This is a genomic window from Mesorhizobium sp. M1C.F.Ca.ET.210.01.1.1 (assembly GCF_004791585.1).
Classification (GTDB): Bacteria; Pseudomonadota; Alphaproteobacteria; order Rhizobiales; family Rhizobiaceae; genus Mesorhizobium.
This window is the reverse complement of the sequence record NZ_SRUU01000011.1, coordinates 111,072-168,607: the sequence shown is the minus strand read 5'-3', so window position 1 is coordinate 168,607 and position 57,536 is coordinate 111,072. Positions and strand designations below refer to the sequence as shown.

The 57,536-nt window shown below is 63.3% G+C and carries 54 protein-coding genes (3 of these 54 running past the window's edge); 34 read left to right on the top strand and 20 right to left on the bottom strand.

All coding sequences use genetic code 11. The features are described 5' to 3' along the window. The 3 genes from EN853_RS15125 to EN853_RS15115 form a co-directional block, all read left to right on the top strand. Nucleotides 1–238 carry the final stretch of an AMP-binding protein gene (locus EN853_RS15125; protein WP_127860557.1) on the top strand. The gene continues 1,382 nt to the left of window position 1, outside the view, so only the last 238 of its 1,620 coding nucleotides appear in the window; its start codon lies off the left edge, out of view; its stop codon occupies nt 236–238. A gap of 31 nt (nt 239–269) precedes the next feature. After that, a complete protein-coding gene (locus EN853_RS15120) occupies nt 270–923 on the top strand; it encodes a LysR substrate-binding domain-containing protein (protein ID WP_127860556.1) in 654 nt (217 codons plus the stop codon). 143 nt (nt 924–1,066) lie between these two features. Next, the gene (locus tag EN853_RS15115; RefSeq protein ID WP_127860555.1) at nt 1,067–1,972 is read left to right on the top strand and encodes a LysR family transcriptional regulator; all 906 of its coding nucleotides are present in this window, start codon (nt 1,067–1,069) and stop codon (nt 1,970–1,972) included. Here EN853_RS15115 and EN853_RS15110 read toward each other — a convergent pair. From EN853_RS15110 to EN853_RS15090, 5 genes are all read right to left on the bottom strand, one after another. Then, nucleotides 1,956–2,660, bottom strand: coding sequence for a peroxiredoxin-like family protein (locus tag EN853_RS15110; RefSeq protein ID WP_127860554.1), 705 nt, complete (start codon nt 2,658–2,660; stop codon nt 1,956–1,958). The two genes, EN853_RS15115 and EN853_RS15110, sit on opposite strands and share 17 nt — an antisense overlap. Nucleotides 2,661–2,800: 140 nt before the next feature. Beyond that, on the bottom strand, nt 2,801–4,147 hold the full coding sequence (locus EN853_RS15105) for an NAD(P)/FAD-dependent oxidoreductase (RefSeq protein WP_127860553.1): 1,347 nt from the start codon (nt 4,145–4,147) through the stop codon (nt 2,801–2,803). Nucleotides 4,148–4,165: 18 nt separating this feature from the next. Further along, complete coding sequence (locus tag EN853_RS15100) at nt 4,166–5,560, bottom strand: NAD(P)/FAD-dependent oxidoreductase (protein WP_245516993.1); 1,395 nt, start codon at nt 5,558–5,560, stop codon at nt 4,166–4,168. Between the two features lie 45 nt (nt 5,561–5,605). Continuing rightward, the gene (locus EN853_RS15095; RefSeq protein WP_127860552.1) at nt 5,606–6,757 is read right to left on the bottom strand and encodes a patatin-like phospholipase family protein; all 1,152 of its coding nucleotides are present in this window, start codon (nt 6,755–6,757) and stop codon (nt 5,606–5,608) included. 23 nt (nt 6,758–6,780) lie between these two features. Further along, nucleotides 6,781–7,563, bottom strand: coding sequence for a 3-hydroxybutyrate dehydrogenase (locus EN853_RS15090; RefSeq protein ID WP_127860551.1), 783 nt, complete (start codon nt 7,561–7,563; stop codon nt 6,781–6,783). Nucleotides 7,564–7,828: 265 nt separating this feature from the next. Here EN853_RS15090 and EN853_RS15085 point away from each other — a divergent pair, with 265 nt between their 5' ends. Next, a complete protein-coding gene (locus EN853_RS15085) occupies nt 7,829–8,746 on the top strand; it encodes a LysR family transcriptional regulator (RefSeq protein WP_127860550.1) in 918 nt (305 codons plus the stop codon). 62 nt (nt 8,747–8,808) lie between these two features. Here the strand turns inward: EN853_RS15085 and EN853_RS15080 are convergent, their stop codons facing one another. The 6 genes from EN853_RS15080 to EN853_RS15055 all read right to left on the bottom strand — a co-directional run bounded on the left by EN853_RS15080 (nt 8,809) and on the right by EN853_RS15055 (nt 13,133). Then, complete coding sequence (locus tag EN853_RS15080; RefSeq protein WP_127860549.1) at nt 8,809–9,273, bottom strand: DUF302 domain-containing protein; 465 nt, start codon at nt 9,271–9,273, stop codon at nt 8,809–8,811. 45 nt (nt 9,274–9,318) lie between these two features. Then, complete coding sequence (locus EN853_RS15075) at nt 9,319–10,521, bottom strand: MFS transporter (protein ID WP_127860548.1); 1,203 nt, start codon at nt 10,519–10,521, stop codon at nt 9,319–9,321. Between the two features lie 93 nt (nt 10,522–10,614). Next, entirely contained in the window at nt 10,615–11,115 is a 501-nt protein-coding gene (locus EN853_RS15070; RefSeq protein WP_127860547.1) for a cupin, read from the bottom strand. A 188-nt stretch (nt 11,116–11,303) separates the two neighbouring features. Beyond that, nucleotides 11,304–12,218 carry a LysR family transcriptional regulator gene (locus EN853_RS15065; protein ID WP_127860546.1) on the bottom strand — a complete coding sequence of 305 codons (915 nt, stop codon included), beginning with the start codon at nt 12,216–12,218 and terminating at the stop codon, nt 11,304–11,306. A 172-nt stretch (nt 12,219–12,390) separates the two neighbouring features. Further along, on the bottom strand, nt 12,391–12,666 hold the full coding sequence (locus EN853_RS15060) for a hypothetical protein (protein WP_127860545.1): 276 nt from the start codon (nt 12,664–12,666) through the stop codon (nt 12,391–12,393). A gap of 191 nt (nt 12,667–12,857) precedes the next feature. Then, nucleotides 12,858–13,133, bottom strand: coding sequence for a hypothetical protein (locus tag EN853_RS15055; RefSeq protein WP_135861330.1), 276 nt, complete (start codon nt 13,131–13,133; stop codon nt 12,858–12,860). Between the two features lie 223 nt (nt 13,134–13,356). Here EN853_RS15055 and EN853_RS15050 point away from each other — a divergent pair, with 223 nt between their 5' ends. The 6 genes from EN853_RS15050 (at nt 13,357) to EN853_RS15025 (ending at nt 17,791) form a co-directional block, all read left to right on the top strand. After that, nucleotides 13,357–14,217 (top strand): hypothetical protein, encoded by an 861-nt coding sequence (locus EN853_RS15050; protein ID WP_127860544.1) that lies wholly within the window; start codon nt 13,357–13,359, stop codon nt 14,215–14,217. 231 nt (nt 14,218–14,448) lie between these two features. Next, nucleotides 14,449–14,718 carry a DUF2282 domain-containing protein gene (locus EN853_RS15045; RefSeq protein WP_127860543.1) on the top strand — a complete coding sequence of 90 codons (270 nt, stop codon included), beginning with the start codon at nt 14,449–14,451 and terminating at the stop codon, nt 14,716–14,718. Between the two features lie 44 nt (nt 14,719–14,762). After that, nucleotides 14,763–15,797 carry a DUF692 domain-containing protein gene (locus EN853_RS15040; RefSeq protein ID WP_127860542.1) on the top strand — a complete coding sequence of 345 codons (1,035 nt, stop codon included), beginning with the start codon at nt 14,763–14,765 and terminating at the stop codon, nt 15,795–15,797. After that, nucleotides 15,784–16,569: a DNA-binding domain-containing protein gene (locus EN853_RS15035; RefSeq protein ID WP_127860541.1), complete on the top strand. Its 786-nt coding sequence runs from the start codon at nt 15,784–15,786 to the stop codon at nt 16,567–16,569. The genes EN853_RS15040 and EN853_RS15035 overlap by 14 nt, the downstream gene beginning before the upstream one ends. 44 nt (nt 16,570–16,613) lie before the next feature. Beyond that, nucleotides 16,614–17,057: a DoxX family protein gene (locus tag EN853_RS15030; protein WP_245517005.1), complete on the top strand. Its 444-nt coding sequence runs from the start codon at nt 16,614–16,616 to the stop codon at nt 17,055–17,057. Next, on the top strand, nt 17,030–17,791 hold the full coding sequence (locus EN853_RS15025; RefSeq protein WP_245516991.1) for an NAD(P)H-dependent oxidoreductase: 762 nt from the start codon (nt 17,030–17,032) through the stop codon (nt 17,789–17,791). The genes EN853_RS15030 and EN853_RS15025 overlap by 28 nt, the downstream gene beginning before the upstream one ends. Nucleotides 17,792–17,987: 196 nt before the next feature. Here EN853_RS15025 and EN853_RS15020 read toward each other — a convergent pair whose 3' ends face one another. Further along, the gene (locus tag EN853_RS15020; protein WP_127860540.1) at nt 17,988–18,890 is read right to left on the bottom strand and encodes a GNAT family N-acetyltransferase; all 903 of its coding nucleotides are present in this window, start codon (nt 18,888–18,890) and stop codon (nt 17,988–17,990) included. 235 nt (nt 18,891–19,125) lie between these two features. Here EN853_RS15020 and argE point away from each other — a divergent pair, with 235 nt between their 5' ends. The 6 genes from argE (at nt 19,126) to EN853_RS14990 (ending at nt 25,705) form a co-directional block, all read left to right on the top strand. Further along, entirely contained in the window at nt 19,126–20,250 is a 1,125-nt protein-coding gene (argE, locus tag EN853_RS15015; protein ID WP_127860539.1) for an acetylornithine deacetylase, read from the top strand. A 13-nt stretch (nt 20,251–20,263) separates the two neighbouring features. Next, a complete protein-coding gene (locus EN853_RS15010) occupies nt 20,264–21,187 on the top strand; it encodes a glyoxylate/hydroxypyruvate reductase A (protein ID WP_127860538.1) in 924 nt (307 codons plus the stop codon). 24 nt (nt 21,188–21,211) lie between these two features. Further along, nucleotides 21,212–21,565, top strand: coding sequence for a cupin domain-containing protein (locus EN853_RS15005; RefSeq protein ID WP_127860537.1), 354 nt, complete (start codon nt 21,212–21,214; stop codon nt 21,563–21,565). Nucleotides 21,566–21,712: 147 nt separating this feature from the next. Further along, nucleotides 21,713–23,176: an aldehyde dehydrogenase family protein gene (locus EN853_RS15000; protein ID WP_127860536.1), complete on the top strand. Its 1,464-nt coding sequence runs from the start codon at nt 21,713–21,715 to the stop codon at nt 23,174–23,176. Nucleotides 23,177–23,186: 10 nt separating this feature from the next. Beyond that, nucleotides 23,187–24,230, top strand: a complete 1,044-nt coding sequence (locus EN853_RS14995) for a tartrate dehydrogenase (RefSeq protein WP_127860535.1) — start codon at nt 23,187–23,189, stop codon at nt 24,228–24,230. Between the two features lie 17 nt (nt 24,231–24,247). Beyond that, a complete protein-coding gene (locus EN853_RS14990; RefSeq protein WP_127860534.1) occupies nt 24,248–25,705 on the top strand; it encodes an NAD-dependent succinate-semialdehyde dehydrogenase in 1,458 nt (485 codons plus the stop codon). A 39-nt stretch (nt 25,706–25,744) separates the two neighbouring features. Here EN853_RS14990 and EN853_RS14985 read toward each other — a convergent pair whose 3' ends face one another. Both EN853_RS14985 and EN853_RS14980 read right to left on the bottom strand, forming a co-directional pair. Beyond that, a complete protein-coding gene (locus EN853_RS14985) occupies nt 25,745–27,019 on the bottom strand; it encodes an FAD-binding oxidoreductase (RefSeq protein WP_127860533.1) in 1,275 nt (424 codons plus the stop codon). Nucleotides 27,020–27,035: 16 nt separating this feature from the next. Next, entirely contained in the window at nt 27,036–27,704 is a 669-nt protein-coding gene (locus tag EN853_RS14980) for a haloacid dehalogenase type II (protein ID WP_127860532.1), read from the bottom strand. Between the two features lie 320 nt (nt 27,705–28,024). On the opposite strand from EN853_RS14980, the gene EN853_RS14975 reads away from it, so the two are divergent. From EN853_RS14975 to EN853_RS14945, 7 genes are all read left to right on the top strand, one after another. Then, nucleotides 28,025–28,864, top strand: a complete 840-nt coding sequence (locus tag EN853_RS14975; RefSeq protein WP_127860531.1) for a GNAT family N-acetyltransferase — start codon at nt 28,025–28,027, stop codon at nt 28,862–28,864. 14 nt (nt 28,865–28,878) lie between these two features. Next, nucleotides 28,879–30,252, top strand: coding sequence for an aspartate aminotransferase family protein (locus tag EN853_RS14970; RefSeq protein WP_127860530.1), 1,374 nt, complete (start codon nt 28,879–28,881; stop codon nt 30,250–30,252). Between the two features lie 239 nt (nt 30,253–30,491). Continuing rightward, nucleotides 30,492–31,214 carry an HAD-IA family hydrolase gene (locus tag EN853_RS14965; protein ID WP_127860529.1) on the top strand — a complete coding sequence of 241 codons (723 nt, stop codon included), beginning with the start codon at nt 30,492–30,494 and terminating at the stop codon, nt 31,212–31,214. A 66-nt stretch (nt 31,215–31,280) separates the two neighbouring features. Next, nucleotides 31,281–32,891 (top strand): ABC transporter substrate-binding protein, encoded by a 1,611-nt coding sequence (locus EN853_RS14960; RefSeq protein ID WP_127860528.1) that lies wholly within the window; start codon nt 31,281–31,283, stop codon nt 32,889–32,891. 86 nt (nt 32,892–32,977) lie between these two features. Beyond that, the gene (locus EN853_RS14955) at nt 32,978–33,928 is read left to right on the top strand and encodes an ABC transporter permease (RefSeq protein ID WP_127860527.1); all 951 of its coding nucleotides are present in this window, start codon (nt 32,978–32,980) and stop codon (nt 33,926–33,928) included. Then, entirely contained in the window at nt 33,925–34,776 is an 852-nt protein-coding gene (locus EN853_RS14950) for an ABC transporter permease (protein WP_127860526.1), read from the top strand. Before EN853_RS14955 ends, EN853_RS14950 begins: the two co-directional genes overlap by 4 nt. Further along, on the top strand, nt 34,773–36,428 hold the full coding sequence (locus EN853_RS14945; RefSeq protein ID WP_127860525.1) for an ABC transporter ATP-binding protein: 1,656 nt from the start codon (nt 34,773–34,775) through the stop codon (nt 36,426–36,428). The genes EN853_RS14950 and EN853_RS14945 overlap by 4 nt, the downstream gene beginning before the upstream one ends. 173 nt (nt 36,429–36,601) lie before the next feature. Here the strand turns inward: EN853_RS14945 and EN853_RS14940 are convergent, their stop codons facing one another. Then, on the bottom strand, nt 36,602–37,078 hold the full coding sequence (locus EN853_RS14940; protein ID WP_127860524.1) for an Lrp/AsnC family transcriptional regulator: 477 nt from the start codon (nt 37,076–37,078) through the stop codon (nt 36,602–36,604). Between the two features lie 223 nt (nt 37,079–37,301). On the opposite strand from EN853_RS14940, the gene EN853_RS14935 reads away from it, so the two are divergent. Continuing rightward, on the top strand, nt 37,302–38,627 hold the full coding sequence (locus EN853_RS14935; protein ID WP_127860523.1) for an FAD-binding oxidoreductase: 1,326 nt from the start codon (nt 37,302–37,304) through the stop codon (nt 38,625–38,627). 43 nt (nt 38,628–38,670) lie between these two features. On the opposite strand, the gene EN853_RS14930 is transcribed toward EN853_RS14935, so the two are convergent. The 5 genes from EN853_RS14930 to EN853_RS14910 all read right to left on the bottom strand — a co-directional run bounded on the left by EN853_RS14930 (nt 38,671) and on the right by EN853_RS14910 (nt 45,397). Continuing rightward, the gene (locus tag EN853_RS14930; protein WP_127860594.1) at nt 38,671–40,038 is read right to left on the bottom strand and encodes an FAD/NAD(P)-binding oxidoreductase; all 1,368 of its coding nucleotides are present in this window, start codon (nt 40,036–40,038) and stop codon (nt 38,671–38,673) included. Continuing rightward, the gene (locus tag EN853_RS14925) at nt 40,035–40,337 is read right to left on the bottom strand and encodes a (2Fe-2S)-binding protein (RefSeq protein WP_127860522.1); all 303 of its coding nucleotides are present in this window, start codon (nt 40,335–40,337) and stop codon (nt 40,035–40,037) included. Before EN853_RS14925 ends, EN853_RS14930 begins: the two co-directional genes overlap by 4 nt. Beyond that, nucleotides 40,334–42,319: a hydantoinase B/oxoprolinase family protein gene (locus tag EN853_RS14920; protein ID WP_127860521.1), complete on the bottom strand. Its 1,986-nt coding sequence runs from the start codon at nt 42,317–42,319 to the stop codon at nt 40,334–40,336. Before EN853_RS14920 ends, EN853_RS14925 begins: the two co-directional genes overlap by 4 nt. A gap of 4 nt (nt 42,320–42,323) precedes the next feature. Continuing rightward, complete coding sequence (locus EN853_RS14915) at nt 42,324–44,402, bottom strand: hydantoinase/oxoprolinase family protein (RefSeq protein WP_127860520.1); 2,079 nt, start codon at nt 44,400–44,402, stop codon at nt 42,324–42,326. Between the two features lie 89 nt (nt 44,403–44,491). After that, on the bottom strand, nt 44,492–45,397 hold the full coding sequence (locus tag EN853_RS14910) for a LysR family transcriptional regulator (RefSeq protein WP_127860519.1): 906 nt from the start codon (nt 45,395–45,397) through the stop codon (nt 44,492–44,494). A gap of 114 nt (nt 45,398–45,511) precedes the next feature. Between EN853_RS14910 and EN853_RS14905 the strand changes: the two genes are divergently transcribed. Next, complete coding sequence (locus tag EN853_RS14905) at nt 45,512–46,648, top strand: FAD-binding oxidoreductase (protein ID WP_127860518.1); 1,137 nt, start codon at nt 45,512–45,514, stop codon at nt 46,646–46,648. 186 nt (nt 46,649–46,834) lie between these two features. Continuing rightward, nucleotides 46,835–48,724 carry an adenylate/guanylate cyclase domain-containing protein gene (locus EN853_RS14900; RefSeq protein WP_127860517.1) on the top strand — a complete coding sequence of 630 codons (1,890 nt, stop codon included), beginning with the start codon at nt 46,835–46,837 and terminating at the stop codon, nt 48,722–48,724. A 290-nt stretch (nt 48,725–49,014) separates the two neighbouring features. Beyond that, nucleotides 49,015–52,176 carry an AAA family ATPase gene (locus tag EN853_RS14895; RefSeq protein ID WP_127860516.1) on the top strand — a complete coding sequence of 1,054 codons (3,162 nt, stop codon included), beginning with the start codon at nt 49,015–49,017 and terminating at the stop codon, nt 52,174–52,176. Nucleotides 52,177–52,206: 30 nt separating this feature from the next. Next, the gene (locus tag EN853_RS14890; RefSeq protein WP_127860515.1) at nt 52,207–53,364 is read left to right on the top strand and encodes a YcaO-like family protein; all 1,158 of its coding nucleotides are present in this window, start codon (nt 52,207–52,209) and stop codon (nt 53,362–53,364) included. A gap of 4 nt (nt 53,365–53,368) precedes the next feature. Beyond that, nucleotides 53,369–54,097 (top strand): TfuA-like protein, encoded by a 729-nt coding sequence (locus tag EN853_RS14885; protein ID WP_167524481.1) that lies wholly within the window; start codon nt 53,369–53,371, stop codon nt 54,095–54,097. Between the two features lie 66 nt (nt 54,098–54,163). Beyond that, on the top strand, nt 54,164–55,363 hold the full coding sequence (locus EN853_RS14880; protein ID WP_127860513.1) for a hypothetical protein: 1,200 nt from the start codon (nt 54,164–54,166) through the stop codon (nt 55,361–55,363). A gap of 29 nt (nt 55,364–55,392) precedes the next feature. Continuing rightward, nucleotides 55,393–56,070 carry a hypothetical protein gene (locus EN853_RS14875; RefSeq protein ID WP_127860512.1) on the top strand — a complete coding sequence of 226 codons (678 nt, stop codon included), beginning with the start codon at nt 55,393–55,395 and terminating at the stop codon, nt 56,068–56,070. Nucleotides 56,071–56,457: 387 nt separating this feature from the next. After that, entirely contained in the window at nt 56,458–56,727 is a 270-nt protein-coding gene (locus EN853_RS14870) for an acylphosphatase (RefSeq protein ID WP_127860511.1), read from the top strand. Nucleotides 56,728–56,888: 161 nt separating this feature from the next. Beyond that, nucleotides 56,889–57,536, top strand: partial view of a Rieske (2Fe-2S) protein gene (locus EN853_RS14865; protein WP_127860510.1) — the 5' portion only. It continues 3 nt past the right edge of the window; 648 of the gene's 651 nt are visible here — the first part of the coding sequence; its start codon is at nt 56,889–56,891; its stop codon lies beyond the right edge, outside the window. After that, nucleotide 57,536 carries a 1-nt sliver of an aromatic ring-hydroxylating dioxygenase subunit alpha gene (locus EN853_RS14860; RefSeq protein WP_127860509.1) on the top strand. 845 nt of this gene lie beyond the right edge of the window, so a 1-nt sliver of its 846-nt coding sequence is all that appears in the window; the start codon is cut by the window's right edge — 1 of its three bases falls inside, at nt 57,536; the stop codon falls past the right edge of the window. Before EN853_RS14865 ends, EN853_RS14860 begins: the two co-directional genes overlap by 4 nt.

The following is a 57,536-nucleotide window of genomic DNA, read 5'->3' as shown; positions in this document are numbered from 1 at the left end:
TGTCAAGGAATGCGTCGTCGTCGGCATGCCCGACCTCGACCGTGGCCAAATCGTCGAGGCCCACGTTGTCCTGGCCGCCGGGGTAGAGCCGGGCGACCTGGAGCGACGGCTGTTGCAGGACCATGTCAAGGCAACGATAGCGCCTTACAAATACCCGCGATCGATCAAGTTCACCGACGCGCTTCCCAAGACCCAGACCGGCAAGATCCAACGCTTCAGGCTGAAGGCCGAGCAGTAGCCCGGCGGCACGATTTATCTTTGATTGGTTTATGGGTTCACAGGCCACCCGCCTGCTTTCGGGGCCTGGAAGGACCAATGTTTTGATGCAGAATCAAAATGTTAGCGGAAGGTTCGCCAGCTCGTATCCCTCGCATGCTTTCACTTGGGATGGCCGCTCAACTCGACATGGGGAGGTCGGCGGGAACCGCCACGATCGATCCGGCCGCAGGCGAGCGCTGGGTCGCGGCGGGCGACAGCTTGTTCGCCGCCGATCCGCTGTCGTCGCGCGGCATTGTGCATGCGTTGCGCTCGGGCACCCTGGCTGGGAGCACTCCGACGCGACCGCTGGATCCCTTCCTGACCTGCCGCTCTTGCATGTGGATTGGGTCGACCCTGATTGGTCGAGTTGGGACGAGATCATGCGTCGTTGCGGAATTACACACGGGCCACTTCGTGGTCGAAGATTCGGTAAGGTCTTCGTGGCGTTGCAGGCTGCCCAGGCCAATCAGGGGGTTGCCGTGGGTTGGCACCGCTTGGTGCGGCACTTGGTTGACGAAGGCAAGCTCGTCAAGATTACCGACCTCGAGCTGCCCGCCTTGGGAGGGTACTACATGACGTGGAACGACCACCGGACGCTGTCGCCGGCAGCAGAGCTTTTGCGTGATTGGCTACGGGAAATTTCTACCGAAGAGCGCAACGTATGAGACCAAGTCCTGCTTTGCACGCTGGGCGGCATGACGAAAGCAGACATTCAGACTGGCCATGCTTTGCCGAGACCGCGCGAATGCGTTAGCCTGCGAACATGCATAGTCGCTGATAGACCATTTCGCTGAGGGGGCGAAAGTTCATGGAGATGCAGCAGGTCCGCTATTTTTTGGCCCTGTCGAATACGTTGAATTTCACCAGAGCGGCCGAGGAATGCAACGTCACGCAGCCGGCGCTCACGCGTGCGATCAAGACGCTCGAAGAGGAATTGGGCGGAGAACTGCTTCGGCGCGAGCGCCAGCACTCGCACCTGACGGAACTTGGGCGGCGTATGCTGCCGCTGCTGCAGCAGTGCTATGATGCGGCCACGTCCGCCAAATCGTTGGCCAAGGCCGTGCAAAGCAGCGACGTCGCGCCTCTCAACGTGACGATTTCCAACAGCATCAATATTGCGCTGCTGGTTTCGCCTTTCACGGAGCTTTTCCGGGCCTATCCCGGCGTCCACCTCAAGATCAACCGTGGCTCGCCGGCCGCCGTGGTCGATGCATTGAAAAGCGGTGACGTCGAGCTGGCTGTTGCCGGCCCGCTCGGACAGGCGTGGGATCGCCTCGACGTATGGCCGCTGTTTCAGGAAGGGATAGAACTCGCCGTAAATTCCGATCATCCGCTGGCCCGACGCAACGAAGCCGATGTCGCCTTGAACCAGCTGGCCGCCGAACCGGTTCTAAGCCGCATCGATTGGGAAACGAGCGAGGAACTGTCGCGCTCGCTGTCTGCCAAAGGCCTTACGCCTCGAACCGCGCACGAAGTCGAGACCGACCAGGACCTTCTCGCGCTGCTCGAGGCCAACGCCGGCGTTGGATTCGTCTCTCTGACGGCACCCCGGTCGCCGAACACGCGCCGGCTCAAGCTTCGCGATCTCGATGTTTCGCGGATCGTCTCCGTCTACGCGGTTGCCGGGCGGCACAGATCTCCGGTGGCCGCGACGCTGCTCAACCTGTTGAGGTCAACGGACTGGTCGCCCTTCGGCGTCAGCGAGCCCGCCTGAGCGCGGCGATCAGGTCGTCAATGTCCATGCGTCGGCGGTAATCGGGATCGACAAAGCGATCCGTGATGACGCCATCCGTCCCAACGATGAAGGTCGCAGGGATCGGCAAGAACCAACTGGAGTTGCCCTGGTAGCTTGGGAGGTCGTAGGCAACGCCCATTAACCGCTCCATCTCGGCCCCGATCCAAATCGCCAGGTTGAGAGACAGTGCGTAGCCATTGTCCATATCGGCCAGGAAGGGGAAGCTTGCGCCAACCGCGGCCTTCATCGCCCTGGCGAATTTGCCTCGCTCGGGCATGATCGCCACGATTTGCCCGCCCAAAGCCGCGATCTCCTGCTGGACTTCGACGATGCCGATCGCGTTCAAACGGCAGTAAGGGCACCAATGCCCGCGCTGGAAGGTGATCACAGCGGGCCCCCCGAGCAGGACGTCGGCCAAGCCAACCAGCCTGCCCTCGTCGTCCGGCAGCAGGAACGGCGGCATGACATCGCCCGGAGTTGGCGCCGCTGCTCCGGCGCCCTGTTTCTCCAGGCGTTCCACCAGGCGGTCTACCGCATCGGCGAAATTCGCGTCGATCCGTCGGACCGCCGCGGCAATCACCGCCAGCCGCTCGTTGAGAGGCGCATCAAGTTCGACGGCTGCCTGGACGGCCTGTTCAAATGTCATGGGCTGGTCGTCGGCGGCCATTTCTGCACTTTCATCGATCTGACGCAGCCTATCATCGAAGCCCCCCGGCCACGGCCATGTTTTTCTTGCATGGTTTTGATGCCTTGCGCGCATCAAAGCGGGCGAGGTTCGTATTCCGTTCGCCGCCAGACCTCAATTCGTTACAACATGTTCCTGATATCGGCGGAAAAAGTCGGAAAGCCGTAGACCATGTCGGCAAGCTGCGATGCCGTGATGGCGTGTTTCATGGCAAGCGCGAAGATGTGGATCAGTTCCTCGCCGGCATGGCCGACCATGTGAGCGCCGACGATCCTGTCCGTCGCATCCTCGACAATGATCTTCGACCACGCCACCGTCTCGGCATAGGTCCTCGCCGTGAGCCAGTCTTGCATGTTGTTGATATGGACCTTGACGCCGAGGCCCCGTTCCCTCGCCTTGGCTTCGGTCAGTCCGACACTTGCCACGGCCGGAATGCTGTAGAGGCACGCCGGGATATGACTGTAGTCGGGCCGATGCTTCGGGCCGTCTACGATGTTTCGGCCAACGATGCTCCCCTCATAAGTCGCTATCGGCGAAAGCTGCGGAGAGTTCCACACCGCGTCACCGCAGATATAGACATCGGGATTGGAGCGGGACCTCAGATGATCGTCGATTTCGATCCGGCCTTCGCGATGCACGATCACGCCAGCACCAAGATCGAGCCCGTCGACATTGGCCACGCGCCCGGCGCAATTGACAACCCTGTCCGCATCCACCGCGCACTCAGCACCGTCCGCCACGAAAGTGACACGCAGTCGTCCGCCAGCCTTGTCGATCCTCTTGACCCAGGCCAGGGTGCGTATGCGTATACCGATGCGCTCGCTTTCGGCTCGGATCTGTTCGACGGCGTCGACATCGAAACCCCCGAGCAAATGCGGCAGCGCTTCGAGAATCGTGACCTCAACGCCGGCGCACGCGTAGACGTGGCCAAGCTCGAAGGCGATGACGCCGCCGCCAATGAAAACGACCGAGCGAGGCAACACAGGATCGTTCAGGACATCGTCGGAAGTCGTCAGGTGCTCGGCGCCCGGGATCGGCAGCGAGCGCGGCTTTGAGCCGGTGGCGATGACGATGTTCCTGGCCTCCAGTTCTCGTCCATCGACGCGGATGGCGTTGCTGCCGACAAAAGAAGCCTCACCGTGGATGACATCGACGCCTCGCCTGGCCATCAATCCGGACAGGCGGGACGGAATGTCCCTGATTATTGCCTTCTCCCGCTCGATCAGGGCGCGCCAGTCAAGTCTCGGGGTATCGACCGTGATCGCATGACGATCGGCGCGTTCGATCTCGTCGAGCCCGTGGGCTGCTGCAACCAGTACCTTCTTCGGCGTGCAGCCGCGATTGGGGCAGGTGCCGCCGAGGTCGCGGGCCTCTATCATGGCAACGGAAAGCCCGGCGGCGCGGGTCGCGACCGTAACGCCCATTCCAGCATTGCCGCCGCCAAGGATCACCACGTCATACTTTTCCATTGACCGACTCCGCCATGCCTAGTGGAGCTTGATCCGCGGTCTGGCGCGCCTGACCACCATCTCGCCGATCGAATCCAACGCGGTCTTTGCGAGGCCGTGCACCGCCTTGAGATGCATCTTGTGCAGCGAGCGATAGGCAAGCCTCGCCAGCAGACCCTCGATCTTCAGCCCGCCGATCAGACTGCCGAATGCGCCGTAATCGGCGAGCGACACGAGCGACCCGTAGTCGCGGTAGCGGAAGGCCGGCGCAGCTTGTCCCGAAAGGCGCGCGGCGATCACCCTCACCAGATGATCCGCCTGCTGGTGTGCTGTCTGGGCTCGGGGCGGCAAGGCATCGCCCTCGCCCGGCAGCACGCAGTTCGCGCAGTCTCCGATCGCGAACACGTTCACGTCCCCGACAGAACGCAAGGTCTTGTCCACCACCAGGCGATTGATACGGTCGGTTTCGAGGCCATCGAGGGTTTTCAGGAAATCCGGCGCCTTGATCCCGGCCGCCCAGACCACGAGCTCGGCCGGCACAAACAGCTTTTCGCCAAGCCTGATGCCGTCCTCGGTCACTTCGGTGACCTTGATGCCGCAGCGTATCTGCACACCCAGCTTGATCAGTAGGCGTGCCGAAGCACGCGCCATGTGTTCGGGAAGCGCCGGCAGGATGCGCGGCCCGGCCTCGACGATGGTGATGCGGATCAACCTCTCGAAATCGATATTGTCGAGATTGTGCGACGCAATTTCACGCATCGACTTGTGCAGTTCCGCGGCCAGTTCGACGCCGGTTGCGCCGGCGCCGACGATGACGCAATGGAGCTGACCGGGCGACAGCTGCTCGTACTGCGCATTGGCGCGCAGGCATGCGTCTATCATGCGCTTGTTGAAGCGGGCGGCCTGCTCGGCCGTATCGAGCGAGATGGCATGGCGCACAGCACCCGGCGTGCCGAAATCGTTGCTGACGCTGCCGACGGCCAGCACCAGCGTGTCATAGCCCAGCACCCGCGGCGGTATGACCTGCCGGCCGTCATCATCGAAGCTGGGAGCGACAAAGACCTGGCGCTTTGCCCGATCGATGCCGACGACCTCGCCGATGCGGTATCGATAGTGGTGCCGGCTGGCATGGGCGATGTATTCGACGGCGTCGTGCGAGGCGTTCAGCGCACCGGATGCCACCTCATGCAGAAGCGGCTTCCAGATATGGGTGCGGTTGCGGTCGACGAGCGTGATGGAGAGTCGCCGCTTGCCGAACTTGCGGCCAAGGCGCGTCGCCAGTTCCAGTCCGCCTGCGCCGCCGCCGACGATGACCACGCGATGCAGTGACTTGTCCGCATGGGAAGGGGTCTCCGGGATCGTACGGAAGAGCGCGGCGTTGTTGGCAAGCACGGCTTCCGGGATCAACCGCATGCCGGGAGTGATGATCTGCATCGGTCTTCTCCGTCTGTCTGCCAGGCTTCAGCGCGCCTGAGCCCATCACTCTTGCGATTCGTGGATGACGATGCCCTGCAGCATGTCGACGTCGCATTCCCAGGGCTTGTCCGTCAGCACGCGCTGGCCATGCTCGTATCCTGCCTGCCAGCGGGTGCGGATGCCCGAGCGGGTGAAGTCGATGTCCTTGGTGTGGTCCTCGCCGTCGAGGCGCGGCGAGAGCAGCCGGACAAGATGCATGACCGAAGGGCAGCCATAGGACGCGAGCTCCTTGAACATCGGATCCTCGCGCCGGTCCTCCGGCACCAGCTTTCCCATCTCGCGCACCACATGACGAAGCCGGTGCAGTTGCTCCTGGCGGGCGACATGGCTCTTGCCGCGGCTGGCGTATTGAAGGTCCTTCTGCCGCCCCATCACCTGCCAGATCGACTTCGGTTCGGTGGCGCGGGGCTGCCACATGTTGACTGCAAAGATCAGCGCGTCGCGCCGCGGGCGCTCGTCCAGCACGACCTCGATCGGCGTGTTCGAATAGATGCCGCCATCCCAGTAGGGCTCGCCGTCGATGCAGACGGCCGGAAACGCCGGCGGCAGGGCGCCCGACGCCATGACATGCGCCACCGACAGCGCCATCTCGCGCGTGTCGAAATATTTGAGTTCGCTGGTGTTGACGTTGACCGCGCCAACCGTCAGCCGCGTGTGGCGCCCGTTGAGGTAGTCGATGTCGATCAGATTGCTCAGCGTCCTCTTCAGCGGATCGGTGGTGTAGTAGGACGCGTTCTCGACGCCGACTTCGTGATTGACCCCGAACACGGCGCTTGGGTTCGGTTCGAAGAACCCAGGGATGCCGCGCATAACGGTGCCCATGTTGGCGAAGATGTTGCTCGGAACCATCATCCGGAAAAACTCGTCGAGCGGGCTGCTCCGGCTGACCCCTTCCCAGAACTCCTGGAGCCTCGGCAGCCGATCGCCGGGCTCGTTTCCGGCAATCAGCGCGGCGTTGATGGCGCCGATCGAGGTGCCGATGACCCAATCCGGTTCAACGCCGCCTTCGACAAGCGCCTGGTAGACGCCTGCCTGATAGGCGCCGAGCGCGCCACCGCCTTGCAGGACAAGGACGGTCTGGCGTTTGGGCTCACCTTGATGGGAGACTTCGACCGCCGGCTCGGAGACGGGCGGATTTTGCGAGAACTTGTTCATGGCTTTCGCTCCTCGTGCCGGATCTAGTGAGCGGTCCAGCCGCCTTCGATCGGCATGACGGCGCCGGTGATCGAGGCCGCTTCATCGGAGGCCAGGAACAGGCAGAGCGCTGCAACCTGCTCCACGGTGACAAACTGCTTGGTCGGCTGCGCGGCAAGCAGCACATCCTTGATCACCTGCTCTTCGGTGATCCCGCGGGCCTTGGCCGTGTCCGGTATCTGCTTCTCGACCAGTGGGGTGAGCACGTAGCCGGGGCAGACCGCGTTGACGGTGATGCCCTGTTCGGCAACTTCCAGCGCGACGGTCTTCGTCAGGCCGGCGACGCCATGCTTGGCCGCGACATAGGCTGATTTGTAAGGGGAAGCGACCAGCGCGTGCGCCGAGGCGACGTTGATGATGCGCCCCCATTTGCGCGCCTTCATCGCCTGCAGGGCGCGCCGGATCGTGAAGAAGGACGACATCAGATCGATGGCCACGACTGCCTCCCATTTCTCGATCGGGAAGTCATCGATCGGCGCGACATGCTGAATGCCGGCATTGTTGACCAGGATGTCGACCGCGCCGAATTCTGCGATGGCCTTGTCCATCATCGCAGTGATGGCATCGCCCTTGCTCATGTCAGCGCCGTCATAGCGGACGGTCACGCCATGGTCGGCGGCCAGTTTCGCCCGCAGCAACTCGATCTCGCCGGCATTTCCGAAACCGTTCAGAACGATGTTGCAGCCCTTGGCCGCGAAGGCTTCGGCGATACCCTGGCCGATACCGCTGGTCGAACCGGTGATGAGCGCTGTCTTGCCACTGAGCATCGTCGTTTCCCTGTGTCTGGGCCGCCGGCGTCGGCCGGCGGCTGCGAGCGGCGGGCAGCAGCGCCCGGCTCTGGATCTGCGGACCAGTATGACGAGCCGCCTGAAACCGCGGAAATGCCGTTGAGACATGGATTCGATAGCCGACAGTCTGACCGGCGCGCCTCGCGATGCAGATCCGCGGGCCGGGTTGTTTGACGTAACAGCAGCTAGTAATATTGCTTGGCAACGCCGGGGCGTCTGGACAGCGCCCGAGGGGAAGCGTGCAGTGGAGATCAGCCAGGTCAGATACTTCTTGGCCGTCGCCAAGGAGCTGAATTTCACCCGTGCCGCCGAGCAGTGCAACGTCACGCAGCCGGCGCTTTCACGCGCCATAAAACTGCTGGAGGATGAATTCGGCGGGCCGCTTTTTCATCGTGAGCGCCGCTTCACCCACCTCACGGAGCTCGGCCGCATGGTCGAGACCTATCTCGAGGGCGTGTTCGAGAACTCCCGCCAGGCAAAGCAGATCGCCGAGCAGTATGTGAACCTGAAAAAGATGCCGCTGAGAGTCGGCATCATGAGCACGATCGCGCCGGATGAGATCATCGAGCTCATCGCGGCTGTCCGTGGCCATCACCCCGGCGTGGAGCTTCACCTTTGCGATTCAGACGCCGCGAGCCTGAGGCGAAGGTTGCTGGAAGGCGACCTCGAGGCCGCCATCTATGCGTTGCCATCGAACGTGCCCGACGAAGAGGTGCATTCCCTGCCACTGTTTCAAGAGCAGATGGTGATGGCTGTTCACGTGGCCCATCGCCTCGCCAACCAGAGCGTGGTGCGGGTGAAGGATATGAGCAATGAAAGCTACATCCATCGCAACAATTGCGAGTTTGCCGGCTATGCGGACGCGATCCTCGCCGAACAGGGCGTCACGGTCAGTCCCGTCTACTGGAGCGATCGTGACGACTGGACGCTGGCCATGATCGCAGCCGGGCTCGGTTTCGGCTTCATGCCCGAGCATACCGCCAAGCATCCCGGAGTGGTGGCCTTGCCGATCACCGAGCCGGAATTCTGGCGCGAGGTCAATCTCGTCACCGTGCGCGGCCGCAGGCATTCACCGGCGGTCGGCGCGCTGGTGCGCGAGGCCACGCAGAAGAAGTGGTTCGGCGAGCGGGCAAAGGCTTTGTCCGCGGCCGCCGCCGAATAGTTTGCCTGCCCGAGCAATCTGCCTGGCTGGCCCAGGCAGCGGATCTCCGGCCCTGTCCGCGCTCAGTTCTTTCTCACCGTCGAGGTCACGGACTGGATGACCTCCGTCGCCATCTTGAACTGCGCGGCGCGGTCGGTGATGCCGTGCCGTTTGGCGATCCAGCCGAAATCGCTATAGGCGGCGTAAACCGAACCATCCGCGGTCTGGTAGACCAGCACCCGCACAGGCCAGTCGAGACCGGCCTCCGGATTGGACGTGATGAAGGTCGTGCCGAGCGCCGGATTGCCGAACATCACCAGCCGGGACGGCCTGACATCGTTGCCGGCTTTGTTGCCGAGCCTTGCCTGGTCGATCACGCCGAAGAACATGATGCCCTTCTTCAGCACGTCCTTCTTGATGCGGGCGACGGTCTCGGCGACCGAATAGTCGCTCTTGACCGTGACGACGCCGTCGGATGCGGCGGCCGGAAGGGCAACCGCCATCAGCATGGCGGCGCCGGCAATAAGGGTTTTCAGGTGGTTGGTCATGTCAGTCTCCTTTGGTTGGATAGCGAAGTTGTCGGTCTTGGCGTGTCACGTCCTCGGCGTCTGCAGCACGTGCGCGATCGCGATCGCTCCGGCGAGAACCGCGGCGAGCAGAACCACGCATGCGGTCCAGCCGAAGCGGTCGTAGAGCTGGCCGATGATGAAGCTGCCGGCGAGCCCGCCCGCATAGTAGGAGGCAAGGTAGACGCCGCTCGCGGCGGCGCGATCGCGCGAGGCGGTTCGGCTCACATGCCCGGTGGCTATTGCCTGTGCCAGGAAGGTGCCGATGGCGACCAAAGCCATGCCGGCAAGAACGACGGAAAGGCTGGCGGCGAGCAGCAGAAGCAGCCCGGCGATCGCCAGCCCGAGCGTCGCTCCGATCCCTCCTCTCGGACCGAGACCTGCCGCGACGCGCCCGGCAAGCGGGGTCGTCAGCATCGAGGGCAGGAAGACGAAATAGACCGCGCCAAGAGCCATCGGCGTCAGCGACAGGGGCGCCGCAACGAGCTGGAAGTTCACATAGGTGAAGGTGCCGATGAAGACGAAAAGGATCAGGAAGCCGATCGCGAAACAGGCGCGCAGCTCGGCATTTTGCAGCGGAGCCTTCCAGGCTGCGCGGGCGGGCCCGCCCTTAGCATCGGCGCGCATCATTGCAGAGGTCTTCTGCAGCGTGAACCAGACAAGGGCTGCGCCGAACAGATTGAGGCCGGCGAAGGTCAGGAAGTTGGTGGAGATGCCGAACGTGTCGGCGACGGCTGCCGACATCAGCCGGCCGAAGAAGTTGCTGGCGACGTTGCCCGTCACATAGGCCGCGAGCGCGCCCGTCGTCTGCCGCGCGGAAAAATGCTCGGCGAGGTAGGCCATCGTCAGCGTGAAGGCGGTCGACATGCACAGGCCTTGCGCAACGCGCAGCAGGGCGAAGACGAGGATGCTGTCCGTCTGCGAAAGCAACGTCGTCGGGATCGCCAGGGCGGCCAGGCTGATCCAGATGCCGTTGCGGCGATCGATGCCGCGTCCGAAGAGCGCAACCGCGATGCCGGCCACCGCCATGCCGAAGGTGCTGGCATTGACGGCGAAGCCCATGGTCGCCCGGCTGACGCCGAATTTTACCACCAGCGAAGGCAGGATGGCCTGGGCGGCAAACAGGTCGACCAGCGTCAGAAACGCGATCAAGGCAATCAGGCCGAAGCGCCAGCTGTCCGCGGCAACCATGCGGAGCCGCGTGGGTTCGGTATGTTCACTGGTCGTCATGACGGGGCTCCGTGTCCACACGTCCCCAGGCGGTCGCCCGAGGACGCGCTTTTTGGTTGCTGATGCTGGGATCAGCTCACCGCGACGTGCGGCTCACATCATGTGGTCGTCGTGCATCGCGGGCGGCAGGACGTCGGCCGAATAGAGCACCGCCGGGACCTTGCCGTTGTTCTTCCACCAATGGGCGAGTTGGCCGAACTCGGCCGTCACATCGCCGGCTGGATGTTCGATGCCGACCTTGCAGGTGCTGGCGTATTCGGTGATCGAGCCTTCGACGACGATGATATTGGCCGGGCGGACATTGTGCTCATGCCACGGCACCACGCCGCCGGGCTGAACGACCAGCTTGCGCAGGCGCAGCATATTGCCCTTCCAGGCTTCGCCCTTGCTGCTCAGGTCGATCCCGGCGAGCACCGTGTCGGTGACGCCGACCGGCTTGCTGGGATGTTCCTGGATGTCGGTCGTGGCGGCCTGGCCGGCAGGACATTCGCCGGCGAAAACCGGAGCGACTGAAAACGCAGCGGTCGCGGTAAGCAGTCCGAGTGTCAGCGCCAGCTTCATCGGCACCTGCAATGCAATAGTCTTGGAAGCCATGTCTAGTTCTCCTTTTTCGGTGCCCAATCGCGGAAGCGGGGCATGACAGGAGAGTGACGGCAGCCTCGAAGAAAGAGAAATGCTGATCGGCTCTTAAATCGATACCTGAAAACTATGGCGGATCATCCCGCCAACAAGCCATCTCCGCCATGACATTCATCGCGGCGTCAGGCTTTCACTTCGATTTGCTACGCGGCCGTTTTCCTGACCGACAGGTCGATGCCGCTTTCCGGCCAACTGTGTGCCTTGACGCTGTTCACGAATGTCGACGTCGCCGGCGAGAAGCGGCGCCCGGCCACCACGACCAGCGAGACCTCGCGCCAGACCTCCGGATCGACGACGGGCCTGATCTGCAAGCCCGGGATGACGGCGCTGAATTCGGGGATGAAGCAGATGCCAAGCCCACCGGAAACCATGTTCTGGATCCAGTCTTCCCGCTCGCTGGCGTAGGAGATCCTGAGCTTCACGCCGCGATCGTTGCAGAGACCGGCGAGGTGATCGCGATACTCGCAATTCAGCCGCCTCAGGTAGTTCTCGCCATCGAGCTCGGAGATGGCGACATTGTCGTTGCGGGCCAGCCGGTGGCCATTGGGGAAAGCCAGGACGAACCGCTCGCGATAGAGCGGCGTGACGTCGAAGCGCTCCGGAAAAGCGTTGCTGGACGCCATGATGGCGACGTCGATCTCACCCGCTTCGAGCAGTTGCGACAGCGAGGCCGGCACACCCTCCACCAATTGCAGCTGGATGCCCTGCTGGCGTCTGTTGAAATCGGTGAGCAAGCCGGTGAAGCGGCGCGGACCGATGGTGCACATGACGCCGACCTTGAGATTGGCGTTCTCCAGGCAGAGGAACCTCGATGCCTCCTGGCGCACGCCGGTTACCTCATCGAGGATCTGCTGGAACCGCGGGCGCAGCAATGCGCCCAGATCGGTAAGATGGGTCAGGTTCCGTTCACGGCGAAACAGCAGGCCGCCGACCTCATCCTCCAGTTGCTGGATGGCGCGCGACAGCGCCGGCTGGGTGACGTTGCATTTTTCGCCGGCGCGCGTGAAGTTCCGCGTCTCGCACACGGCCAGGAAGTAGCGGATGTGATGAATGTCCATGCCGGTTTGTCCCTCTGCTGCATAGATGCATGTGCAGGTTGGAACCCTGCCGCAAAGCATTCCATCACGCCAATGCACGGGGGCTATAAAGTCGATAGCGTTTCGTCATGCGGCGATGGCGGGCCAAGGGCCCGCCATCAAACTGTCCAGTCGCAGCTGACGCCGAGGAGTGTCAGCTGTGATGGCCCAAGGCGAAGAGCTGGGCGCAGAACTGAGCGTGCGGCTTGCTCATGGCGGCGTCGTTGCATTCCTTCATCATCGCGTCCTGCGTCGTCTTCGGCGTAGCCTTCCACGCCGTCTCGAAATCAGCACTCGACTTCATCGTCTTCATGCCGGAATCGGTGAAGAAGGGCTGCATGTTGGACGGCTCATCGAGCGCGCCGGCGAAGGTAGCGCCGCCAAGAACCGAAAGAGCAAAAGCGCCGAGGCAGATAGCTTTGATATTCATTTTAAGGCCTTCTCTGGTTAGGTAGTCGTCCTATCGACAACCGCTTGGATGATTTGGCAGCAATTCAGAATTACCGGGTTCCTCCTTGCTGAGATGGACTGTGCTTCATCCGGTTCTCAACTCGCCAATGCCATCTGCGAATAAAGTTTATGCCGGTGCTGCATCCGCGCGGATGCCTGGCGCCACGGCCGCTAGTTGGCACCGCCCAAAGCCAGCACGTTCGCGCAGAAAGCGGCATGGGGCTTCATCATTGCCGGGTCGTTGCAGGCCTTGGTCATCGTGACCCGATCATGCCTGGGCATGGCAAACCAGGCCTTCCTGAATTCGGCCATTGGCTTCATCGTCTTCATGCTGGCGTCCGTATAGAATGTTGGAAAGGCCGCCAGGTCACTGAACGGGTCGGCGGATGCCGCCCTGACAAGAAGACCTACGGCAATCACGCTGAGGCAGACAGTTCGTATTCTCACGGCACACTCCTCTCCACCCTGACCCAGACGCCGTCAGGGGGCGGGGGCGAGCAACATCGCGTCACTTCGCCCGACTGCAGTGAGCTTGCGGTGCATGAAGACCGGCAGCCAATGCAATCTGCCTATGGACTTCATGCCACCTTGGCATTTCGGCCAAAAAAGAAGATGCGGCAGTCTCTCCACCAGTCGCCCTTGCCGGCGACTTTGGGATGGAGACAAAAAGATGCACGTCCAATCCGGAACGCGAACTGACCAGGCCGTCATTTCCAGGACGAATTCCCGGCTAGAAGGGGGCCAGTCTGTTGACATCGTCCTGGCAAGCGACGCGCATGGCGCCTTTGTCTGGGGCGTGCTCGACCGCCTGCTCGACGAGCCGAACTTCACCTTTGAGGCCATCACCGCCGCCGGTTTCGGAGCGGTGGAAGCGGCGGTCCTGGCCTACGGCCTAAGCCTTGGCGGCCGGCGTGGCGCGCGGACTACACTCGCCAATTTCTGGCGGCGCGTCAGCCACGCTTCGATGTTCGCCATAGACAGAGCGAGCCTGCTTCGATCGATTCTGGAACAGTCAATCGACATCGAGCAAATCCGCGACGAACGCTGCCCGGTGAAACTCGGCATCCTGGCCGTCAACGCCCGCACCGATGCTGTCACGATATTCTCCGGCGAGCAGCTGTCGATCAAAGCCGTAGTGGCGGCAGCCACCGTGCCGTTCCTCTCCCCGCCTGTCGAAATCGACGGCGATAGTTATTGGGGTGATAGCGAGCTCTCGCAGTTGCCGCCTGCTTGGTCGCCGAAAACGAGCCATCGCCTGATCGTCGCGGGTAGGCCGTCATTGTTCACGACACTATGTCCGGATCGCAGCTTCTCCTCTACCCATTGCGCGACCAAATGCGCGCCGGTTCACACCATCTTCGACAGTCAATACCGAGTTGGGGCTGCGCTCTTCGTGAGACCCTGGATCGACTGGGGTGAACTGACCGACATGCGTGACAGAGGTCGGCAATGTGCCGAAGGCTGGCTTGCGGCTGACCTTTTCAGCACCGACGAACGCCCGGCCATCGGCTGCCGAGCCCAATACATCTAGGCGCATCCCTCCTGCCTGGCCGCGCCTGCTTCGCGTACTCCCGAACGCAGGCGCCAAGCCCTCCGGTGTCCCCGCCGGAGGGCTTTTTCGCGCCGTGCTCCAGAACATAGTGGCCGCGTATCAATTCCATGCCGAGACAGCATTTCAGCTCGGCATCACGATCGGAGAGACTGCTTGCAGACGGGCCGCAAGGCCGGTCTTTCCCTCGAAACGTAACCAGGAGACAAGCCTGTGATCAACACCAAGACCCTCATCGGATCGGCCCTCGCGGCCGCCACCTCGCTCGCCGCGACGGCGGCCTACAGCGGTCCGGCCGCCAAGCCCGGCTTCGCCTTCGAGAAATGCTATGGCGTCGTCAAGGCGGGCCAGAACGACTGCCAGACAGCGACGCATTCATGCGCCGGCACTTCGACCGCCGACAACCAGCCGGATTCCTGGCTCTACGTGCCAGCCGGCAGCTGCGCCAAGATCACGGGCGGCAGCGACAAGCCGAAAGTCTAGCCAACTTCCACTCGAGCCAACCAGACCAAAAACGGAGGAGACCGATGCCCACCAAGTTTTCGCCTTTCACAATCCCCGAATCGGCGGGCATCGGCCTTCGCTCGCCTCACATCGCGGAGATGTTGACGCGGCGCCCTTCTGCTGGCTGGCTCGAGGTCCACGCGGAAAACTACATGGGCGACGGCGCCGGGGTCGAGGCGCTGGAGAGGCTACGCCAGATCTACCCGCTGTCGGTGCATGGCGTCGGCCTGTCGCTGGGCAGCGCGCAAGGATTGGATCGCGATCACCTGGAGAAGCTGCGCAAGGTCTGCGAGCGCTTCCAGCCCGACCTGGTCTCGGAGCATCTCGCCTGGAGCGTCGCCGACGGCGCCTACCTCAACGATCTCTTGCCGCTACGCTATGACGAAGAGGCGCTGGCGATCGTGGCGCGCAATGTCGAGACGGTCCAGGACGCGCTGAAGCGGCAGGTACTGATCGAGAACCTGTCGGCCTATCTGGCCTTCGCGGACTCCTCGATGAACGAGGCCGAGTTCCTCGCCGAGCTCGCAGCAAGGACCGGCTGCGGTCTGCTGCTGGACGTCAACAACGTCCATGTCTCGGCCCACAATCTGCAATACGACGCCAAGGCCTTCATCGATGCGTTGCCGGCCGACGCGATCGGTGAGATCCACCTTGCCGGTCACGCGACCAACAGGGTCGGGGCCGACACGGTGCTCATCGACGACCATGGCTCGCGGGTGCCGCCGGTCGTCTGGACGCTGTATCGGCATGCCATAGAACGGCTCGGACCGCGCCCGACCCTGATCGAATGGGACACCGACGTTCCCATTCTCGATGTGCTGCTTGGCGAAGCGATGTGGGCCGACATGCTCACCGCTTCGATCATGTTCAACCGCAAGCAAGCCGCGAGACAAAGCCAACCGACCGAAGCCCGCTCGACGCCCATCTGCCTTGCTGTCGAAAGCGAAACGACGACCAGCATGCCGGTGCTTGCCGCGTTCGCGGCTGCCAGGTGCGCCAGGCCGTCCATGTCTGCGGTGCTGCCGTCAATCGAGGAGGAATACCATGCTGCCGCTTGAACACCTGCAGACCACCATGGCGCGCTCGGTGCTCGCCATGGAGCCAGTTGTCGCCGCAAACATGCTGACCGCCGGCAAGGCAGATCCGCTGGCCCGCTTGCGCATCTACCAGAACAACACGCGCAGCTCGCTCACCGCGGCGCTGATGGCGGTGTTTCCTGTAACCGTCCGCCTCGTCGACGAACGCTTCTTCCGCTTCGCGGCAAGCGAATTCATTCGACGGCATCCGCCGGTGGAGTCGCGGCTGGCACGCTATGGCGCCGGCTTTCCACGTTTCCTGAAAGCGATCGACACGCTGTCCGACATGCCGATCGTCGCCGAAACGGCGCGGCTAGAATGGGCCATAGCGGAGGCGCTCGATACAGCTTCGCTGCCGCCCCGCAGCCTCGCAGAATACAACAACACCGACCTTGGGCTCTCGCCGGATATCCTGCTCCAGCCCTCACTGCGACTGATCGTCTCGCACTGGTCGATCCTGTCGGTATGGATGGCGCATCAGCAGGAGACGGCGGTCGACCAAAACAGCATCTGGGCAAGGCGCCCCGAACGCGTGGCGCTGTGGCGATCTGGGAACTACGTCCGGCTTTTTCTACTCGACCGCGCGAGCTTCGCCTTCTGGCATTCGCTGAAGCACGGTTTCGGCCTCGAGCATGCCACTGGCCGTGCCCTGGCTCTCGACCCGGCCTTCGACCTGGTTTCCGCCCTTGTGCGTCTGTTCCGCGACAGGCTCGTCACCAACGTGCGGGTCGCCGCGGATTCCCCCTCAAATTGATGGAGACAGTTGTGACCGCAATATCCGAGCATTCCTCGTCCAACCTGGCCGGCTTTGTCGGCTTCTGCAAGCGTATCCTCAGGCTGCCCGAACACATTCCGTTTTCGCTGGTCCAGCTCGCCGCACGCGTGGCGGTCGCGCATGTCTTCTGGCAATCGGCGCAGAGCAAGCTGGCCTCCTGGCCCGTGACGCTGCAGCTATTCGCCGACGAATACAATCTGCCGTTCATCGACCCCTCGATCGCGGCGCCGCTTGCCACCGCCGCTGAGCTCACAGGTTCGGCGCTGATCTTCCTCGGGTTGCTCTCGCGCCTCGCCGCTCTGATGCTGCTCGGCGTCGTCTCCGTCATCCAGATCTTCGTCTATCCGGAGAACTGGGCGGAGCACCTGCTATGGGCGTCGTTGCTGCTGCTTGTGCTGACACGCGGTGCCGGTGTGTTCTCGCTCGATCGCATCGCTGAATGGACCTTTTCGGCATCCAGAAAATGAACATTTCGGCCGGATCGGGACGCACGATGCGCGTCTTCATCGTTCATGCCCACCCCGAGCCCAACAGCTTCAACGGTGGGCTGACCCGAGCCGCACAAGGGGCGCTGTCCGCAGCGGGGCACGAAGTCGTCATTTCCGATCTCTACGCCATGGGATTCAACCCAGTATCGGATCGCCGCAACTTCACGACGGTCGGCGACGCGAACTACTACCGCCAGCAGGCTGAGGAGGCGAATGCGGCTGCCCAAGGCGGATTCGCTCCAGACATTCAGGCGGAGATGGACAAGCTCTTCTGGTGCGACGTCTTGATCCTGCAGTTCCCGCTCTGGTGGTTTGGACTGCCGGCGATCCTGAAGGGTTGGGTTGACCGGGTGTTCGCGTCGGGTGGCCGCATCTATGGCGGTGGCAAATGGTATGATCGCGGCGTCTTCGCCGGAAAACGCGCGATGTGTTCCGTCACCATCGGCGGGCCGCCGCCGATCTATTTGAGCCGAGGACTGAACGGCCCAATCGATGCGATCCTATTCCCGATCAACCACGGTATGCTCTACTTTGTCGGCTTCACGGTGATCGAGCCTTTCCTCGTGCACGCACCGGCGCGCATCGGCGACGGTGAGCGCCAGATGTGGCTCGATCGTTACCGCGAACGCGTCCTCAGCCTCGTTCATGCCCCCACAATCATTTATCCGAAGCTCGCGGACTTCGACGACAACCATGTTTTGAAATTGGCGTGATAGACGCTTTTGCATGTCCGATCTAAAGCCGAACGCCAGGACGACGACCTTTTCATGCAGCGTAGTGCGGACGCGCTTTGCAGTAGAATCGGACGTTCGGCGCGTCGCCTTTTTTGCTCATCGTTCCACGAGCGCCCGCTTGAGTGAATCACGACTAGCTACATGAGATGAAACTATTGGCGCGTGCCCGTGTGAACTACCCGAGCGTCTGGCTGGCAAGGGCATAAGTCCTTGGCGTGGCTGCGCTGTCGACGGCAAAATCGGCAAGGCGTTTGCCCATCGACATAGTCAGCACGGTGTCGAAGACAGGCATTCCGCTGTGAGACAGAAACGCGGCGAACTCACCGCTTTCCATATGGGTATCCACCCGAAGGAAGCTGCCCGCATGCTCTGCCACGTGCGGTCGCACCACCGCGACGGCATCGGCATCCCGCTGCGCCACCACCGGGCCGACGACGTGGCCGCGGCCGAACGGTCGGCAAAGGGCGAAGGACTTAACGGCGCCGTCGTCGAAGAGCCCGTAGCCAACGGATTGATCGAACAACTTTTGGACAAGTGTTTCCCTGCGCACCCCGTAACCGGCCGCGTCGAGGGCGATGACCGCCGGCACATGCTCGGCCCGCAACCGCCGCACCTCGCCGTCGGCCTTTTCTACGCCTGGCGCCCCAATCGTATGGACAACTCCCTGGCATTGATAGACGGTCTTCTCCGGCTTGAAATCGAGCGAAAGATAAAGCCGCCTTGCCGCCCGGGTGGCATTGAGCCGCAGGTCGCGCCCGGCGACCCTCTCGAAGACCCGTTTCATCAGCCACTGCCCTGCCCCAAGCGTCTGCAGCCGCGGCGAGGTAATGACCATTCCGATTGTCGCGAAATCGGCGCCATGTGGGAACCACATGGCCGAACCGAGAACGCGGCCGATATCATCGAGCGCAACGAACCCGTGTCCCGTTTCGCGCAGGAACTGCCAGTCTTCGGCTCGGTGCGGCCAACCCACGGATAGGGTGTGCGCGTGCAACCGGTCTAGCTCGATGCCGTCGATGTCGCCGATGCGCATCGAGAAGGTATCGATCTTCAAACTTCCGGATGGCTTCAATTTCATGCCTCTGAAAGATTGCGTTACGGGTGGCACACAATGGCCGCCCCGCCCCCGCCAACGCTAAACAACCAGACCGATACGATTTGCTCGAAAGCCGCGCGCCAACGCAAGATTCAACTGAAACACTTCCGCTTTCGGCACGCAATCGCGAAAGCATGCGCACATCCTCTCCGGAAATCTTGCAGCACATGGTCGACGGGACCAATCCCGGCGAACCCGAAATGCTTTGAGGGCCTGAATGGACGTTCTCGACATCCTCGACCGGCTCGTCGCCTTCCAGTCAGTCGCCGGTCAGCCGAACGCCGACATCGCCGGCTGGATCGAGACCTATCTCGCGGAACGCGGTGCGCAGGTCGCCCTGCTCCCGGGGCCGGAAGGCGACCGTTCCAATCTTTTCGCGACGATCGGCCCGGCCGATGTGCCGGGCTACATCCTGTCGGGCCACATGGACGTTGTCCCCGCTGCCGAGCCTCAATGGAGTTCGCCTCCCTTCGCATTGCGCCGGGAGGGCGAACATTTCTACGGACGCGGCACCACGGACATGAAAGGGTTCCTTGCCGCGGCACTCGCTGCTGTACCTCACTTGACCGGACTGCGCCTGGCCAGACCGATCCACCTCGCCTTTTCCTACGACGAGGAGGTCGGATGCCGCGGCGCGCCGCATCTGATCGCCCGCCTGTCCGCACTTTGCGCCAAGCCCCTCGGCGTCATCGTCGGCGAGCCGAGCGGCATGCGCGCCGTGCGCGGCCACAAGGGCAAGGCCGCCGCCCGCGTGATTATCCATGGGCGCTCTGGCCATTCCTCGCGACCCGATCTCGGGCTCAACGCCATCCACGCCATGGCCGGTGTGCTGGGCGCGACCGTGAGCGAAGCCGAGCGGCTGACGCATGGTCCGTTCGATCCTGCCTTCGAGCCGCCCTATTCCTCGCTGCAGGCCGGCGTGATTGCGGGCGGACAGTCGGTCAACATCATTCCCGCCACCTGCACGCTGGACCTGGAGGCGCGGGCAATACCCGGCGTCGACCCGGCCAGCCTGCTCGCGCCGGTAAGGGCGCGGGCAGAGGCCTGTGAGGCCAACGGTTTTCGCATCGACTGGAGGCCGCTCAGCGCCTATCCGGCACTGTCGCTGCCGCAGGACGCGGCACTGGCGGCGCTGCTGCGGGAGCTGACCGGTGAAGCGCCGCTCGCCGCCGTCAGCTACGGCACGGAGGCCGGTCTCTATCAGGCCGCCGGCTTCGATGCGATCATCTGCGGCCCCGGCGACATCGACCGCGCCCACAAGCCGAACGAATACATTCTTGCCAGCGAACTCACCGCCTGCCAGCGGATGATCGAAGCGCTGGGCGCGCGCTGCTCGGCCTGAGGGAGCAACCGGAATGACGTTCCTGTTCAACTCCGATGCCCGGCGCGGCGCGGTCTTCGCGGAGGCCTTCGCTGGTGAACTGCCAGACCTCCCCTTCGCCATGGACGCCACGACGGTCGATCCCGACGCGGTGCGCTATCTGATCACCTGGACCGTGCCGGAAAATCTCGTTCGCTACAGGAACCTCGAAATCCTGTTCTCCTTCGGCGCCGGCGTCGACCAGTTCCGCTTCGACACCGTGCCCGCGAAGGTGAAGGTCGTGCGCATGATCGAGCAAGGCATCGTGCGCATGATGCAGGAATATGTGGCGCTGGCTGTGCTTGCGCTCCACCGCAACCTGCCGGCCTATCTCGCCCAGCAGCGTGCAGGCGAATGGCGCGACATCCCGCAGCTCCAGGCTGCGGCGCGCCGGATCGGCGTGCTCGGCCTCGGGCAACTCGGCCAGGCCGTCCTCGAGCGGCTGAAACCTTTCGGCTTTCCGCTCGCCGGCTGGAGCCGTTCGCCGCGGCGGATCGAGGGCGTGACCTGCCACGATGGCCGGCACGGGCTGGAGGAGATGCTCGAAGCCAGCGATATACTGGTCTGCCTGCTGCCGCTGACCGAGGAAACGCGCGGCTTCCTCAATGCCGAGCTGTTCGCAAAACTGCCTGAGGGCGCGGCGCTCGTCCATACCGGCCGCGGCCCGCAACTCGATCACGAGGCGCTTGTCGCCGCCCTCGACAGCGGCCAGCTGTCGGCCGCCATGATCGACGTGACCGATCCGGAGCCGCTGCCCCCTGGTCATCCTTTCTGGTCGCATCCGAAGATCATCCTGACCCCGCATGTCGCCAGTGTCACCCAGCCCGCGAGCGCCGCGCGCGCCGTCATCGACAACATCAAGCGCCATCGCGCCGGTCTCGACCCGATCGGGCTCGTCGACCGGTCGCGCGGCTATTGAAGCTCCAACCTGAAAGGCCGTCCCTTGTCCCTGCTCAAGACCGTCGATACAGACCCGTCCTTCACGCCGCGCCAGTCCAAGGCGTTGCCCGAACGGCTGATTGCCGGCGACCCCGCCTTCAAGACCTGGGCGCAGGACGCGGCCAAGGACGATCTCGTCCACACCGGCGTCTGGGAAGCGACGCCGGGCGAGACGCGATCGATCAAGGGGGAGACTTTCGAGTTCTGCCACATCCTCTCCGGCGTGATCGAAATCTCCCCGGACGGCGGCCAGCCGGTGACCTACCGCGCCGGCGACAGCTTCGTGATGAAGCCGGGCTTCACCGGGGTTTGGAAGACGATCGAAACCGTGCGCAAGATCTACGTGACGGTCGGATAGCCATGCGCGTGGCGTTTCCGCCGCTGCGACAGATTTTGCCGTCCCGCGCGGGCTGGACGCAACAATCGTCCGCCGCGGTTCGCCGAACGACGCATGCTGCTTGCCCGCCCGCGCTAGGCTGCGGCTAACGCTGCTAAGGGGTTGCCCATGAGCCTGAGCTTCGATCCGGACACGGTCCCCCTTCCCGTCGGCCATTTTATCGGCGGCGAACTGATCGCGGCCGGGGGCGCGATCGAGATGCGTCGCCCGTCGGACGGCAAGGCATACGCCGCCTGCCCGGTGGCTGGCGTCGACATGGTCGACCGCGCGGTGGAAAGCGCCAAAGCGACCCTCAAGACCAGCAACTGGGGCGGCGTTCGGCCGCGCGAGCGCACCAGGGCCCTGCAGACGTGGGCCGACCTGATCGAGGCTGAAGCCGTAACGTTGGCCAGGATCGAGGCGCTGTGCTCCACGCGGCCTATCGGCCAAGTGGTTGCAGGCGACATCGCCGTCACTGCCGAGCAGATCCGCTTCTTTGCCGAGTTCGCCGATAAGGAAGGCAGCGAGGTCGTGCCGACTGACGATGCCAGCCTCGGCATGATCATGAGCGAGCCCTATGGCGTCGTCGGCGCGATCACGCCGTGGAATTTTCCCATCTTGATGGCCGGGTGGAAGCTCGGCCCGGCACTGGCCGCAGGCAACGCGGTGGTGCTGAAGCCGTCGGAAATGACGCCTTTCTCGGCTGTGTACATGGCTGAGCTAGCGGTCAGGGCGGGCCTGCCGGCAGGGCTGATCAATGTGGTCCTGGGCGACGGTCCGACGACCGGTACGGCGCTGACCTGCCATCCCGAGATCGCCAAGGTCAGCTTCACCGGCTCGACCCGCGCCGGCTCGGCGATCATGGAGAACGTCGCCCGCACCGGCGTCAAGCCGATGACGCTGGAACTCGGCGGCAAGAGCCCTCAGATCGTCTTCGCCGACGCCGACCTCGACAAGGCGGCGACGGCGATCGCAGGCAGCGTCACCTTCAACGCCGGCCAGGCCTGTGTCGCCGGCACGCGCCTGATTGCCGAGGAGAGCGTGGCCGACAGGCTGGCAGCGGCGATCCTGGAGAAGATGAAGGCGGTGCGCTCCGGCCCGACCTGGGACGAGGCGACGCACTATTCGCCGATCATCTCGGAACGGCAGCGCGCGCGTGTCGACGGCATCGTCCAGGCGGCCAGACAGGCCGGCGGCGAGTGCCTGACCGGGGGCGCCGCCATGGACGACCCCGGCTATTTCTACCAGCCGACGCTGATCGCCAATGTCGACCAGGCCAACCCGGCGATCGTCGAGGAAATCTTCGGCCCGGTCCTGACCGTCCAGACCTTCGAGACCGAGGAAGAAGCGCTGACGCTGTCCAGCCATCCGACCTATGGACTGGCTTCCGGCCTGTTCACCACCGACCTGTCCCGTGCGATCCGCATCGCGCGCAGGCTCGAAGCGGGCACCGTCTGGGTCAACCGCTACAGCCGCTCGCGCGACCACATCCTGCCGACCGGCGGCTACAAGCGTTCCGGCATCGGCAAGGACCTTGGCCGCGACGCCTATCTCGCCAACCGCAGGACCAAGAGCGTCCTGGTCAGCCTGTGAAGAGATGCCGATGAAATTCTGTTCGATCGCCCTGATCCCTGGTGATGGCATCGGCCGCGATGTCACCGCCGCCGCCTGGACAGTGCTGGAAACGGCGGCCAAACATTGCGGCTTTGGTTTGACGGGAACTGAGTTCCCCTGGTCCTGCCGCTTCTTCAAGGAGACCGGCCGCATGATGCCCGAGGACGGCATCGAGACCTTGCGCGGCTTCGACGCCATTCTTCTCGGCGCGGTCGGCTGGCCGGCGGAGGTGCCGGATTCGGTTTCGCTGCACGGCCTGCTGCTGCCGATCCGCAAGGCATTCGTGCAATACGCCAACACCCGGCCGCACCGCCTGTTGCCGGGCGTCACGGGACCGCTGCGGGCGGAAAGCTTCGACATCCTGTGCATCCGTGAGAACACCGAAGGAGAATATTCGGGCGCCGGCGGGCGCGTGCACCAGGGCACGCTGGACGAGGTCGCCGTGGAGACTTCGATCTTCACCCGCGCCGGCGTCGAGCGTATCCTGCGCTTCGGCTTCGAGCAGGCGCGGACGCGGCGGGGCAAGCTTGCCTCCGTCACCAAATCCAACGCGCAGAAATACTCGATGGTGTTCTGGGACGAGATCACCCGCAAGCTGGCCGCGGAGTACTCTGACGTCGAAGTGACCAGCTATCACGTCGACGCGCTCGCCGCGCGCATGATCATGGCGCCGGAGAGCCTCGACGTTATCGCCGCCTCCAATCTCTTCGGCGACATCCTGACCGATATCGGCGCGGCGATCCAGGGTGGGTTGGGCTACGCCGCTTCCGCCAACATCAATCCCGACCGCTCGGCGCCGTCCATGTTCGAGCCGGTGCACGGCTCCGCGCCCGACATCGCCCATCTCGGCATCGCCAATCCGATCGCCACCATCTGGTCAGGTGCGATGATGCTCGACCACTTGGGCGAAAAAGACGCAGCCGGCCGCGTCATGAAAGCGATCGAGGCGACAACCGCTCGGGGCCTTGGAACGATTGCCGGCAAGGACAGCACGAACACCATCACGGCCGCAGTCATCGCGGCGCTCAACTGATTGCAAGGTCGTTTTCGATGAAGAGCCTGAAAGACAAAAGTCTATTCCGCGAGGCCGGCCTGATCGGCGGCAAATGGGTCGCCGCCGCCTCCGGCCAAACGGTCGATGTTATTGATCCGGCGACCCAGGCCGCGATCGGCACGGTACCCGACATGGCCGGTTCTGACACCCGCGCGGCCATAGACGCAGCGTCTTCCGCCTCTCGGGATTGGCGGAAGAAGACGAATGCCGAACGCGCAGTCCTGCTGGAGGCCTGGCACGGCCTGATGCTTATGCATCTAGAGGATCTCGCGCTGATCCTGACGACGGAACAGGGCAAACCGCTGGACGAAGCGAGAGGCGAGATTCGCTACGGCGCCTCCTTCGTCAAATGGTTCGCGGAGGAGGCGCGCCGCATCAACGGCCACACCATCCCCTCGCCGACGCCGGACCGCCGCATCATCATTCTGAAAGAGCCGGTCGGCGTGTGCGGCATCATTACGCCGTGGAATTTCCCCAACGCGATGATCACCCGAAAAGTCGCGCCGGCGTTGGCCGCCGGCTGCACGGTGGTGATCAAACCGTCCGAGTTCACGCCCTATTCGGCGCTGGCGCTCGGCGTGCTCGCCGAACGGGCGGGCATCCCCGCCGGCGTCATCAACATCGTCACGGGCATGCCGGCCGACATCGGCAACGAGATCATGGCGAACGAGACTGTGCGCAAGATCTCCTTCACCGGCTCGACGCGGGTCGGTTCGCTGCTGATGCGCGGCGCGGCCGACAGCGTGAAAAGGCTCAGCCTCGAGCTCGGCGGCAACGCGCCCTTCATCGTCTTCGACGACGCCGACCTCGACCTCGCCGTCGAGGGCGCGCTCGCCTCGAAATTCCGCAACGGCGGCCAGACCTGCGTCTGCGCCAACCGCATCCTCGTTCAGGCCGGCGTCTATGACGCCTTCGCCGCCAAGCTCAGCGCCCGCGTCAATGCGATGACGGTCGGGCCCGGCACTCAAGCCGGCGTCGCCATCGGGCCGATGATCAACATGGCGGCGGTCGACAAAATCAACCGGCACGTCGAGGACGCGCTCGCCAAAGGCGCCACGATTGTCACAAAGAGCCCGGCTTTGCCGGAGGGGCCTCAGTACGTCGCGCCGCTGGTGCTGACCGGCGCAACAAAAGAGATGCAGCTCGCCGGCGAGGAAACCTTCGGTCCGGTCGCGCCGCTTTTCCGTTTCGAGACGGAAGAGGAGGCGATCGCGCTCGCCAACGGCACGCCCTACGGCCTCGCCTCCTACTTCTATACCGAGAACCTGAAACGCGCTTGGCGCGTCGGCGAGGCGCTGGAGTTCGGCATGGTGGGGCTCAACACCGGCTCGGTCTCGATGGAGGTTGCCCCCTTCGGCGGGGTCAAGCAGTCCGGCCTCGGGCGCGAGGGTGCGCAGGCCGGCATCGAGGAGTATCTCGAGATGAAGAGCTTTCACATGGGCGTAGGGGAGTAAGGCAGTAGGGAATAAGGCCTAAACCTACTCCCCACCTCCCTATCGAACCCGGTCGAGCGCTTTGTAGTAGAGACCGACCATCGGCAGGAACCAGGGCTTGCCGGAATAACCGGGGATTGACGGCCACTCGAGTCCCTTCATCGGGTTGCGGTCCTCGCGGCCGAGCATGGCATCGGCCAGGATCATGCCGAGATGGGTAGATAGCTGCGCACCGTGGCCGGAATAGCCCATCGCGTACCAGACCCCGTCATGGTAGCCGGCGCGCGGAAAACGGTCCTTGGTCATGTCGACCAACCCACCCCAGCAATAGTCGATCTCGACCGTGGCAAGCTGCGGGAAGATCGCGGCGAGGCTCGCCCGCAATATTTGTCCGCTCTTGGCGTCGGAACGTTGGTCGGAGGTCGCCGAGAAGCGCGCGCGACCGCCGAAGATCAGGCGCTTGTCCGGCGAGAGCCGGAAGTAGTTGCCGATGTTCATCGAGGTCACGCATGTCCGGTTGCCCGGCATGGTCGCGGCGATCTCGGCCTCGCTCAACGGCCGCGTTGCGATGATGAAGCTGCCGACGGAGATGATCCTGCGGCGGAAATAATTGAAATTCGGCGTGGTATAAGCGCCGGTTGCCACCAGCACGTTGTCGGCGCTGATCTTGCCGCGCGAAGTGGTCAATTCATGCCTGCTACCGGCCTGCTTGCGGTCGGTCACCGCCGCGTTCTCGTGGATCACGGCACCGTGGCGCGTGGCGGCCGTGGCCAGGCCTGCCACATAGCGGCCCATGTGCATCATGGCGCTCTTCTTCGACAGCATCGCGCCATGGAAGGGCGAGCCGATCTCGGACTTGAGATCGGCGGCCGACAGCAGCGCCGTGTCCGGGTCGACCTCGGCATGGACGGCCTCGAAGTTGCGAGCGATCGCTTCGAAATGCTGCGGCTTGGAGGCGAGCTTCAGCTTGCCGGCGCGGCGGAAACTGCAGTCGATGTTTTCCTCTGCAACCAGCGCCTCGATCGTGTCGACGGAGTCGTCCAGCGCCCGGTAGAGAGCGATCGCACGTTCCTTGCCGAACTCCGCCTTGGCCGAAAGGTAGCTGTGGGCGAGGCCGTTGTTGAGGTGCCCGCCATTGCGCCCGGATGCACCCCAGCCCACGCGCTCCGCTTCCAGCACGATCACCTTGGCACCGGCCTTCGCCAATTGGCGGGCCGCGGCGAGGCCCGTGAAGCCGCCGCCTACGATGGCGGCGTCGTAATGCCCCTCGAGCTGACCTTTCACCCCGCCGGAAAAGACAGGGGCCGTGTCGTGCCAATAGGAGACGAATTTCATCGGCAGCCCGCCTGTCTCAAAGCCCGACCACGCCCGGAAGACCGGAAATATTGGCGATCTCGACATAGCCGTAATAGGGGTTGGCCGGTTCGTGGCCGCGGTTGACCCAGACCTTGTTCTTGATGCCGAGATCGTGCGCCGACATCAGGTCGTAGCGGAATGAAGACGAACAGTGAAGGATATCTTCCGGACCGCAGCCCAGCCTATCGAGCATGTATTCGAAGGCCTTGAAGCGCGGCTTGTAGGCCTGTGCCTGCTCAGCCGTGTATACGGCATGGAACGGCGCGCCGAGCTTTTCGACATTGGACATGATCTGCGTATTCATCGCATTGGAGAGGATGACCAGCGGAATTTCCTTGGCGACCTTCGCCAGCCCGGCCGGAACGTCCGCATGCGGCCCCCAGGTTGGGACGCGCTCATACACCATCTTGGCGTCGTCGGGGCTGAAGGCGACGCCGTTGCGCTTGCAGGCGCGCTCGAGCGCGTTATGGATGACGTCGGCATAAGGCTTCCAGTCGCCCAGGATCTCGTCGAGCCGGTAGGCCGCAAAATTCTTGATGAACTCCTGCATGCGCGGCTCGTCGAGCCGGCTGCCATAGAGGTCGCGCGCCGCTTCCGCCATCTGGAAATTGGTCAACGTGCCGTAGCAGTCGAAGGTGATGTATTTGGGCCTGAAAGAAGCCATGTCCGTCGATCTCCGGTGGAAGCACATCCGCGCTGGGATGTGTTTCATCATAGGCCGGCAGGCGGCGGGCCTCCTGACTGAAAAGCGCCTCCCTGAAGCAGAAAGTTCCGTATCCGCCACCCGGTTTGGCACGCTGTAGCATCTCGAGCGTCGATGGAAGCGCCGGTCGGTGGCGTAAAGCGCATCCAGTTCGATGGACGCCAGCACAAGATTCGGCGCACCCCCCGCGCAACGGCGAATGATACTGCCGAAGTCGAAACCTTCAGACGATCTGCGGCGCGCCGATGGCCGAGACTTGGGGCAGATAAAAGGATTGCCTCATGCAGCAAGGCGAGATCGAGCTCCAGGACTTCGGACCGGACCATATCGAGGGCGCGGTGGCGCTGTCTCGTCAGGAGAATTGGCCGCACCGCCCGCAAGACTGGCAGATGGCGCTGCAGCTCTCGAGCGGCGCGGTTGCGCTGGATGACCAGGGCCGGGTCGCCGGAACCATCCTGGTCACGCCTTACGGCTGGGATTGCGCGATGATCAACATGGTGATCGTCGATCAGAACGTGCGGGGCAAAGGCCTCGGGCGCAAGCTCATGGAACAGGCCTTCACCCTTGCCGGCGACCGTCCGCTGCGGCTCGTCGCGACAGCGGACGGCATGCCTCTCTACCAGAAGCTGGGCTTCGTGCCCTCCGGCACCATCCTGCAGCATCAAGGCAAGGTTGCCGAGCTTGGCATGCCCGATGGCGTGGAAGCTGCGGGCGCCGGCGATCTGCCGGAAATCAAGGCGCTGGACCGCGACGCCTACGGCGCCAACCGTGAAGCCTTGATCGATGCGCTGGCCGAGCGCGGCCAATTCGCCGTCATCCGCCGCAACGGGGCCATCGAGGCTTATGCCGCGATCCGCCCGTTCGGGCGCGGCGAGGTGATCGGTCCGGTTATCGCGGGAAGTGCCTTGGAAGCCAAGGCTCTTATTAGCTTCTTCGCCGCGACCCGCGCTGACGCATTCCTGCGCGTGGACACCGACAGCAGGACCGGCATCGCCGATTGGCTTCAGCAGGTCGGCCTTTCCCATGTCGGCGGCGGCGTGGCCATGGACCGTCCGTCCAAGAAACAAGCCGAACAGGCCAAGTCGAAAGTTTACGCCCTCGCCAACCAGGCGCTCGGCTAGTCCGGAGGACAACAATGCTCGCCAATTCCCTGGTCGAACTCGACCGCGCCCATCTCATCCACCCGGTCTCCTCATATCGCGGCCATGAGGCGCTCGGCGTGCGCGTGCTGAAATCGGCGAAGGGAGCAACCGTGACCGACGCGTCAGGCCGGCAACTTGTCGACGGCTTCGCGGGGCTGTGGTGCGTCAATGCCGGTTACGGCCACGACAGCATCGTCGAGGCGGCGGCCCGGCAGATGCGCGAGCTTCCTTACGCCACCGCCTATTTCGACCTCGGTTCTGAACCGGCCATCAGGCTCGCCTCGGAACTGGCCGAGCGCACGCCGGGAGATCTCAATCACGTCTATTTCACGCTTGGGGGATCGGACGCGGTCGACAGCACGATCCGCTTCGTCCGCTTCTACTGGAATGCCAGGGGCGAGCCGAAACGCGACCAGTTCATTTCGATCGAGCAGGGGTATCACGGGTCGTCAGTGGTCGGCGCGGGGCTGACCGCCCTGCCCGCCTTCCATGCCGGTTTCGGCATTCCCTTCGAATGGCAGCACAAGATCCCCTCGCCCTATCCCTATCGCAACCCGGTGGGCGAGGACTCCGATGCGATCATCGCCGCATCGCTTGCCGCGCTGAAGGGCAAGATCGAGGAGATCGGGCCGGAGCGGGTCGCTGCCTTCTATGCCGAGCCGATCCAGGGCTCGGGCGGCGTCATCGTCCCGCCGAAAGGCTGGATAAAGGCGATGCGCGAGCTCTGCCGGGAATACGGCATCCTGTTCATTGCCGACGAGGTGATCACTGGCTTCGGCCGCACGGGGCCGTTGTTCGCCTGCACGGACGAGGACATCGTTCCCGATTTCATGACGACCGCGAAGGGGTTGACCTCAGGCTATGTTCCGATGGGCGCGGTGTTCATGGCCGACCATGTCTACAACGTCATCGCCGACGGCGCGGGCAACGCGGCGGTCGGCCACGGCTACACCTATTCGGCCCATCCGGTCAGCGCTGCCGTCGCGCTCGAAGTGTTGAAACTCTATGAGGACGGCCTTCTGGAGAACGGCGCCAGGGCGGGCGCTCGCCTGATGGCGGGCTTGGCAGACCTGAGCGACCACCCACTGGTCGGCGACGTGCGTGGCCGCGGCATGCTCGCGGCGATCGAGCTCGTGGTCGACAAACAGAAGAAGACGCCGCTTCCCGCCGCGGCTATGCCGGCCCGGCGCGTGTTCGACAGGGCATGGGACAACGGCCTCATCATCCGCGCCTTCGCGCATGGGGTTCTCGGCTATGCGCCCCCGCTCTGCTGCACCGAGAGCAACATCGATGCGATCATCGAGCGCACGCGACGGACGCTGGACCAGACGCTGGACGACGCGGATGTCCGCCAGGCGCTGGCATGACGGGCGGCGAAATATTCGTGTTTCGAAATATCGCCGGGGCGGACGATTTCGCAATTTTGTGCCGCAGCCCCGCGCCTTTTCGGCGAATCCAGCGCAGGGGAAGTGCCAGACTGCTTTTGAAGACAAGGCCAGAAAGCCCGAATTTCCGGACTTTTGAAAAGGGCCGACGCCCCGGACAGCACGGAATTTTGTTCTGTTCAGCATGATGCAATTCGGTCGCGCGCAGAGGAGAGCCAGTCTTGGCCAGGGGCTTTAGCGAATTCAAATACATGACCTTCGATGTGGTCGGCACGCTGATCGATTTCGAGGGCGGCATCACGAGCTGCCTGGCCGGAATTGCGGCCGAGGCAGGTGTCTCCGTCGACGGTGAGGAGGCATTGGCCCTTTACCGGCAGGCTCGCTACATGCCCGATGCGGACCTATTCCCTGACGATCTTGCGCGCGTCTACATGGTCATCGCGCCCCGGCTCGGTCTGCCGGCCGAGGAGAAATACGGCGTCCGCCTGCGGAATTCAGCCGGCCTCTGGCAGGGCTTTCCCGACAGCGCTGCGGCATTGGCCAGTCTCGCGAAGTCGCACAAGCTGATCGCCATGACCAATGCCCGGCGCTGGGCGCTCGACCATTTCGAGAAGCAACTCGGATCGCCCTTCTTCGCCACCTTCACAGCCGACGATACCGGCGCGGAGAAGCCCGACCCGGCCTTCTTCCATAAGGTCTTCGATTTCGTGGCCTCCCGCGGCGACAGCAAGGACGACATCCTGCATGTCGCGCAAAGCCAGTATCACGACATCGGCATCTCCCGGGCGCTTGGCCTGACCAATTGCTGGATCGAGCGCCGTCATGCCCAGAAAGGCTACGGCGGCACGATAGAGCCCGAGACCTTTACCGTGCCGGACTACCACTTCACCTCGATGGCCGCGTTTGCGGCGGCCGTGCGGGAGAGCCTGAAGGAACGAACCTGAGCCCAAGTTCGGAAAGGCGCGCGATAAGACGGGCATTCCGGCGAAACCATCAGAAAGGGGAATGACATGACCGACAAGATCACGAACTGGACCAGAGCGGACGATGCCACGGTCGAAAACGCCATTCGACGGGGCGCCAGCCGCCGCGAACTCCTCAAGATGCTGCTGGCCGGCGGCGCCGCGGTTGCCGCAGGCAGCGTCGTGCTTGGCCGCGCCACGCAAGCCGTCGCCGCCACGCCGGTTTCCGGTGGAAATTTCAAGGCGGCCGGCTGGTCGTCCTCGACCGCCGATACGCTCGATCCGGCAAAGGCGTCGCTCTCCACCGACTATGTCCGTTGCTGCTCGCTCTACAACCGCCTGACTTTCCTCGACAAGGACGGCGTCACGCAGATGGAGCTGGCCGAAAGCTTCGACAGCAAGGACGCCAAGACCTGGACCGTGAAGCTGCGCAAGGGTGTCACCTTCCACGACGGCAAGGACTTGACCGCTGACGACGTTGTCTTCTCCCTGAAACGCCATCTCGACAAAGCGGTCGGCTCCAAGGTCGCCAAGATCGCCGCGCAGATGACCGGCTTCAAGGCGGTCGACAAGTCGACCGTCGAAATCACGCTTGCCGATCCCAATGCCGACCTGCCGACCATCCTGGCCCTGCATCACTTCATGATCGTCCAGGACGGCACCACGGATTTCTCGAAGGGCAACGGCACGGGCGCCTTCGTGCTGGAAACGTTCGAGCCGGGCGTGCGGTCGGTCGTGACCAAGAACAAGAACTACTGGAAGTCGGGCAAGCCTTATCTCGACTCGTTCGAGTTCATCGCCATCAGCGATGACAGCGCCCGCGTCAACGCACTGCTTTCCGGCGACATCAATTTTGCCGCCTCGATCAATCCGCGTGCGATGAAGCTCATCAGCGGTCAGCAGGGCTTTGAACTGTCGAAGACCACATCGGGCAACTACACGGACCTCAACATCCGCCTCGATATGGATCCCGGCAGCAAGGCCGACTTCGTGACCGGCATGAAGTATCTCGTCAACCGTGAGCAGATCGTCAAATCGGCCTTGCGCGGCCTCGGCGAAATCGGCAACGACCAGCCCGTCTCGCCAGCGAACATCTTCCACAACGCCGACCTCAAGCCGAAGGCGTTCGACCCCGACAAGGCGAAGTTCCACTTCCAGAAGTCGGGCCTGCTCGGCCAGTCCATCCCTGTGATCGCCTCCGAAGCCGCTACCTCGTCGATCGACATGGCGGTGATCATCCAGGCCGCCGGCGCGGATATCGGCATGAAGCTCGACGTCCAGCGCGTTCCGTCCGACGGCTACTGGGACAATTACTGGCTCAAGGCGCCTGTCCATTTCGGCAACATCAATCCGCGCCCGACGCCGGACATCCTGTTCTCGCTCCTCTACGCCTCCAATGCGCCCTGGAACGAAAGCCAGTACAAGTCCGAGAAGTTCGACAAGCTGCTCATCGAGGCGCGCGGTTCGCTCGACCAGGCCAAGCGCAAGGAAATCTACGGCCAGATGCAGGGAATGATCGCCGAAGAGGCCGGCACCATCATCCCAGCCTATATTTCCAACGTCGATGCCCTCTCCAGCAAGGTGAAGGGTTTGGAAGCGAACCCGCTCGGTGGCATGATGGGCTACGCAATGGCGGAATACCTCTGGCTCGAAGCCTGAGAGGCGCCTGCCGGGGACCGGTCAGCCGGCCCCCGGCACTGCATTGCGCAACATTGTCCGGCTGAACGAAACCGCAGGGAGCTTCCATGAAGTCTGGGGTTCTGAACCTCGTGCTGAAGCGGTTGGCGGTCGCGGTCGTCACCCTTCTGATCGTCCTGTTCGCCGTGTTTTTCGCCACCAGCATGCTGCCTGGCGATACCGCGTCGATCCTGCTCGGCCAGGCGGCGACTCCGGAAGCGGTCGCCGGCCTGCGCGAGGCCATGCATCTCAACGATCCGGCAATCCTTCGCTTCCTGCGCTGGCTTCTCGGCCTGCTCCACGGCGACCTTGGCACTTCCTATGCCAACGAGATGCCGGTGGCGGCGCTGATTGGCGGGCGCTTCGTCAACACCATGAAGCTCGCCGGCATCACCACGCTGATCTCGGTGCCGCTGGCGCTGACGCTCGGCATCACCGCCGCGATGCTGCGCGGCTCCTTCTTCGACCGCGCAGTCACCATCCTTTCGATCGGCGTCATCTCCGTGCCTGAGTTCATGGTCGCGACGCTGGCGGTCCTGCTCTTCGCCGTTTATCTCAGATGGCTGCCGGCGCTGTCCTCGGTCAATGAGGCGCACTCGCTTGCCGATCTCGTGCGCATCTTTGCGATGCCGGTGATCACGCTCACCTTCGTCATCTCCGCCCAGATGATCCGCATGACTCGCGCCGCGGTGATCGAAACGCTGTCCACGCCTTATGTCGAGATGGCGCTTCTCAAGGGCGCCTCGCGCAGCCGCATGGTGCTGAGGCATGCGCTTCCCAACGCCCTTGGCCCGATCGTCAACGCGGTCGCGCTCTCGCTGTCCTATCTGGTCGGTGGCGTCATCATCGTGGAGACGATCTTCAACTATCCCGGCATCGCCAAGCTGATGGTCGATGCGGTCGCGACCCGCGACCTGCCGCTGATCCAGAGCTGCGCGATGATCTTCTGCCTCGGCTATCTCCTGCTCATCACGGCGGCCGACATCGTCGCCATCATGTCCAACCCGAGGCTCAGATGACGATGGCGCGCGCGGTATCCTCCCGACGGTCCCTCCTGGGCCACAGCTATAACCTCGTGGGCGTCGTGGCCTCGCTGGTCATCCTAGCGTGGACGCTTGTCGCCATCTTCGCGCCCTACGTCATCCCCCACCCGATTGGAGACATCGTCGACGACGACTATTTCGGCCCGATGCGCCAGGGACTGTGGCTCGGTTCGGATTATCTGGGCCGGGACATGCTCTCGCGGGTTCTGATGGGCGCGCGCTACACCGTCGGCATATCGCTCGCGGCCGTCTCTATCGCCTGCTTTTCGGGTGTCGTGCTGGGGATGATAGCGGCCGTCACCGGCGGCTGGCTCGACACCTGCCTCAGTCGCTTCCTCGACGCCATGAACTCCATTCCCAGCAAGCTGTTCGGTCTTGTGGTCGTCGCCGCGGTCGGCTCGTCGATCCCGGTGCTGATCCTGACGCTCGCCGTCATCTATATTCCGGGCGCCTACCGCTTCGCGCGGGCGCTTGCGGTCAACATCAACACCATGGACTTCATGACCGTCGCCCGCGTGCGCGGCGAAAGCACCGTCTATCTCATCGGCTCCGAGATCCTGCCCAACATCATCCGCCCGGTGCTGGCCGACTTCGGCCTGCGCTTCGTCTTCATCGTGCTCTTGCTCTCGGGCTTGTCTTTCCTTGGGCTTGGCCTGCAGCCGCCTCTAGCCGACTGGGGTGCGCTGGTGCGCGAGAATATCGGCGGCCTGCCCTTCGCGGCTCCCGCCGTCATCGTGCCCTCGCTGGCGATCGCCAGCCTCACCATCAGCGTCAACCTGCTGATCGACAACCTGCCGCAGAAGATCAGGGACAGGGACGCATGACCAATCTCGTCGAGGTCAGAAATCTGAAGATCGAGGCGACGACCGACGCCGGACGTGTCGTCGATATCATCAAGGGCGTCAGCCTCGACATCGCCGACGGCGAGATCGTCGCCCTGATCGGCGAGAGCGGCTCCGGCAAGACGACCGTGGCGCTCTCGCTGATGGGCTACGCGCGGCCCGGCTGCCGCATCACCGGCGGCGAGATCAACGTCAACGGCAAGGACATGGCCGCGCTTTCCGAGAAGGAACGAGCGAGGCTGCGCGGCACCGATATTGCCTATGTCCCGCAAAGTGCCGCTGCCTCGTTCAACCCGTCGTCCACGATCATGGAACAGGTGATCGAGGTGACGCGCATCCACAAGCTGATGCCGCCCGAACAGGCGCGCCGGCGCGCGGTCGAGCTGTTCAGGGCCTTGTCGCTGCCGGATCCGGATGGGATCGGCGCCCGCTATCCGCACCAGGTTTCGGGTGGGCAATTGCAGCGGCTGGGAGCGGCCATGGCGCTCATCGGCGATCCCAAGCTGGTCATTTTCGACGAGCCGACGACGGCGCTCGACGTGACGACGCAGATCGACGTGCTGAAGGCATTCAAGTCGGTCATGCGGGCGGGCGGGATAGCGGGCGTCTACGTTTCCCACGACCTCGCGGTCGTCGCCCAGATCGCAGACCGCATCGTGGTGCTGAAGGGCGGCGAAGTGCAGGAAACCGGAACGACCGGGGAGATTCTTTCAACGGCCCAGCATCCCTACACCCGGGAATTGCTGGCCGCCTTCGAACCGAAGCGGCGGCAGGCGCTGGCCGACGCGGATGCCGGAAAGAAAGAGCTGCTGCGTATCGACAATCTGACCGCCGGCTACGGCCCGGTACGAGATGACGGACTGCCGCTTGTCCGGGCAGTCGATTCCGTCAGTCTGGTCGTGGAAAAGGGGCGCAATCTCGGCGTCATCGGCGAATCCGGCTGCGGAAAATCGACGCTGGCACGGGTCATCGCCGGCATCCACCCGGCGGCCGCTGGCGAGATCGTCTTCGACGGCAAGGAATTGGAGCGCGCGGCCAGGAAACGCGGCCAAGATCAGCTTCGCGAGATGCAGATCGTGTTCCAATATGCCGATACCGCGCTCAATCCGGCCAAGCCGGTGGAGGACATCATCTCGCGGCCGCTGGCTTTCTATCACGGGCTCGACAGGCAGGCGCGCTCGAAGCGCGTCGACGAACTGCTCGACATGGTGCGCCTGCCGAGGGCGCTTCGCTACCGTCATCCATCGGAGCTCTCGGGCGGCCAGAAGCAGCGCGTGAACTTTGCTCGCGCGTTGGCCGCGGATCCCAAGCTCATCATCTGCGACGAGATCACCTCGGCGCTCGACACGGTGGTGGCGTCCGCCGTGATCGAATTGCTCAAGGAGCTGCAGCGCGAGCTGGGACTCTCCTACATCTTCATTAGCCACGACCTTTCCGTCGTCGAGGCCATCTGCGATCAGATCATGGTCATGTACAATGGCGAGCGGGTGGAGCAGATCACACCCGACAAGGTGAAGACGCCCGCCCACCCCTACTCCAAGCTTCTGTTCTCCTCGGTGCCGAAGCTCGACCCGACCTGGCTCGACGGCCTCGTCCGCGACCCCGCGCTGGTCAGCCAGTACGGTCACCGCTAGAGCAATTCCAGGAAAAGTGTGTAACGGTTTTCCGTCCGGAATTGCGTAAAAACAAATACTTAGAGCGGTTCGGCGATCTATGAATCGCTGAAACGCTCTTGCACATGTCTCCCGAAAGTGGGAACCGGTTTCGGGAGGCATGCGCAAAATCAAAGTGCTACAGCGGCTGAGCCTCACATCGGAAACAGGCTGGGCAGCGGCATGTGCGTCTTGACGATGGGCGACTTCAGCACCACGAACGAGAAATACTTGTCGATGCCGATATCCATGTCGGTCAGCCGTTCCATGATCGTCTGGTACTCGCCGATGCCGGCGGTCACGAATTTCATCAGATAGTCATAGCCGCCTGACACGAGGTGGCATTCGATGACCTGGTCGATTTTCTCCACGACAGCCAGAAAGCGGGCGAAGTCGACCTGGCGATGGTTCTTCAAGGTGATCTCGGTGAAGACGGTCAGCGTCTGACCGAGCTTGCCGAGATTGACCTGAGCGGAATAGCCTTCGATATAGCCTTCCGACTGGAGTTTCTTGACCCGCATCAGGCATGGGCTGGGCGACAGGTGCACCAACTCGGCCAGTTCCACATTGGTGATGCGGCCGTTTTTCTGCAGTTCGTGCAGAATCTTGATATCGATCCGATCCAGTTTCACGGCCGTCTCCACAGAGCGCACGCCACAGCACAAAATGCCGCGTTGCCATTGGCCATCGACACTACCACAGCTCACTGGCCTGTCCATCAGCGCGGACACCGCTTTGAAACGCATCGGCTCCCGATTTCCACCGGACCGCCGGAATAAAATTCTGCCTTGGTCCTAACTGCAGCAGCGGCTGCCTGCGCAACGCGCTAGATTGACGCTTCAAGGTGGAGAGACGATGCGCGCGCCGTTGCAGCAAATCGAGACGTCCGGCGAACTGCCGCAATCCGCGGACGCGGTGGTGATCGGCGGCGGCATCGTCGGTGTCTTCGCGGCCTATTATCTGGCGCGGCGCGGCATGAAAATCGCGCTTGTCGAAAAGGGCCGCATCGGCGCCGAGCAGTCTTCGCGGAACTGGGGCTGGTGCCGTCAGCAGAACCGCGATGCCCGCGAGCTGCCGATGGCGACCCGAAGCCTTGATCTGTGGCAGCGCTTTGCAGCGGAGACCGGCGAGGACACCGGCTTCCGCCGCTGCGGCCTGCTTTATCTCAGTAATGACGAAGCGGAGTTGGCCGGTTGGGCGCGCTGGCGCGACTTCGCCAGGACGGCCGGCGTCACCACGCATATTTTGGACAGCGCCGAGGCCAGCGCGCGCGGCCGCGCCACGGGCCGGACGTGGAAGGGCGGCGTCTTCTCGCCGACCGACGGCACCGCCGATCCGTCGCGGGCCGCGCCCGCGGTCGCCCGCGCAATTCTGAAGCTCGGCGGCAGCGTGCACCAGAATTGCGCCGCGCGCGGCATCGAAACCGAGGGCGGGCGCTTGAGCGGCGTGGTCGCCGAAAGCGGAACGATCCGGACGAAGGTGGCGATCATGGCCGGCGGTGCCTGGGCGTCCTCCTTTTGCAACCAGTTCGATTTCCGCTTTCCGCAGGCGTCTGTCCGCTCCTCCATCCTGTCCGTATCGCCCGGCGCCGAGGGCCTGCCGGACGCGCTCCACACGGCGCGGATCTCGGCCACGCGTCGCGGCGACGGCGGCTACACGCTTGCCATCAGCGGACGCGGGCGCGTAGACGTGACGCCACAGCAGTTGCGCTTCTCGTCGCAGTTCCTTCCCATGTTCCTGAAGCGCTGGCGAAGCCTCGCGCCCGGCGGCCTGCAGGGCATGCGCTCCGGCCACGAAACGCTTAAGCGCTGGCGGCTCGACCGGCCGACGCCGATGGAGCGGATGCGCATCCTCGATCCGGTCCCTGACCAGGCGACGATCCGCCTGACCCACGCCCGGGCACTCGAACTGCTGCCCGATCTCAGAAAGACCAGGATCAGCGCGGCCTGGGCCGGCTACATCGACAGCACGCCGGACGGCGTACCCGCCATCGGCGAGATTGACGCCGTTCCAGGTTTCTTTCTGGCCGCCGGGTTTTCGGGGCACGGCTTCGGCATCGGGCCCGGCGCCGGGCACCTCGTCGCCGATCTGGTGACCGCGTCGGAACCGATCGTCGATGCGACATCCTACGATCCACGGCGCTTCGACGCGTCCGCCTGGGGGAAGGTCGCCGATTTCTAAGGGATGTTCCTTGTCGGCACCCGGGGCAGCCTCCGCAATTGCATCAATCCTCCCGCAGAAAAGCGCCGATCGGCGCCGGTCGGACTGGCGCCTGGCCTCGGAACCGGCCGACAGCACCGGCGGTGCAGCCGGCCCGCTCTGCGACAAGCTCGACGGCGGCCAGTTGGCAATAGCGTCCCTGGCAGCGACCCATGCCGACGCGCGACAGCGATTTCACCCTGTTGGCCTCGCCGCCGCTGTGTTCCACGCTCTCGCGTATGGCTCCAGCATTCACGTTCTCGCAACGGCAGACGATTTCATCGTTGGGAAGCGACCGCGCCATCGCGTCCGGCCATGGAAAGGCGGTCGCCAGACCGCGGGCAAAGCGTTCGAGCCGCGCGAGTTTGCGCAGGTCGGCGCTGGCGGAGGGCGCCGGACGTCCGAGATCGGCAAGGCATGCTGCCGCCGCAAGGCGCCCCGCGATCTCCGCTCCGTCCGCCCCCAGGAGTTGAAGGCCGTCGCCGGCAAGGTAGACCCCGTTGCCGGCACGCCCCATTTCGTCGGCCTTGGGCAGCCATTGCCGCCACTGTTCGTCATAGGTGAAGGCGCAGCCGGCCAAGTCTGCCAGATGCGTCTCAGCCCGCAGATGCCAGCCCATGCCGATCATGTCGCACGGGGTGAGGCGCTGCATTCCGCCGGCATCGCGCCAACGCATCGCCGTGACACCGGACGCATCCGCCTCGATCCGTTCCAGCTTCACTCCCGCATGATAGCGGCCGCCGAGCCTCGCCCGCAGCGCCAGACCGCGCAGCGCGACGACCGGGCGAACGGCAAGTCCTAAGAAGCCGCGCATCTGTCGGCGCCATGGCGAGGTGTCGAGCACCGCCGCCACATCGGCTCCAGCCTTCACGAGTTGCGCGCCGACCAGCGTCAGCAAGGGCCCCGATCCCATCAGGACGATGCGCCGCCCGAGCGCGACGGCTTGCGCCTTGAGCGCGATCTGCGCCGCGCCAAGGCTGTAGACCCCGGCGCTCTGCCAGCCTGGGACCGGCGCGACGCGGTCGGACGCGCCCGTGGCAAGGATCAGCCGGTCATAGCCGATCACCTCCACGCCGCCCTCGCCCAGCACGTGCAGCCGCCCCTCGTACACGGCGATGACGGAGCTTAGCGCGCGATGGGTGAGCCGCCCCTCTTCGGCCAGCCGGTCGAACAGCGCATGCAGCGCGCATGCCTTGGCTGCCTCCGACCCGTAGAGCTCTTCCGGCGTGCGGGTAAACCCGGCAGGCGGACGACGATAGATCTGCCCGCCCGCGCGATTGCTTTCATCGATCACCACCGGATGGAGCCCGGCATTGACCAGCGTCGCCGCGGCCCTTATGCCGGCCGGACCGGCACCTACGATCACGATCCGCGGCGACGACGTCTCGCTCACGGCCAACTCTCCGGCGGCGTCGTGCGCAGCCGCATGCCTTCAGTGACTGGGGTTGTGCACGCGCGCATACGCGGCCCCTCCTCCTGCCACACCCAGCAATCCTGGCAGGCTCCCATCAGGCAGAAGCCGGCCCGCAGCTCGGGGCCGAACTCGGACTTTCGCAGCGCACAGCCCGACGCCAGCACGGCGGTCAGCACCGTGTCGCCCGCCAGCGCGCCGCGCATCTCACCGTCAAGAAGGAACTGCACCTTTGCCCGATCGCGCTCGGCCAGCCGAACGATGCGGCCGTCCGTGATCATTCCGCCGCCTCTCGCACTGGGTCAGCACGAGGCAGTTCGGGGAAGCGTTCGCAAACCGCGTCGAAGGCCGCCTGGACGCCCTCCGGCCCGGAGCGCCCTTTCATGCGGCGGAAGATCTCGGTCTTGGCAAAGAACCGCCAATGGATCGGCAAAGCATCCAGCAAAGCGTGGAGCCGGTCATAGGCCGCCGGCGTCCACTGCGCTTCGTAGCCGTCGCGCTCCGGACCGAAATGGAAATGACCGGCAGAGGGCTGATGCCCAGCGCGCAGCCGCTGCGTCGCCTGCTCGTCGACCGCGCCGGCACGGATGATGACGCCATAGTCGCGTTCGGCGGCAGTTGCCGAGACATAGCCACGCCGCACGTCTTGCGCGACCCGCCATGGGTCGCGTTCATATGGATCGCCGCGCCCGCCGCCGCCGGCGGAGCGGATCTCGAGCACGTCGCCCGGCTGCAGGACAGCGGTGTCGATGTTGCCCAGCCGCCGCTCGTGGTCGGTCCCCGGATTGACGACCATGTCCGACAGGCCCGCCGCCTTACCGCCCAGCACGCCCCACGGACGGAAAAAGCTGCGGTCGCGGTTTCGCGCCGTGATCCTGGAATCGGGGGCGAAGACGCGGAAGGCCATCTCGGTCGCCAACCCGCCGCGCCAGCGGCCGGCGCCGCCGCTGTCCTTGGCGAGCCCGTATCTGACGAATTCGACCGGGGTCTCGGTCTCGGTGATCTCGATCGGCGTGTTCTTGAGATACGCGGCATCGGCGCCCGATCCGTTGGTGCCGTCGCGATGCGGCATGGCGCCGCCGCCGCCCACCACCGGGTTCACCGCCGCGATGACGCTCCGGCTGGTGCGCTCATCGATTGTCATGACGTTGACGATGCAGTTGTTGCCGGCCGGAGCCGCCGGCAGGCGCGCCGGCACGGCCTGAGAGAAGGCGCCGAAGATGACCGACCGCAGCCTGGCACAAGTGAGCGAACGCATGCCAACGGCCGCGGGGTGGACCGGGTTCAGCACGGAGCCTTGCGGCGTGATGCAGGTGAAGGGCCGGGTGAGGCCGGTGTTGAGCAGTATCTTCGGGTTGAGCGTGTAGAGAACATAGTAGACGCCGACCAGCAGCATGGTGTGGCGCGGGTCGCCGCCCGAGGGCACGTTGAGCGAGGAGCCTAGCTGCGGGTCGGAGCCGGTGAAGTCGAGCACCGCCTCGTCGCCCTTGATCGTCAGCCTGAGCTTCAGCCGGCAGGGATTGGCCTCGACCGAATCCTCATCCGCATAATCGGCGAACTCCCAGGTGCCGTCGGGCATGGAGCGCAGCACGTCGCGCGCCTGCGCCTCCGCATGGTCGAGGAGCGCGGCAACGCCTTCGATGAAGCCGGCCTTGCCAAACTTCCTCACCATCGCCTGGATCTTGCGCTCGCCGGTGTTGAGCGCGCCGACCAGCGCCTTGATGTCGCCGATGTTGAGGTCGGGCTTGCGAACATTGGTGCTCATGATCCTGAGGATCGTCTCGTCGAAGACGCCCTCCTTCACCAGCTTCATCGGCGGAAAGCGGATGCCTTCCTGATGGATTTCGGTCAGCGCCCGGCTGAGCGAAGCCGGCACCGCCCCGCCCATGTCGGTGTTGTGGATATGCCCTCCGGCCCAGGCGACGATCTCGCCGTCGACGAAGACCGGCTTCCACAAATGCGTGTCGGGCGCGTGCGTGGCGACGTGGCCGGAATAGGGATCGTTGGTGAATGCGACGTCGCCCGGCCGGTAATCGTCGACCATCGCGATCGCGCGGTGATAGGACAGGCCCGGATACCAGGTGGCGCCAAGCTCCATCGGGACGGCGAAGGTCGCCCCCGAACGGTCCATCAGCATCACGGTGAAGTCCTGCGTCTCCTTGACGAAGGCGGAGTGCGCGGTGCGGTGCAGCGTGTGGGCCATGTTCTCGGCCGCCGCCCGGGCATGGTTCGCCAGAACCTGCAGGTTTGTCCGGTCAAACATATTGTCACTCCGCGAAGGTCAGCAGAAGGTTGAGGTGGCGGTCGACCCGTGCCTGCGCTCCCGCGGGAATGGCAAAGGTGGTGTCTTCCTGCACGACCACGGCGGGCCCGCGGAAGGTGCTGCCCGGCAAGAGGGCCTGCCGGTCGTGGAGGTCGACGGCCTCGATGCCGAGGCCCGTGTAGACAGGAAGCCGGCGCGCCGGACTGACAGGAGCCGCTATCTCGTCTACCTCCGGGAAGGAGAGTGCCGGACCCGCGCCGATGGCGGACAGCCGAACATTGACAAGCTCGATCTCGCCGTCCGGATCGTGGAAATCGTAGAGCTGCTCATGGGTTCGATGGAAGGCTTGCTCGATAGCGGTCATATCACCTTCGGCTAGCCATTTCGGCGACAGGACGACGTCGATCTCGTAGCTCTGCCCGACATAGCGCATGTCGCAGGACAGATTGAGTTGCGCGGCTGCATCGTGCCCCTGCGCCGCGAGCCAGTCGCTGCCCTCTTGCGCAAGCACCTCAAGGGCCGCGCGGATGGTGGGGAGCGACGCTGCCGACAGCGGGCTGAAGATCGTGCGTATGAAATCCCCGCGGAGGTCCGCCACCAGCCCGCCGAGCGCCGACACCACCCCGGGACGGCGCGGCGCCATGACCCGCTTCATGCCGAGTTCGCGGGCAAGGAAGGCGCCAAGCATCGGACCGCCGCCGCCGAAAGGCATCAGCGTGAAATCGCGCAGGTCCACGCCGGCGCGCGAGGCGAGTTTCTCGACCTCAACGAACATTTCCGACACCGCGATGTCGAGGATCGCCTGCGCGGTCTGCTCGACCGTGCGGTCGAGCCGGGCGGCAAGATCGCCGACCGCGCGATGCGCCAGTCCGGTATCGATCCGGAGCTGGCCATAGGCCATCTCGCTGTGACCTAGCCATCCGCACACCACCATGGCGTCCGTCACCGTCGCCCGCTCGCCGCCGCGGCCGTAGCATGCCGGTCCCGGCGTCGAGCCGGCCGACTCCGGTCCAACCCGCAGCACGCCTTGTGCGTCGACACTGGCGATCGAGCCGCCGCCGACGCCGATCGAGCTGACCGAGACAGATGGGATGTGAAGCGGAAACTCGCCGATCAGCTCGCCGGTCCCGAACTGCGCCTCGCCGCCGATGATCAGTGCGAAATCCGCTGAGGTTCCGCCGATGTCGAGGGTAAGGACTTTTTCCTCTCCGGCCTGACGCGCCAGCCAGGAGGCGCCGATGACCCCGGAGGCCGTTCCCGACAAAAGCATGTTCACGCAGGCGCGCTTGCCTTCGGCGGCGTTCATCAGCCCGCCATTCGACTTCGTCAGCATCGGGCGGGCCGGCACCCCGCGGCTCTTCAGCCGCTCCTCCAGCGCCGCCAGATAGCCAGAGACGCGCGGATGGACATAGCCATTGAGGATGGCGGTCGAGCTACGCTCGTATTCGCGAATGACCGGCCAGACCTCGGCCGAGGAGAAGACGAAGAGGTCGGGCGCAAGACGCGCGATCGCCGCCTTCACCGAAGCTTCCTGCGCGGCATTGCGCCAAGCGTGGAGGAAGGACACGATGATGCCTTGCGCACCATTGGCCTTCGCCGCCGCGACAGCCCTCTCGACGGCCGCCATGTCCGGCGCCTGGGATTCACGCCCATCGGCACGCATGCGGACCGGAATGCCGAAGACCATGTCGCGCGAGATCAGCGGATCCGGCCGCGCACAGAACAGCGAATACATGTCCGGCATGCGAAGCCGTGCGAGTTCGATCACGTCCTCGAAGCCGGCATTGGTGAACAGCGCCAGTGGCGCGCCCTTGCGCTGAATGATGGTGTTGATGCCGACGGTGGTGCCGTGCACGAAACGCGTCATAAGGGTCGGATCGAAGCCTTCGCGCTCGGCCAGGAGTGTAAGACCCGTCATCAGTTCGGCGCCTGGATCCTCCGGCGTCGTCAGCACCTTCAGCGAGGCGACGCGGCCGGAGCGCGCTTCGAGCGCGCAGAAATCGATGAATGTCCCGCCGATATCGACGCCGACCTTCCAGTCGGCTTCGTTCCGCGCCTCATCCGTTGTAATGGCACCATCCATGATGCGTCCCTTCCTGTCTGCCAACCAAAGCTGACACGACTGGAACGCCCGGGTCCAAGATGGATGATGGGCAAGCGTATAAGGCTTGCTTATGCCCTCGCTTCGTCGCCGGTCAGGGCGGCGGAGCAGGCGGTACGGATGTGATCGCGCATGATCTCATCGGCCCGCGAAAGCGCCCGTGCGCGCGACGTAAGCAGCGCGATCGGAAATTCCGGCCCGGCCACCAGCGGTCGGACGGCAAGCCCGGCAAACTGATGCCACGGTAGCAGCGCGTCGACGAGCGCGATGCCCAGCCCGGCCTGGACGAAGCCGACCGCGGAAATGGAAACGTCGATCTCGAGCGACGGCGAAAGCGCCACACCCTGCGCGCGGGCCGCATGGGCCAGTTCGTCGGCGGGACGGGTGTTTCCGCGATAGGATATCAGCTCCTCGCCGGCGAGGTCGGCCAGCGTTAATTCGGTTTTGCTGGCCAATGCATATCCGGCCGGCAGCAGGCACGCGAAGCCCACGCTGCCCATCACCTCCGCCTCGATATCGGGCGGCAGGCGGTCGTCCAGGGCCACGCCGAGGCTGGCATCGCCGGCGCGCAGCATGTCGATGATCGCTGCGATCGGCGCCATATGCGAACGCAGCAGGATATCGGGATGCTGCGCCCGGAAGCTGGTGAATGCGCGCGGCAGTATCGCCATGGCCGGCGGCGGCGAGGCCGCCACCCGCACCAGTCCCGCCCGCCCCAGCCGCAGGTCGGTGGTCTTGCGGCGAAGGCCCTCCAGTCCCGCCGACAGGCGCTCGGCATCCGCGAAGATCTCGAGCGCCTCAGGCGTCGGTCGCAGCCGGCCCTTGACGCGCTCGAACAGGGTGAAGCCGAGCTCGTCCTCGGTGTGCAGCAGCACCTGGCTGAGCGCCGGCTGCGAGATGTTCAGCATCCGCGCTGCGGCGGTCATGGTGCCCGCGCGCATGACGGCGATGAACACTTCGAGCTGCCGGGCCCGCATTGCCACTCCATAGGTAAAGCTTATGGCTGTCGTTCAAACCCATCTTTGACGCAATGCCGCGGCGCGGACAAGATCGGAACTTCAAGGATCGGTTGCTGTTCGCAAGGAGCCGCTATGGATGTGATCGTGCTGGGCGGCGGCCTGATGGGATCGGCTTCGGCCTATTTCCTCGCCAGGCGCGGCGCGCGCGTGAGTCTGATCGAGCACAACCGGGTCGGCAGCGGGGCGACCGTCGCGTCCTTCGGCAACATCCGGCGCACCGGACGGCATCTCTCCCAGCTTCTGCTTGCCCATCGCTCGCTGAGGCTGTGGGGCGAGGCGGACAAAATGCTTTGCCGCGATGTCGAATTCCGTGCCACCGGTCACATCCGGCTGATTTTCGATGAAGACAGCCTCGCCGACATGCGGGCCTATGCCGAGGCGGCGCGGCCTTGGGGATTTGAGCTGGAGGAACTCACCCCGCGCGGGATCCGTGCCCGCTTTCCGGGCCTCGGTCCCGACGCGATCGCGGCGTCCCTCTCGCCGTATGACGGCAGCGGCAATCCACGACTGATCGCGCCGGCTTTTGCCGAAGCCGCCCGCAAGCTGGGCGCTGAAATCATTGAGGACGCCGAGGTCGAGACGATCAGGCGCACGGGCTCCAGCTTCCTCGTCACCACTTCAAAGGGCACGTTCGCCGCCGATTGCCTGCTCAACACAGCAGGCGCCTGGGGCGCGCGCATCGCGGCGCAGTTCGGCGAGGCGGTTCCGCTCGACGCCCGCGGCCCGCAAATGGGCGTCACCGAGCCGCTGCCGCACCGGATCCTGCCGGTGGTCGGCATCTGGACGCGTGACAAGAACTATGGCGCCTATCTGCGTCAGGTCGAGCGGGGCAACATCGTCTTCGGCGGCGCGGCCGAGAGGGTGTCAGTCGACCTCGACCCCGGCCACGCGGCCGCCGACCCAATGCGACTGCCGGCGCAGTTGCGCGCCGTCGCGCGGCTGCTGCCTTCAATCGCGCAGGTCGCGATAATCCGCACCTGGTCGGGCTGCGAAGGCTATGTGCGCGACATGTTGCCGGTCATGGGGCGCTCGGCGACGACGCCGGGCCTGTTCCACGCCTTCGGCTTCAGTGGGCACGGCTTCCAACTCGGTCCTGGTGTCGGCGACGCCATGGCCGAGTTGATCACGACCGGCCGCTGCGAAACGCCACTCGATGATTTCAGTATCGATCGCTTCCATCGAGTTTCGGCTAACCAAAGCAAGAAATAGGTACGAAGCCGTTGATAAATAACGACAACGGCGGGCCGGCGGATGCGCGCATGCGGCCTGCCGCGCAGTCGAATTTCGCTACATATGCTTCCCTGACGCCAATTTCGGATTTGAGGCATCCGAACAAGGGCTCGCTCGCGCCGTTTCTTAGGCTAAGATTGTTTCAACTGGCGGGAGGTCCGTCCCTTGCGAGAAGAGCAGCGCAGGCTTGCGGCGATTTTGGCTGCCGACGTGGCAGGTTACTCGCGGCTGATGGCAGCCGACGAGTCGGGAACGCTGGGACGGCTGAGGCGGCTCCGAGCCGAGGTGTTCGAACCCAAGATCGCCCGGTTCCACGGACGCATCGTCGGCTCGGCCGGGGACAGCCTGCTGATCGAGTTTGCGAGCGCCGTTAACGCCGTGCAGTGTGCGATCGAGCTGCAGCGCGAGCTGGGCGGCGAGAATGCCGGGCTCCCCGAAAACCGGCGTATGGCGTTCCGTATGGGCGTGAACCTCGGCGACGTGATCGTCGAAGACGACACGATATACGGCGACGGTGTGAACATCGCGGCACGGCTTGAAAAGCTCGCGGAGCCTGGCGGCGTTTGCATAGGGCGCTCCATTTACGATCAAGTAAAAGGCAAGCTCGAATACGTCTATGCGGATATCGGCGAGCAACGGGTTCACAACATTGCGGAGCCGATACGCGCTTACCGGGTCGTGTCCATTGAGCAATCCCCCACCAGCTCGTCCGTACCGTCGGCCAAGGATGCGCTTCCGTTCCGCAACCGACCATCGATTGCCGTGCTGCCTTTCACCAACATGAGCGGCGACCCAGAGCAGGAATACTTCTCTGACGGCATCACCGAGGACATCATTACGGATCTCAGCAAGGTCGGGGCGCTGGCAGTCACCGCGCGCAACACGACCTTCGCCCTCAAAGGCAAGTCGATGGACGTCAGCGAAGCGGCGCGGGAATTGCGCGTTTCGCATGTGCTGGAAGGCAGCGTACGCAAGGCGGGTAGTCGCGTTCGCATCACCGCGCAGCTGATCGACGGGATGAGTGGGCATCATGTGTGGGCCGAGCGCTACGACCGTGATCTCAACGACATATTTGCGCTCCAGGACGAGATTGCGCGGGCCATCGTCGATGCCCTGAAGATCAGGCTGATGCCGGCCGAGTATGCCGCCATCGGCAGGCGCACGACCGAGAACGTCGAAGCCTATCAATACTACCTCATGGGACGGCAGCATTTCTTGCGCCTGGGCCGGCGCAATCACCTTTCCGCCCGACGCCTCTACCAGCGGGCGCTCGAGATCGATCCCGGATACGCGCTGGCGCGGGCCGGGCTGGCGCTAGCTGAAGGCATGCTGCTGAGATCCGGAGATCCCAGCGCAAACCTTATCACCCTGAGCGCCGAGGCGCAGCGCGCGCTGGCCCTGGACTCGACGCTGGCGGAAGCTCACGTGGCCCACGCGATGGCACATTTCCAGAAGGAGCAAATCGAGCTCGCAGGCGCCGCCTGCCGGCGAGCAATCGCGCTCGATCCCGATCTCTACGAGGCGCACAGGACCTTGGGCGACGTGTTGCGCATGGAGCGCAAGTTTGCAGAGGCCGCGGCCGCCTACGAAAAGGCGGCGGAGGTTGATCGCAATAGCTATGGTGCGATGTGCATGCTCTGGGATTGCCGCAAGACCCTGGGCGAGGAGGAGGAAGCCCACAGGCTTTCAGAGGAGTTGCTTACCCGCATCGAGAAAGCCATGCAGCTCTATCCGGACGATGGGGCAGCCTATGCCTATGGTTGTTACATCCTCCACAATCTCGGCCTAGACGAACGCGCCCTCCAGTGGGCCGAGCGCGCGATCACCATCGACCCGGAGGACTATAACAGCCACTACAATGTCGCGTGTTTCCTGGCGGCGATCGGCGCCGTTGAAAAGGCGATCGACACGCTGGAGCACTGCGTGCCGCAGCTTGGATTGCAGCAAGTGCACTGGATGGCGCAGGACGTTGATATGAACCCTCTGCGCGATCATCCGCGCTATCGGGCGCTGATTGTGCATCTGGAGGTCAGTTTGGCGAAGGCGGAAGGCTAATCAGGAAGCGGAACCGAAGGACGGCCTTCCGGAGCTTAGAACCATTTTCCGCTCGGGACTGCAAGACGGCTTTGGGTCATGACTTCCAATTCCGAAAGGCCGCGTCGCGCCGGTCGGTGACGCTGCGCCGCCGAGCGACGCAAGCCGCATGCTGCCCGGCATCTGGGCAACCTTCACCGACTGAGTACGCCTCCGACACCTTTTGACCCGCTGCGGCACCTCCCGCGCTCTGGTGAATATTAGCGCATTTGATAGTATCGCTCCCACCCCGCCAGCCAAGGCACTGCAGCATGTCGGAAGAGCCTCGGGTACAGCGTCCAATCGTGGCCCTTGCCAAGGGCGTTTCGAGCACGGACGACAGTGGTGTGTCCGACGTTCGCAGCGAGCGGCGCGTTATGACAGCTCTCTGTTACGATCTGGTCGGATCAACCGACCTGCTCGCGGTTCTGGACATCGAGGACTATGAAGAACTGATGTCGGCCTTTCGGGCTGAGGCAAGCCAGGCAATCTCATCGTACTCGGGCGTTGTCGTGAGCGAGGCCGGCGACGGCGGTGTCGCACTTTTTCCAGCAGAGATGGAGCCAAAGGACGCGGCTTCGCAAGCGATCCGGGCAGGACTCGAAATCATCGAAGCGTGCAAGCGGGTCGGGCTGGAGAAAGACCATACGGACCTACATGTTCGGGTCGGGATTGCTACATCCATGATCCTCGTTCATGGGGACGGCAGTAACCTGGCGCATGCCAGCGTCACCGGCCCTGCTTTGGCCATGGCGACGCGGCTCCAGGCTATGGCCCAGCCGGATGCAGTATTGGTATCCGACGAGACCCGAAATCTGGCGCGGCGGTCCCACGTTTTCAGTTTTGGCGGCATTCACGCTGTCAAAGGTTTCGCGGAGCCGGAGCGGACTTGGCGTGCCATCAGCCACAAGCGGGACGTTGACCGCTTCTTCGCCTTCGGGCGCTTGAACAATACGTTTATAGGCCGCAGGCACGAACTGGCCACCATCGCTGCATGTTGGGATGATGCCGTCGCCGGCAAGGGCAGCGTCATTTTGGTTGAGGGTGAGGCCGGTATCGGCAAGTCCCGCCTGCTTTATGAAGTCCGCAAGAGGACACGCTTCCAGCGTGCAAAATTGCTGCTTTTTCAATGTCAGCCCGGCGGCTCCCACTCGGCCCTTTATCCCCTGCTGCAAAATGTTCGAAGTGACCTGGCCGGCAAAGAGGGTCGGCTGGAGACTTCAGACGTGGCGGAGGTCTTCGCAAATCAAAGCGTTCATGATGACGACGTGGTCGGCATCTTCTCGTTTCTGCTTGGGGCTGAAGGATCGAATCCCGCTCTGAAGGAGGCTGATCTCAAGGTCATCCGGGAGAAAGCCACCTGGGCGGCTCGCAGAAGCATTGAAGCCATATGCGAACGCGGACCACTCATCCTGGTGGTCGAAGACATACATTGGATCGACCCCACGTCGAGGCAATTGCTGGCGGAACTTGCACTCTTCATTCAACGGCTGCCCGTGCTTCTCATAATGACTGCGCGACCTGGATCTGAGATCCATTCAGGGTTCCGGGACTTGCCGCATATTACTCTGAAGCCGCTCGATCGCGAGGAAACGCGACAGGCAATCATGGCCATGAGGCCGGAAATCGGATCAGCCGCGCATTCGGAACTCATTAGCGTGGTGGTGGAGGTAACCGGGGGCGTGCCTCTTTTCATCGAGGAAATCTGCCAATGGATCGCCGAGAATGCAGCCTCCATAACGGATCGCCTTACGCCAGCCGCCTCATCAAGCCGAATATCGGTGTTTGAAGGCATCCTTGAAGCCAGGTTGGAAGCCTTGGGCCCTGCAAAGGATGTGGCACGAGCGGGCGCCGTTGCCGGCAATCGTTTCAATCTGGGATTGCTCCGGAAGCTGTTGCCGGAATACAGCGACGAGACGATAGGGAATGCACTGGACACCCTCAGCGAGGCGGGATTCCTGATCCGGGTCAGGCCTTCCGGCGAGCCCGACTATGGGTTTCGTCATGCTCTGATCCGGGAGACAATCTACAATACATTGCTGCGGAGGAGACGGCAGGCCCTCCATCAGTCGCTTTTCTCCGCTGTCGGCCGCCACCGAAGTCTGGGCCCATGGTTAGGTACGGCTGAACTGGCGGAACATGCTGAACGCGCTGGCCTTATCGAGGAAGCGATCGATCAGTACATCGCAGCCGGCCGGGAAAGTTACGACCGCTCTGCAATGGCCGAGGCGAGACAGATTCTCGACCATGCCATGACCCTTTGCCAGCGCGTGAGAAGGCCGGACAAGCAGGATGTCTTGCGTCTCGCCGCGATGATGCCGCTCGGGCCGATACTTACAGCCACGGAAGGTCCAAACTCGCTGCCGGCGCGCAAACTTTACGAGGACGGGGTAGAGATCGCCAGGCGGCGGCCACTCGCCGAGCGTGCGAAGTGGTTTCCGATCTACTGGGGTTGGTGGTTCACCGGCCCCACCATTGACGGGGAACGCGCACGGACCGTCCTCACCGACCTGAGGGATGTCGACGACCCCGAAGTGCAGTTTCAGGCCAGACACTGTGTTTGGGCAATCGAATTCAATCTTGGGCATCACAAGAACTGCATAGCGGCGGTCGACGAAGGACTTGCGCTCTATGGGACTGGCCAAAGGGCAGGGAATGCAACTCTGTTCGGCGGCCATGACGCCAGGGTCTGCGGCCTGTCGCATAGGGGTCTCTCTCAATGGTTTACCGGCCGGGCCGCAAGCGCAGTTCGGTCATTGGCTGAAGCCAGGAGCTGGGCAATGCAAACGGCGCATGTTGGTAGTATCGCCCATGTCTACATCAACGAAGCGATGCTTGATTGCTATCGCCGCGATTTCTCGGCGCTCCGGGGCGTCATCGCCGATATTCGCGAATTGACGAAGCGCCACCATCTGCCCTCCCTTGCCGCCTTGGCGCAAATCCTCGAAGGCTGGTGCGAAGGAAATGCGGCTCGGGTAGAGCAAGGCAGGGACCAGATCAAGGAGGGTCTTGCCATCCACGGCGAACTCCAGACGCCGGAAGACTATCCTGTCTACTACGGCATGCTGGCGGAGCTTCTGGCCCGGACAGGCGAGATTGAGGAGGCCCTTACGCTTGTCTCTTCCGCGGCTGCGGAAGCCGAAGCAGGTGGCAGTCTTTCTTGGCTCGCCGAACTCTATCGGCGAAAGGCCCATCTTCTTCTGCTTAGCGGCTCCTCAGGCATGGATATTGTTGCCGCGCTCTCCAAGAGCCTGGCCATTGCCGATGAGCAAAACGCGGTGCCAATCCTGCTCAATGCATACGAGATGCTCAGGACATGGGGCGTATCAGAGGAACTATCCCGGCAGTACCGCAGTCGCGTCGGCTTGGCGAAATCAGCCATCGAGCAAGGCGCGGCGTTGTTCGTCAATCGAGAACCGAGCCTGCGTCACTAGCCCGCGCGACCGGGAGATCAGGAACCCTCCATGCTGGAACGATACGAGCGCTCGGGTCCTCCGCCGCACGAAGCGCTCATGCGGCTAATGACGATGCGCGAGCTCTTGGGCATAACAAGGATTGCAGACATCACAGGTCTCGACGTGCTTGACATACCCGTAGTTCAGGCGGTCAGGCCTTTCTCCTTTTTAAACTCCGTCTCGCAAGGCAAGGGGCCGACGAGAACCGAAGCTGCGGTGTCGGCCATTCTCGAGACTGCAGAGTCCTACTTTGCCGAACGCTTGGCACACTACGACCCCATCGCCGCCTCCGCGGACTCCCTGAATATCCCTCCTGAAAGATTCGAAGCCCATCTCCAGCCTGGTGTCGACCCGGGATGGCGCAGCAGAGAGATAGCTTGGATTCATGCCGAGAATATCCTCAAGGGTGGTCTGCAGGATTGGGTCCCATTCGAGCTTGTGCACACTGCCTACGTGTTTCCCCCACGGCCCCAAGAGGAAATCTTCGCTTCATCGACGTCCGGCCTGGCGGCCTCCTTCGAGGAAACGGACTCCATCCTGCACGGGATAATGGAATGCATCGAGCGCGACGCACTCACGCGGGCGGAGCGAACCCATGGCTTTTTCCAGCGCCGTCGAATTGACCCGAGAACGATCGACGATCCGACAGTTGCGGGCCTTCTCGAAAGCCTGGAAGCCAAAGGCCTGCTGGTGGGGCTTTGGCACGCCCCCTCACCGCTGGGACTGCCGGTGATCTGGTGCCATCTCATGGAGGATCGGCCGCCGGAAACCGCAATTCTTCACCATCCGGCAGAGGGTTCGGCTGCAGGTTTCGATGCCGCGTCCGCGATCGTTCACGCAATCTACGAGGCGGCGCAGTCGCGACTGACGGCGATCTCCGGCGCCCGTGATGACCTGACACGCGCGTTCTATCCTAAATATCCGGATTGGCAAAAAATTGCGGCGCACCGACGGCTCCTGTCCGACGGCCCTCGCGAAGTGCATTTCCATGCGATTGCCGGGCAGAACTACACCAGCGCGGGAAAGAGGATGTCCGCTCTTCTCGCACAGGTCGAGGATGCAGGAATCGATGCGGTGTACAGGATTCAGCTCGATACAAGACCGCTGAGCGATCTGTCGGTCGTCAGGATCGTCATACCGGCCTTAACGCCGCTGTTGCATGGGTAGGCAAATGCATCCCAAGCTGGTCTTTGCCGGTCCCACCCTGTCACAGAGCGAAGTGCAGGAAGTGGTGGACGCGATCTGCCTTGCCCCGGCTGTGCAGGGTTCGATCATTGCGGCTGTGCAGCATTTTGATCCGAGTGCGATAGTCATCATCGACGGCGGCTTTCAGTCGGAGCCGGCGGTCAGGCACAAGGAAATCCTTTGGGCAATAGCGAAAGGTGTTCCGGTAATAGGCGCAGCGAGCATGGGGGCTCTTCGCGCTGCGGAACTCTTTCCATACATGCAGGGAGTGGGGCTCATCTACCGGTGGTATCGTCGTTTTGCGTTTGCGCCTGACGATGCAGTGGCCGTGCTGCACGGACCATGGCAGGTAAACTCCGCGCCGATAACCCACGCGCTGATCGATCTTCGCATGACGGTTCGCAGGGCCCGCCTTCGCGGCATCATTTCGGATGAATACAGGACCAGGCTGGAGTGCGCCGCGCAAGCTCTCAATTTTCGCGAGCGCACGCTCGCCCGCATGGTCGGTGACGCCCTGTCATGTGAAGGTGATCTCGTTGTCGAAAAATATCAGGAAATCCTGGCGGCAGCTTTCGTTCAGCAAAAGAAGCAGGATGCGCGTGATGCGCTCCGGCTCTTGCATCACGGTCTATTCAGGGAGTCCGCACCCCTGCCGGATTTCCAATTGACTGCGGCTTTCTTCAAGGATCTCGACGAAGCCGGGTTAGAGGTTTGAAAGCATCCGGGCGAGAATTCTCAATCTCAATTTACAATACGCATGCCATTTTGCTAATGTATTAAAATGAGAGGGGCTGAGCTACTGGGGACGCTCGATCGATCCAGCGACCAAAGTCGCTCCGTCGGCACGCGCTTCCTGCTATTTCCCCAGGTGCCTCACCTTGCTGATTACGGCACGCCCGAGACCGTCTGGATATCGACCCCGCCGGGCCAATTAGGCCCCGGTCCGGAGGACCATCGCATCTATGTCCGCGATCCGCTCCTCGACAAGGAACCTTACGAGTACCCCTATCTGCCGCCCTTCGTTGGCGAGGTCTTCCCGCCGGCGGAACCCGCCTACGACGGTCACTTCGACCAGATTTCATTGAATTCACGTCAGTTCCTGGCGGCACACGCCTTTGGGGCAGTCAGCCGGGTCCTGGACATCTGGGAAAGCTACCTTGGGCGGCCGATTACCTGGTACTTCGCGGAAACCTATGAGCGGTTGGAGATCATTCCGTGGGTCGACTGGAACAACGCCCAGTCTGGCTATGGTTATCTGGAACTCGGCGCGGACAGGGCGCCCGACGGTCGAAATTATCCCTATGCCCTCAACTTCGATACGATTGCGCATGAAGTCGGCCATGCGATTCTGTTTTCCCTTTTTGGGGTGCCGGCAAATGGCTTGAAGACCGGCGACTTCGCGTCGTTCCATGAGGCGAGCGCCGACATAACGTCGCTTCTGTCCTTTCTGCATTTCGACAGCGGTCTCGACCGGCTGCTCCGCCACTGCGACGGCAACCTCCTCGTCCTAAACGAACTCAACCGCATCGCCGAACTGATCGGCGACCGGCAGATTCGCCTGGCCAGCAATTCGCGCCGTATGTCTGAAGTCACTGACGAAATTCATGACAGGTCGCGGCCCTTTACTGGCGCCGTTTTCGACACGATCGTCGACGCCTATCACGCGAATCTCGTGGGTGATGGGCTGGCCGACGAGCGGCTTCTCGATATCGACATCAGGGATATCGACGAGGTCGCCATGCAACGCATCTCGGATTTCACGGCACTGGCCTTCCGTGCCAGACCGTTCCTGTTCAAGAGCGCGCTTACCCGGGCGCGTGACGATGTGGCGCTGACCCTTGCCCGGACCTGGTCCAGCCTCGACGCAGACGATCTGACATTTGAGAATGCCGCGATTGCCGTAACCGAAGCTGGTGGTCGCATCGCGCCGGCGCTGGGCGCTAAGTTCGAGGAAAACTTCAGGTGGCGAGAAATTTCATGAACTGAATTGTCAAAGCGAGGAGAAGCATCATGAGCGACGACTATCACCGCCCTACATATACGTCGACCGATGTGCACGGAGCGTTCAATGCAACGCAGGTGCGGCTCTACGGGGTTCCTGGACTACCAAAGCCAGAACACAAAAATGATTTTGGAGATATAAGCACTATTGTAAAAGAGGGTCAGTACGCCATAACTTTTTCCAAATTGGCAGAAGGCGATCTTGATTATAACCATGACGAGTTACTGAAGTTAATAAAAGTAATGTTTAACAAGCAAGGAGAAAAACCCGACAGCTCTTATGTTTTTGTGAAGTCTGTATTAGAAAATTATATGCTATTGATAAGCGCCATCGACATAGAACCAAAAACGAAGAAAGATACGAAGAAAGATAAGAAGAAATTTAGCTCTGGAATAATATTTGGATACGCGTATGAGGGGCACACATACGATCTGCCAAAGCCCAAAATTATGTTGATACCCGCGCCTCCGCTAGAGATACCCGGCGATGATTCCGGATATGATCTTAAGAAAGACTACTACAGGGTCTGGATCGTTGATAAACTCGACCAATGCGTCGAGTTCGAAATGAACCAGGGCTTTGTCGAACAGCTTGTTCTCGAGGCCAACCTTCCCGGTAAGCGCTCGCCGACCATGTACGCGGCCAGGCAGGCGCTTGGGCACCGCAGTGGCAGACTGACCGAATAGCGATAGATCCCTGCTACTTCGCGGCCATCGAGGGTCAGCCGGCCCGAGATTGATGCAGTTGGAAACGATACCTCGCGGAGCTTGGGGCGTTGAGTTGACTGCAACGCTGCCCAATCAACCTGGGGCTTGGCGCCCAGGATCAGTCGGGTCGCTTCGCTGCAGGGGCCGATAGCAATTTTCGGCAACAAAATCAAAGGTTATGACGGGCCCGAAGAGACAACGTTTTCTACTGAAAATCAATATGTTAGCGGATGGTTCGCCAACCCATTTCCTTCGTATTCTCTCGTATGCCTCACCACGGCCTGGTCATGGCACTTGATCAGATGCTTCAGCGATTGAGCGTGATGTAGATAGATATATGTATCAGCTTCATTGCCGGGGTTTTCTATGAACGAGCAAAATCGATGTTCCTGGCGGGAGCGCATGACGATCCTCGGCGAGTTCGAGGCGGCATCCTTTCTTCCGTGGATCGAGCGTCATGCCGCCAAGCTCGGGCTCGTGCAGGCAATATGCGTTGCTGGTCCCGACCGCATTGAACTCGACATTGCCGGTCCGGCCGAACTCATCGACATGATGGAGATGGGGTGCTCTCTTGGACCAATCGATGTCTGGGTCGAGGCCATCCACCGGGCGCCGATCGAGTGCGAATCGGGCTAGCTTTCCGGCCTGCGGCCTCAACCTACCAAGGTGGCATGCACATTTTTTAGGCATTATTGCCAGTGAGGAAATGTTGTGCAAACGTAGTCCGGCGTATTAGCATGTCCTTGACCGCGAAGCTGCGCTCGGGAAGATGCTGGTACCGTTTTGAAAGTCGATGAATGCCGCCTTATCCGACCGGCTCATGGATGCCTGTTGCTCTCTCCGCGGACTTGCCGGCGGGAACCGTAATGCCGGCGCAATCCCCGGCCGGACCGGTTGCCCTTTGGCGAAGCCGCTCCGGCCGTGCGGCGGCCTTTGCCGACAGATGCCCCCATCGCGGCATGCGCCTTTCCCACGGCTTTGTACGCGGTGAGACCCTGGCCTGCATCTATCACGGCTGGAGCTACGCCAAGGCGGGAAACTGCCTTCGCATTCCGGCCCATCCGGCACTGGCGCCGCCGGACACGATCCGTGTCGCGACGCTGCGCGTCGAGGATGGCGGCGGCATCATATGGATTTCGGTTGGCGAACCCGCCGCCGGGCCGCCGCGGTTCGAGGGCCTTGCGCCGCTCCGCTCCATGGTGCTGGAAGCGGGCATCGTGGCGCTGGAGGCGGCCGCGGGCACGAAGGCCGCTGAAGGCCTGCTCGACTACACGCACGATGACCGAGCCGTCTGGCTGCTGCTTGCTCCCGAAGGGCAGGCGCGCACGCTGATGCATGTTCTGGTGGACGAGGACAGCAATCCGGACGAGCGTATCGCCGCGTCGAGGGCCGCCGAGGCGCTGCGGGGGGCGGCCGAGGATATTGCGCGCGGCGGGATCGCCCGA

Coding starts and splice junctions, on each gene's coding strand:
- EN853_RS14920 (WP_127860521.1), bottom strand. CDS start 42,319: ATGTTTGACCGGACAAACCTGCAGGTTCTGGCGAACCATGCCCGGGCG.
- EN853_RS14910 (WP_127860519.1), bottom strand. CDS start 45,397: ATGCGGGCCCGGCAGCTCGAAGTGTTCATCGCCGTCATGCGCGCGGGC.
- EN853_RS14950 (WP_127860526.1), top strand. CDS start 33,925: ATGACGATGGCGCGCGCGGTATCCTCCCGACGGTCCCTCCTGGGCCAC.
- EN853_RS14875 (WP_127860512.1), top strand. CDS start 55,393: ATGAGCGACGACTATCACCGCCCTACATATACGTCGACCGATGTGCAC.
- EN853_RS15070 (WP_127860547.1), bottom strand. CDS start 11,115: ATGGCTTCCAAGACTATTGCATTGCAGGTGCCGATGAAGCTGGCGCTG.
- EN853_RS15025 (WP_245516991.1), top strand. CDS start 17,030: ATGGACCTTTTCGGCATCCAGAAAATGAACATTTCGGCCGGATCGGGA.
- EN853_RS15105 (WP_127860553.1), bottom strand. CDS start 4,147: ATGGAAAAGTATGACGTGGTGATCCTTGGCGGCGGCAATGCTGGAATG.
- EN853_RS14880 (WP_127860513.1), top strand. CDS start 54,164: ATGAGAGGGGCTGAGCTACTGGGGACGCTCGATCGATCCAGCGACCAA.
- EN853_RS14975 (WP_127860531.1), top strand. CDS start 28,025: ATGCAGCAAGGCGAGATCGAGCTCCAGGACTTCGGACCGGACCATATC.
- EN853_RS14985 (WP_127860533.1), bottom strand. CDS start 27,019: ATGAAATTCGTCTCCTATTGGCACGACACGGCCCCTGTCTTTTCCGGC.
- EN853_RS15040 (WP_127860542.1), top strand. CDS start 14,763: ATGCCCACCAAGTTTTCGCCTTTCACAATCCCCGAATCGGCGGGCATC.
- EN853_RS14885 (WP_167524481.1), top strand. CDS start 53,369: ATGCATCCCAAGCTGGTCTTTGCCGGTCCCACCCTGTCACAGAGCGAA.
- EN853_RS15010 (WP_127860538.1), top strand. CDS start 20,264: ATGACGTTCCTGTTCAACTCCGATGCCCGGCGCGGCGCGGTCTTCGCG.
- EN853_RS15075 (WP_127860548.1), bottom strand. CDS start 10,521: ATGACGACCAGTGAACATACCGAACCCACGCGGCTCCGCATGGTTGCC.
- EN853_RS15100 (WP_245516993.1), bottom strand. CDS start 5,560: ATGCAGATCATCACTCCCGGCATGCGGTTGATCCCGGAAGCCGTGCTT.
- EN853_RS14980 (WP_127860532.1), bottom strand. CDS start 27,704: ATGGCTTCTTTCAGGCCCAAATACATCACCTTCGACTGCTACGGCACG.
- EN853_RS15110 (WP_127860554.1), bottom strand. CDS start 2,660: ATGGCCGCCGACGACCAGCCCATGACATTTGAACAGGCCGTCCAGGCA.
- EN853_RS14995 (WP_127860535.1), top strand. CDS start 23,187: ATGAAATTCTGTTCGATCGCCCTGATCCCTGGTGATGGCATCGGCCGC.
- EN853_RS15060 (WP_127860545.1), bottom strand. CDS start 12,666: ATGAATATCAAAGCTATCTGCCTCGGCGCTTTTGCTCTTTCGGTTCTT.
- EN853_RS15000 (WP_127860536.1), top strand. CDS start 21,713: ATGAGCCTGAGCTTCGATCCGGACACGGTCCCCCTTCCCGTCGGCCAT.
- EN853_RS14905 (WP_127860518.1), top strand. CDS start 45,512: ATGGATGTGATCGTGCTGGGCGGCGGCCTGATGGGATCGGCTTCGGCC.
- EN853_RS15050 (WP_127860544.1), top strand. CDS start 13,357: ATGCACGTCCAATCCGGAACGCGAACTGACCAGGCCGTCATTTCCAGG.
- EN853_RS15020 (WP_127860540.1), bottom strand. CDS start 18,890: ATGAAATTGAAGCCATCCGGAAGTTTGAAGATCGATACCTTCTCGATG.
- EN853_RS14955 (WP_127860527.1), top strand. CDS start 32,978: ATGAAGTCTGGGGTTCTGAACCTCGTGCTGAAGCGGTTGGCGGTCGCG.
- EN853_RS14970 (WP_127860530.1), top strand. CDS start 28,879: ATGCTCGCCAATTCCCTGGTCGAACTCGACCGCGCCCATCTCATCCAC.
- EN853_RS15090 (WP_127860551.1), bottom strand. CDS start 7,563: ATGCTCAGTGGCAAGACAGCGCTCATCACCGGTTCGACCAGCGGTATC.
- EN853_RS14925 (WP_127860522.1), bottom strand. CDS start 40,337: ATGATCACGGACGGCCGCATCGTTCGGCTGGCCGAGCGCGATCGGGCA.
- EN853_RS14990 (WP_127860534.1), top strand. CDS start 24,248: ATGAAGAGCCTGAAAGACAAAAGTCTATTCCGCGAGGCCGGCCTGATC.
- EN853_RS14935 (WP_127860523.1), top strand. CDS start 37,302: ATGCGCGCGCCGTTGCAGCAAATCGAGACGTCCGGCGAACTGCCGCAA.
- EN853_RS15115 (WP_127860555.1), top strand. CDS start 1,067: ATGGAGATGCAGCAGGTCCGCTATTTTTTGGCCCTGTCGAATACGTTG.
- EN853_RS14870 (WP_127860511.1), top strand. CDS start 56,458: ATGAACGAGCAAAATCGATGTTCCTGGCGGGAGCGCATGACGATCCTC.
- EN853_RS14890 (WP_127860515.1), top strand. CDS start 52,207: ATGCTGGAACGATACGAGCGCTCGGGTCCTCCGCCGCACGAAGCGCTC.
- EN853_RS14960 (WP_127860528.1), top strand. CDS start 31,281: ATGACCGACAAGATCACGAACTGGACCAGAGCGGACGATGCCACGGTC.
- EN853_RS15065 (WP_127860546.1), bottom strand. CDS start 12,218: ATGGACATTCATCACATCCGCTACTTCCTGGCCGTGTGCGAGACGCGG.
- EN853_RS15080 (WP_127860549.1), bottom strand. CDS start 9,273: ATGACCAACCACCTGAAAACCCTTATTGCCGGCGCCGCCATGCTGATG.
- EN853_RS14945 (WP_127860525.1), top strand. CDS start 34,773: ATGACCAATCTCGTCGAGGTCAGAAATCTGAAGATCGAGGCGACGACC.
- EN853_RS15095 (WP_127860552.1), bottom strand. CDS start 6,757: ATGAACAAGTTCTCGCAAAATCCGCCCGTCTCCGAGCCGGCGGTCGAA.
- EN853_RS15120 (WP_127860556.1), top strand. CDS start 270: ATGGGTTCACAGGCCACCCGCCTGCTTTCGGGGCCTGGAAGGACCAAT.
- EN853_RS15035 (WP_127860541.1), top strand. CDS start 15,784: ATGCTGCCGCTTGAACACCTGCAGACCACCATGGCGCGCTCGGTGCTC.
- EN853_RS14915 (WP_127860520.1), bottom strand. CDS start 44,402: ATGGATGGTGCCATTACAACGGATGAGGCGCGGAACGAAGCCGACTGG.
- EN853_RS14895 (WP_127860516.1), top strand. CDS start 49,015: ATGTCGGAAGAGCCTCGGGTACAGCGTCCAATCGTGGCCCTTGCCAAG.
- argE (WP_127860539.1), top strand. CDS start 19,126: ATGGACGTTCTCGACATCCTCGACCGGCTCGTCGCCTTCCAGTCAGTC.